We start from the raw sequence: 57,049 nt of genomic DNA, 5'->3' as shown, positions 1-57,049 counted from the left end.
GCGATGGTTGCCTCTACCATGCCGAAATTCGGACCGAAATGGCCGCCGTGACGGCTCAGCTTGGTCAGCAGTGCATCACGTATTTCGGACGCAAGCGCGGTCATCTGCTTAATGTTCAGCTTCTTCACGTCAGCGGGACCGTTGATGTTCTCGATATACATAGTTTTCCTCCTGAATATTTTTTCTAAACTCACTCTATCACTTGGAGTGTGCTCCAAGTCAAGCGGTTTTACGAAAAATTATGCAAAAATAAAAGCACCTGATACCAGGTGCCTTAATACTCAAATAGATGCGGAAAACGCTTCTCCATTCACCGTCCAGTGCGCTGTTCCGTCCTGCACATACAGCTCGGTGCCGCCGCGTTTGCAGCCGGCGTTCAGAAAAACAGCTGTGCCGTCCGGATTCAGGCGATAGAGATTGTAGCCGAAGTCCTCGGCAGCGCGGTAACGCACGGTGTGCCCGAACACAAAGCCGACCAACGTGCCGTCGTCCAGAGAAACATAGTTGGTAAAATCAAAGCCCGCATACGGCGTCGCGCCAAGCTCGGACTGCTTCATCAGACCGCGCTCGCGCTGATAGGCAGGGGACTCGAGATAAGCCATGCTGTTCGGATACAGCATCGCGTACGAGGGATATTTTTTGCCGGAGGGGACAGCACCTGCGCCGACCTCACCGACTTTTGTGCCGCAGTTCATGCAGAATTTTGCGCCGTCCGGCAGCTGCGTGCCGCAGTTCATGCAAAACATGGTAATCGCTCCTTTACATATACTTTAGTATATCGGGAGAGAGACCGTCTGTCAAATAGCCGTCACAGGAAAACCACGAAAAGGAAAAAGAAAAACCGTCTTTTCAAAAAAGACGGTTTTCGGTGGCAGCCGAAGAAGGATTCGAACCCTCACAAACAGAGTCAGAGTCTGTCGTGCTACCTTTACACAATTCGGCTATTTGTTAAGTTTTGCTGTCGCTTTTGATGACTCATCGCTGACGACTTGTTTAGTATATATCAGAATCCGGGATTCGTCAACCCTTTTTTCAAAAAAAATTAAAATTTTTTTCGGAAGGGGACAACCGCCGCTTTTACGGCGGCCGTCCCTCGCGTTCGAGAGCCTCCCGCAGCTTTTCGAGCGCACGCTTTTCAATGCGCGAAACATAGCTGCGCGAAATACTCAGCCGCGCGGCAATCTCACGCTGCGGCAGGGGAGATGCCAGACCGATGCCGTACCGCAGGCGGATGATCTCGCGTTCACGCGGAGAGAGACAGCCTGCCAGCGCGCGGTGCATGGCATGGTACCGGTCCTGCTCCTCAACGGCGGACAGACCGCTGTCCTCGCAGCAGATGATATCCTGCAGGGCAAGCGCATTGCCGTCGCCGTCCGACTCGAGCGTGTCCGAGAGCGAAAGCTCGCCCGCACTCTTGCGCTTCTGCCGGAAATACATCAGCAGCTCGTTCTGGATACATTTGGAGGCGTATGTCGCCAGGCGGATATTCTTATCCGCCTTAAAGGTGTTCACCGCTTTGATGAGCCCGATCGTGCCGATGGACAGCAGATCGTCCTGCTCCGTACTTACGGCGTAATACTTTTTCACAATATGTGCTACCAGTCTGAGATTGTGCTCGATCAGCTTTTCCCGTGCCTCGGCGTCCCCGTCCTGCTGCATGCGGCGCAGCAGAACCGCCTCCTCATCGGGCGTGAGCGGCTTGGGAAACGACCCGTCCGCGCCCTGTACACGCAGCACAAAGAAGAAAAATGCGCCGCCGAGCGCAAATAAAGCAGGGAAAAGCATGGTCAGCACCTCGTTTCGATAAGATACTGCTATTTTATGCTGCGAATAGCTTAGGTAGCACAAATAAAGAGGCAGTACCGCATAATACAGCAAGAGCGATTTACGAGCAAATTTTGCGTACTGATTAGGCGCGGTTTCACAGCAATACTTTGTGTACTGCAAGAAATTGCGGCAGCGCGGATGGAACTCGCGCAAGAAACCGAGGCCGATATCAGGATACAAAATTTCCGTAAAGCGCCGCAGCTGAATTATGTGGTATTGCCTCCAAAAAGGACTTGTAATTTGACAGAATATCCAGTATAATATAGTGAGTATTTACAGCAAATTGCATAGGGAGGTGTAACCATGGTTATGGCATTGGACAAAATGCCGGCTCTGTCGGATTATGGCGCGATCATCGCGCAGTTTTTGCCGTTTGTAGTTCTGATCGTCGTATTCTACTTTTTCCTGATCCGTCCGCAGCGCAAGCGCGACAAGCAGGAGCGCGATATGCGTAACTCCATCGAGATCGGTGATGAGATTTCCACCATCGGTGGTTTTATCGGCCGCGTAGTCAGCATCAAGGACGACGTTCTGGTCATCGAGTCTTCGAGCGACCGCACGAAGCTCAAGATTTACCGCTGGGCAATCCGCGGTAAGGAGGCTCCGGCGACCGAGACGGTCGAGGCGCCCAAGGAAGCAAAGAAGGACGCAAAGTAATAACCCCATTTCTTGCCGAATAGCATGACATATAAATAAAATTCGGCGGGAGGCTATGAAATGATGAGAAAAACCAATGAGGGTCAGTCACCGGTCGGTATCCTTTTGCCGTCGGTGCTTGCCGGATTGCTCGGTACTCTGCTGTTGATGCTGCTCGGTGCGGTGCTCGTTCACCGCGGCACATTGACAGAAGGGGCAATAGCGCCTTGTGCACTGGTGTTCCTTGCACTCGGCAGTGCGCTTGCCGCACTGGTCGCTGCAAAGCGCGCAGGCGAAAACCAGTTTTACTGGTCGCTCGGCGCAGGTTTTGCGGTTTTTCTGATCCTGCTGATCGTTGCGGTGCTGCCGCTCGGTCAATCCATTCATTTTGTACGCACGGTGATCAGCCTGCTCTGCTCGTTGATCGCCTCGGCACTGGGCGGTTACGCCGGTGCCAATATGCGGAAAAAGAAGCGTTACAGCCACATCAAAAAATAGGAGGGAAATCAAATGAAGCATATTTCTACCCTGACTTCTGCAACCCTGAAGCAGACTGCAGCACACGGCGGCTGCGGCGAGTGCCAGACTTCCTGCCAGTCCGCATGCAAGACCTCTTGCACCGTGGCAAACCAGAAGTGCGAGCACGCAAAGTAATCACGCTTAAAAGGAATATGCAAGGCGCGCCTGCGGGTGCGCCTTGTTCCTGTATATCGGAGGAAAATAAATGATTCATCGTTATCAGAAAAAAGGGCTGAATTTCGTGCTCGATGTCAACTCGGGCGCGGTACATCTGCTCGATGACATCAGCTATGCAGTGTCCGGACTGCTGGATGAAAACATGGGTGATACCTGTCCGCAGAGCATCGTTGACGCCCTGCCGGACTACACCGCGGACGAGATCCACGAGGCATATGACGAGCTGTACGAGCTGAAAAAGGCTGGTCAGCTGTTCGCGCAGGATGACTACATCGATGTAAGTCGCTACATTCCGGTGAATGCACCGGTCAAGGCTCTGTGCCTGCACGTAGCGCACGACTGCAACCTGCGCTGCAAGTACTGCTTCGCATCCACCGGCGACTTTGGTCAGGGCCGCAAGATCATGCCGCCTGAGATCGCCAAGAAGGCCATCGACTTTGTTATCGCGCGTTCCGGCGTGCGTCACAACATCGAGGTCGATTTCTTCGGCGGTGAGCCGCTCATGGCGTGGGATACCGTTACCCAGACGGTCGATTATGCCCGCAGCCTGGAGGAGAAGCATAACAAGAAGTTCCGCTTCACTATCACCACCAACGGCCTGCTGCTCGATGAGGACAAGCGCAAGTACATCAACGAGAACATGGACAACTGCGTGCTGTCGCTCGACGGCCGCCGTGAGGTCAACGACGAGTTCCGCAAGACGGTAGCCGGTACGGGCAGCTACGACACCATCGTGCCCAAGTTCAAGGCGCTGGTGGACGAGCGCGACCCGAACCTCGATTACTACGCGCGCGGCACGTTTACCTCGCACAACCTCGATTTTGCTGAGGATGTGCTGAGCATCGCGGATGCAGGCTTTGACCGCCTTTCCGTCGAGCCGGTAACGGCTGACCCGGGCTGCGGCTACGACTTGACCGAGGACGATCTGCCGAAGATTGAGGCCGAGTACGACCGTCTGACCGATATCATGCTCGAGCGTAAGAAGGAAGGCAAGCCGTTTACCTTCTTCCACTTCATGGTCGATCTGGATCAGGGTCCGTGCGTTGTTAAGCGTCTGCGCGGCTGCGGTGCGGGTTATGAGTATGTAGCCGTAACGCCGGACGGCGATATCTATCCCTGCCACCAGTTTGTCGGCAAGGATGAGTTCAAGCAGGGCAGTGTGCTCGACCAGTCCTTCAATATGGACATCGCGCAGAAGTTTGCCGGCATGAACATCTATTCTCGTCCGAAGTGCCAGAAGTGCTGGGCGAAGTTCTACTGCTCGGGCGGCTGCTCGGCAGCAAACTACAACATGAACCACGACATGAACGACTCCTACGACCTCGGCTGCGAGATGGAGCGTAAGCGTCTGGAATGTGCAATTTACCTAAAGGCAATGGATAAAATTTGTGCAAATCAGTCGAAGTGATGAATTGCAAAAAGAATATGTAAAATCCGTTGCGAAACGGGCTGTTTGTGCGTATAATTGCTCTTGTATTTGTACTGCCCTGTGAAGGAGATGATATTATGCCGCAGAATGTACTGGTTTCCGTGCTTGGTGAAGGTGAATATCTTCAGAAGCTGATCCGCGCCATCCTGGAGAAGGAGGTCATACCGCAGCGCAATCTGTTCCTGTCCGCGAAGAATGCGGCGGCCTGCAAGGCTGCAGAGGGCTACGACGAGGTTCGTATCTGCGAGGACGAACTTGCTGCCGTGATCAAGAGTGAGATCGTGCTGCTCACCGCTTCGAAGCGTGAAATGCCGACCGAGCTTGCCAAGATTTCCAGCAGTTCGCAAAAGCGCGTGGTAGTTTCCGTGTGCGACAGCGAAAAGGTGGATCTTGCGTACCTGGCTGACCGCATCGCCGCTGCAACCGAGTTGATCGCGGCCGTGCTGCACCGTGACGAGGAAGGCAAGCTGTATGCAACCTACGAGATCAACAAAAAGGCACGCCCGTTCCTGCGCCAGCCCTGCAAGGACATGGTGAACGCGATGTGCGAGATGATCAACGAGGAAGGCTAAGTCCGTCTGTTGTTCTAAAAAGATAAAACCGGGAATATGCTGTTCTATGACTTTTCCAAGGGGGAAGACGTATGAACAAACAGCATATTCTCGGTTTTTTTGACGATTTGGTGCGGACACCGGTGTTCCTGTTCCTGTGTGCGATGTTCCTGTGCGGTGCAGCGGCGGGCGGTCTGACCGGTCTGCGGGCCAGCGAAGGGGACGGCGCGGCAGTGCTTTCCGGTCTGCTGGCTGAATTGCCTGCGCATGTGGTGCAGAGCACGCTGTGCGCGCTTATCTGGGTGCTGCTGCCGCTCGTGTGCGCCTTTCTGCGCCCGAGAGAGCTGCTGCTGAGTGCGGTTGCCGCAGCACGCGGCTTCGTACTTGCCATGACCGTCGCGGTCAGCGTGGGAGAAGGAAACGCCCTCATCATCGGAGCAGCCGGCGTACCCGCCGTGCTGAGCGTCTCCGCGCTGCTTGCCGCATGCTCTATGGTCTGGCAGGGCGGTGAAGCCACCGGACGGTATTCGCTTCGAACGTGCAGGATGCCGTATTTCCTGTGTATTACGCTCGCCGTGCTGAGCGCCCTCCTGAGGGCCGCGATAGCGGCACTGTGCAATGTGTAAGTCTGTATAAAAATGCACAAATGCACAGTGAAATGATGCAGAATTGAAAATGGCCTATCCTTGCGCGAGTTTCGTTTGTGCTGCGTATGTGACGGTTGCATTTGTTCATTATCAATGGTGCCAATCCGATAGACGGCGGGGGGAGGGCGGGCAGCCCTCACCCCGCCGTTTTCCAAACCGATTCACGACCACGTCGATTTTCCTTTCTTCATTATTTAGCTCGAAAAATCCTATATCCATTGACGCAATCATTCGATTGCGCCTTTTTTGTTGCAAGCTCGACAATTTTATGCTAATATTTAGTTAGATTAACGAACTAACGGAGGGACAGCACGAACATGGAAGACGCAGAGCAGCTCAATTCCTTTCTGGTCGATGTGTTCGGCCGGATCAACAAAATCGAAGAACGCGCCATGGCGGGCGGACTGGGCAGCGCGGTGTCCATCACTGAAATCCATATCATCGAGAAGATCGGTGACAGGGAACCTGTGCGTATGAGCGAGGTTGCCAGGTCAATCGGCGTAACACTGGCCACGCTGACCGTTGCGTGCGACAAGCTGGTCTCCAAGGGACTGGTGCGCCGCGTGCGCAGCCAGGAGGACCGCCGCGTTGTCAATATCATGCTCACCGACAAGGGCAGAGCCGCCTACGAGTACCACAAGGACTTTCACGAGCGCATGATCGCGTCTTTGGTGGACACGCTCTCACCCGAGCAGACCGCGCTTCTGGCGCAGAGCTTGGAGAAACTGCAGGACTTCTTCCGCCACGAGGAAGCAGCTGTGGAGGGAGAAACCAATGGATAACCTGATATTCTGTCTGAATGCCACCGTGCCGATTTTTGCGATCATCGTGCTTGGCCGCTGGCTGCGCAGCAAAAACTTTTTCACCAAGCAGACGCTGACCGACATTGACCGTCTGTCGTTCAAGGTGCTGCTGCCGATCCTGCTGTTCCGCGATATCGCGCAGGGACGCATCACCGAGCAGTTCGACCCCGTGTTTTTCTTTTTCTGCGCGGGTGCGACGACGGTGTATTTTTTTGCCGTCTGGATCGGCGCGTCCCTCTTTCTCAAAGATAAGAGCATGGTTGGCGCGTTCACGCAGGGCGCTTTCCGCGGCTCGCAGGCGATTCTGGGCGTGGCCTTTGTGCAGAATCTATACGGCAATGCCGGTCTTGTGCCGCTGATGATCGTGGCAAGCGTGCCGCTGTACAACATCTTTTCGGTGCTGGTGCTGACTGTCACCGCGCCGGACGCACAGCAGGCGGACCACCGCGGTCTGGTCGGCAAAACGCTGCGCGGCATCATCACCAACCCGATCATACTGGGTATTTTCGCGGGTCTGCCGTTCTCGCTCCTAGCAATCGACTTTCCGCCGATGCTGGACAAGGGTCTGTCCATGCTGGGCAACTGTGCAACGCCGATGGCGCTGCTGAGCATCGGCGCGGGCTTTGAGGGCGCAAAGGCAATCAAAAAGCTGGGCCCGACTTGTGCAGCCGTGTTTATCAAGCTGGTGCTGCTGAGCGTTATCTTTCTGCCGATGGGCGTGGCGCTCGGCTTCCGCGAGCAGACACTGGTGGCTATCGTCATCCTGTGCGGTGCGCCGAGCACAGCGTCCGGTTATGTTATGGCGAAAAATATGGGCGGCGATCATGTGCTGTCATCGTCGATCATTGTGCTCAGCACGGCGTTGAGTGCGGTTACGCTGACATTGACGCTGTTCATTCTGCGTTCGATGGCGCTTATTTAACGTAAGTTTTTCGCCTTCGAGGCGAGGGGAACTGCGCTGACGCCGCGCAGGCGCACAAGAGGGATAGACACCTAAGGTTTCCACCCCTCTTGTGAATCTCCCCGTTTCCTCTTAGCACGGCGGCTATCAGAGAACTGAGACTATGGGGGAACGGCCGTACTGTTCATCTTCCGTAGGGGCGGCCAATGGCCGCCCATTTCTCAACCGCAGATGCTCAAGCTGTTTTCTGACTGCTACACAGATCGGCGGCTCTACGCTGGGTGCGGCATAACAGTGCCGCACGAATCGTTAGTCTGGAGATTGTAGACAGCACCTGCGAATATAGACACTTGGTAACATTTATCTTCGTAGGTGCCGTCTGTGATAACACGCTAACGAATTGCGCGACACGGGTATGTCGCGCCTGCTGGAAGTAGCCGGTCTGTGTAGCAGTAAGCTATCCGGGAACTGCGAATATTTTACGAAACAAACGCAAGAGTAACCCGACTGCCGTACCCCTATTTTCGCAGCGGTCGCCGGTCTCTGGTCTGCGCCAGACTATGACAGGAAACGGGTGATTCACAAGAGGGTAGAAACCTTGGTGTCTACCCTCTTGTGCGCCCGCGCGGCGTCAGCGCAGATTTCGTTCGCTTCGCAAGCGATAACTCATAAAATCAGCACAGATTTTGCAAAAGACGCAAAGAAAGGAGCCTCCGGCCATGCTGACTTACCACCTTAAACCGCACGATCAACAGCCGCTCTACGAGCAGCTCTACCACGCTGTCCGCGCGGACATCATGTCCGGCGCCTTGCCCGGCGGCACGCGCCTGCCGAGCAAACGCAAGCTGGCGGCTAATCTGCGCGTCAGCCAGATCACCGTGGAAACCGCTTACGGCCAGCTTGCCGCCGAAGGCTACATCGCCTCTGCGCCACGGCGCGGCTACTTTGTGCAGGAGCAGCTTGCTGTGCCGGTTTCCGAGCCACAGGAGCCATCTACACCGCCTTTGCCGCCGATTTCCATCTCTGAGGAGACCTATCCTTACGATTTTCGCACAGATTTTGTCGATAACGGCTGCTTTCCGTTCTCCACATGGGCGCGGCTGTCGCGCAGTGTGCTGAGCGAATACTCGAGTGCGCTGCTCCGTGCGACCGACCCATGCGGCGCGGCGGAACTTCGAGAGGAGATCGTGCGCTACCTGCACGACTTCCGCGGCATCAACGTCTCGCCGGACAACATCCTGATCGGTGCAGGATCGGAGTATCTGATGCACCTTGTCATTCAGCTGCTCGGCCGCGACCGCGTGTACGCGCTCGAGAACCCCGGCTACCGCAAGCTGTACCAGATTTTCGCAGTGAACGGTGTGACCGTGCGTCCGACACCGCTGGACAAGCACGGTCTGCGTGCTGACGCGCTGGCCGCGAGTGACGCATCGGTGGTATACCTTACGCCGTCGCACCATTTCCCACTGGGCACGGTTATGACGGCTGCCCGCCGACTGGAAATCCTCCGCTGGGCGTCGGAAGCGCCCGACCGCTACATCATCGAGGATGACTACGACAGCGAATTCCGCTATGCCTCACGCCCGATTCCGGCGTTGGGTGAGCTGGACAGGACCGGACGCGTTGTGTACGTCAACACCTTCGCGAAAAGCCTTGCCCCCGGACTGCGCATCGGCTATCTGGTGCTGCCGAATGCGTTGATGGCGCGCTATCGTGAACGGTTTTCGCGGTACTCATCTACCGTGCCGAGCTTTGACCAGTACACGCTGGCGGCCTTCATGCACACCGGCGGCTTCGAGCGGCACATCAGTCGCAGCCGCAAGGTCTATCAGGCACGCCGCGACGCGCTCATGGCCGCGCTTGACCGCGAGCTGGCCGATCTGCCGCATGAGGTCTCGCGCTCGGAAGCCGGTCTGCACCTGCTGCTGCACATGCGCAACGGCATGCTCGAGCACGAACTTATTGAGCGTGCAAAGGCGGTTGGTGTGCGTGTTTACCCGCTTTCGGCGTACTATACGCCGCCGGTCAAGCCACCGCGAGCAACGCTTGTGCTCGGCTATGCCGGCCTGACCGAACAGCAGATCGGCGAGGCGGCAAAGCTGCTCAAGCAAGCCTGGACAAAATAAATGCAACCCGAAGTGCGATAAATTTCTGCGAAGATTTGTAGCACTTCGGGTTTTTATTTCGTATTACCGGTGAAAGGAGGATGGAGCATGACTGCAAAAACACCCGAACAACTCGTCAGCGTCTACGGCGACATGGTATACCGATTGGCGTATGCGCAGACGCGCAGCCGTCACGACGCGGACGATATTTTTCAGGAGGTCTTTCTCCAGACCGTGCGTAAAAAGCCGGTTTTCGACAGCGAGGAGCACGAAAAGGCATGGCTGCTGCGGGTGACGCTCAACTGCCTGAAAAGCCACTGGCGCATGGCATGGCGGCGGCACGACACACCGCTCGATGACCGCATTCCGTTTCCCGAGCCGGAGGACAGCGCACTGGATGAAGCCCTGCGGCGGCTGACGCCTAAGTACCGCACGGCAGTGCATTTATTCTACTGCGAGGGCTACACCGCAGAGGAGATTGCGCGCATGAGCGGGGAAAAACCGTCCGCAATACGTACACGGCTGACACGCGCACGGACACAGCTGCGCGAATTGATGAAAGGAGAGTTGGACGATGGATTTTCACAAGCAGTACCGCGGCATGAATGAGAATATCACGCCGAGCGACGCACTGGTGCAGCAGACAATCGCCAAAATGGAGAGCGGCAGGCCGCACAGAGCGCGAAAACCGCTCAAGATCATCCTTGCGGTTGCGGCGGCACTGGCCTGCGTGAGCACCGCCGTAGCCGCCAATCAGGAGGCGGTTCTGCGGGTGCTGTACCAAATTGCGCCCGGCATGGCGGAGTACCTGCAGCCGGTCGGGCAGGTCTGCGAGGATCAGGGCGTCAAGCTGGAGGTCGTTTCGGCGGACGTGGAAGGCAGCACGGCAAAGGTGTATTTGTCGCTGACCGACACCACCGGCAGCGTGTTCGGCGATGCCGCGCCGGATATGTACGACAGCTGGCATTTGGATTATCCGCGCTTGGGCAGAACTGCACCGCTGTCCTGCGGCTGCTCGACGGTTGACTACGACCCAAGTACCCACACGGCAACGTATTTTCTTCAAATTGACGATTTGGGAGGAGATATTCCGGCAGGCGCGTTCGAGTTTTCGTTTAACAAGCTGCTGATTGGCAAAGTGGAACAGGAAGGCGTTCCGGTAACGGCGGATTTGTCCGCTGTGCCGCAGAATGCACCGACCGAGAACCACGATATCAACGGTCTGAGTGCGTCGGATATCTCGCTGTACGAAACCATGCACGACTATGATTTTCTTGTTCCGCAGGGCACGCTTTGGCAGAGCGAGGACGGCAATGTTACGCTCACTGCGGCAGCGTGGCACGATGATGCACTGCACCTGTCATACCGCACGGAAGGCAAGCTGTCGCGCGACAACCATGCAAATTTTGGGGTACTCCGCATGACGGACGGCACTGAGCTTTGGCGAGATTACGACGTTTCCTACATCGATTCTGACGCGGATGCAGAAGTCACCGAGTACGTTTTCCCGATGGCATACGAGGATGTTGCCGGCTGTACACTTACCGGTGATATCTACACCGCAAGCAACCTGATGGACGGCAGATGGGCGATTTCCTTTCGGCTGACGCAGTAACGCAAAATGAGGACATATCCGGTAGATATGTCCTCATTTTTTATCTGTTTTATCCTTTTTCTTCACCGAATGCGCGAACATAACGGATTGATCACCGAATTTCTGTCGCAGTGCGTCAACCGTCTGGTCGAGCTTATGCTGGCGGTCGCGCTTTTGGATATCCTCGGCGGCATCAAACAGCGAAAGCTGCTCGCACGACTGATTTTCCGGCAGCAGATTGGCTGCCGTGACCGACAGCAGGCGCACCGGCTTGTCCATCGGCCAGTGCCCGAGCAGCAGCTGCATGGACAGATCGATGAGCGTCCGCGTGGAGTTGGTCGGCCGCTCAAGCGTTACCTGCCGCGAGCGGTTGTGAAATTCCGGGTCGCGGATGCCGAGCTGCACGGTCTGGCACACCATGCCGCGCTTTCGCAAACGTCTGCCGACATTGTCGCACAGCGCCGTAATGCCCATGCGGCATTCGTCCGCGCCGAGCAGATTGTGCGCGAACGTCATGCTGTTGCCGACCGATTTGACCTCGCGTTCCGCGTAAAACGAGCGCACCGGCTCATCGTCCTCGCCTCTGGCATAACGCAGCAGAAGATCACCGTTTTTGCCCAGAATGCTGTGGATAAATGCCGGATCGCAGGCGGCAAGTTCGCCGATCGTGCGCACGCCCAGTCGATTCAGCCGGTCGCTGGCGCGTTTGCCGACATACAGGAGTGTGTTCGCGGGCAAGGCCCACACGCGCTGCTTGAAATTTTCGCGCGAAAAGACCGTCGTGCCGTCCGGCTTTTTGTAATCGCTGCCGAGCTTGGCGAACGCGCGGTTGAACGACACGCCGACCGAGATGGTCAGTCCGACCTCCTCGCGCATGCGGCGGCGCAGCTCGTCCGCGATATGCTCGCCGGAGCCGAACAGGTGCATCGAGCCGGTGACATCAAGGAAGGATTCGTCAATGCCGAACGGATCGACAAGATCGGTGTACTGCAGGTACAGCTCGTTGCATTTGCGCGAAAACTTCACATATTCGCTTCGATGCGGTGCTACCAACCGTAAATCCGGGCATTTCCGTTTCGCCTGCCAGATGGTCTCGGCAGTTTGTACGCCGAAGGCTTTGGCCTTCTCGTTCTTGGCGAGAATGATGCCGTGGCGGCTCTCCGGATCACCGCAGACGGCGGTTGGACCATCGGCGAGCGACGGGTCGAGCAGCGTTTCCACACTCGCGAAAAACGAGTTGCAGTCGCAGTGCAGAATGGTTCTGTCCATCGGTCATCATCTCCTTTCGAACGAATGTTTGCATTGTATAACTGCATTATATCCGAAAAAAATGTGCTTGACAAGTGGGAGAATGAGGTGCATACTGTATTTGCAAGCAAGGGTGCCGTGATGAGCGGCTGAGAGGGCGAGAGCCTAACCTTTTGAACCTGTTGGTTAGCACCATCGTAGGGAAGCTGTCGCATATACTTGAAATTTTAATGCTCCGGTTTTACCGAATGGTGAAACCGGAGCATTTTTTCTTGCAGAAAAGAGGATATTTGCATGAAAGTAAACGGTAACGAGCGCGCTGTTCCCGCAGAAGGAACCGTACTGGCGCTGCTGAAGGAGCTGGGTCACGACCCGCAGCGTGTGGCTGTCGAGAAGAACGGCACCATCATTCCGCGCGCGCAGTTCGCGGAAGAGAAGCTGACCGATGCAGACCATCTGGAAGTCGTATGCTTTGTGGGCGGCGGCTGATATTCTTCGATTGAAACTACAGTTTCAATCGAGAGGGGACATACCGCGTAAGACGCGGATATGTCCCAAAGAAATTTGCGCGCCGCAAGCGGTACACAAATTTCTTACTGGTATGAAAACCGAGATACATGCTCCCGGTTTTCATAGAAATTGCAATGCAATTTCTTTCCGATTAAATGCACGCTGCGCGTGATTACAGGAGAAAAATCATGATTTTAACCAAAGAACAACTGCATGACGCACTGGTGGAACGCCACGGCGCGGATATTCAGGCTAAGCTGGACAAGGCGTGTGTCGGCATTGCGGGTTTGGGCGGACTTGGCTCCAACCTTGCGATTTTTCTGGCGCGGCTGGGTGTCGGTCATCTCATCCTCGTGGATTTCGATGTGGTGGACATCACCAACCTCAACCGACAGCATTACACGATGAAAGACCTCGGTATTCCGAAAACGCTCGCACTTGTCGAGCAGCTTGAGGCCATCAATCCCTATCTCACCTACGAGACTTACACCGAGCGGGTCGTTCCGTCTAACGTGGAGCGGCTGTTCTCCGGCTGTGATGTGGTCGTAGAGGCGTTCGACAAGCCGGACCAGAAGGCCATGCTGCTCGAGAATCTGCTTACCAGACTGCCGGAAAAGCCGGTCGTGTCGGGCAGCGGCATGGCAGGCTACGGCTCAGCGAACCTGATCAAGACCGAAAAACGCTTCGGCCATGTGTACCTCTGCGGCGACGGTACAAGCGATGTAGCCGACGGTCTCGGTCTGATGGCGCCGCGCGTAGCGGTCTGCTCGGCACATGAAGGCACGATGGTGCTGCGCTTGCTCATTGGAGAGACAGAGCCGTAACGGCAAATAAAAAGGGCGAACCGACCGGTTCGCCCCTCGCACGGCTATGTAATTATCCCTTGGGCTGATCGGAACCGCAGTGTGCACACTTGACGGCCTTGATCGGAATTTCGCTGCAGCAGAACGGGCACGTTTTGGTGGTCGGCTCTGCGGGTGCTTCCGGCTTTTTGCCGAGCGCAGTCAGCTTATTGACCGCCTTGAGCAGACAGAACAGCACGAACGCCATGATCAAAAAGTTGATGATCGAGGTGATGAATGCACCGTAGCGCAGTTCCACACCGCCAATCTTGAGCACGAACGCGCTCAGGTCGGTGCTCCCGGCCGCACCGAGGATCGGGTTAATGAGGTTATCGGTCAGTGAAGTCACGATGCTGGTGAACGCACCGCCGATGATAACACCGATTGCCATGTCCATCACGTTGCCGCGCAGCGCGAAGGCTTTGAATTCTTCGATAAACTTTTTCACTTTTACGTTCCCCTTTCTTATTTATACTATCAGTTTATACGTTTCCCTTAAATGGGTCAAGAAAAAGGAGTTTTTCACATGAAAGATACGCTTGTAATCGGCGGACACGAGTTCCAGTCCCGCTTTATCCTTGGTTCCGGCAAGTATTCGCTCGACCTGATCAACGCTGCTGTGCAGAATGCAGGCGCACAGATCATCACGCTGGCACTGCGCCGAGCAAATGAGGGCGGCACGGCTAACATCCTCGACTATATTCCGGAAGGCGTAACGCTGCTGCCGAACACCTCGGGTGCCCGCAATGCCGACGAGGCAGTTCGCATTGCGCGTCTGTCGCGTGCGTGCGGCTGCGGCGATTTCGTCAAGATCGAAATCATGCGCGACAGCAAGTACCTGCTGCCGGACAATCAGGAGACCATCCGCGCGACCGAGATTCTCGCGAAAGAGGGCTTCGTCGTTATGCCGTATATGTACCCCGATCTGAACGTTGCGCGTGATCTGGTCAATGCCGGTGCGGCTTCCATCATGCCGCTGGCGGCTCCGATCGGTACGAACAAGGGCCTTGCTACCCGCGAGTTCATCAAGATTTTGATTGATGAAATTGATCTGCCGATCATCGTGGACGCAGGCATCGGCCGTCCGTCGCAGGCTTGCGAGGCGATGGAGATGGGCGCGGCAGCTATCATGGCCAACACCGCGATTGCCACCGCAGGCGATATTCCGGCGATGGCTGAGGCGTTCAAGCAGGCGATTGAGGCAGGCCGCACGGCATACCTTGCCGGTCTGGGCCGTGTTCGTGAGACGGCTTCGGCATCCTCTCCGCTGACCGGTTTCCTGCAGGATTAAAGTTCTCGATTGAAACCACGCTTTCAATCGAAAAAGGATATGCCGGGCAAAGCCCGGACATATCCGGCAAGAAAATTTGCGCGTCGTTACACGGCACACAAATTTTCTTCCTTGTATAAAAACGCAGGTACACGCCCCGCGTTTTTATGAAAATTGCGCTGCAATTTTCGATTAAATGCGCGCTTTGCGCGAAAACAGAAAGGTATTTGTCATGGAAAACGAAAAAACGGAGATCATCTCCGCAAAATATATCACTGAACAAACCAATCACATGGAGTACCAGCCGGGTATGGACAACATCGGCTCCGAGGTGCAGGACGAGGTCATTTCCCGCATGAACGCCTATGACGCGGATGCCTATACGGCGGCTGACGTGCTGCGTGCGCTCCGCAAGGATGTTCTCTCGCCGGAGGACTTCGCGGCGCTGCTGTCTCCCGCGGCGCTGCCGTTCCTTGAGCAGATGGCGCAGCGCGCACAGGCCGAAACGCGCAAGCATTTCGGCAACTCGGTGCAGATGTTCACGCCGCTGTATATCGCCAATTACTGCGAAAATTACTGCATTTACTGCGGTTTCAACTGTCATAACAAGATTCGCCGTGCCAAGCTGGACATGGACGAGATCGAGCAGGAACTGAAGGCCATCGCGGAGACCGGTCTGCAGGAAATCCTCATTCTGACCGGCGAGAGCCGTGCCATGTCGCCGGTATCCTACATCGGTGAAGCCGTTAAGCTGGCGCGCAAGTATTTCCGTGTCATCGGCATCGAGATTTATCCGCTCAACGTGGATGAGTACGCTTATCTGCACGAGTGTGGTGTGGACTACGTCACCGTATTTCAGGAGACCTATGACGACCAGAAGTACAAAACCCTGCACCTCGGCGGTCACAAGCGCATTTTCCCGTACCGCCTGAACGCGCAGGAGCGTGCACTGATGGGCGGCATGCGCGGTGTCGGCTTTGCGGCGCTGCTCGGTCTGTCCGACTTCCGCAAGGATGCGTTTGCGACCGGTCTGCACGCGTATCTGCTGCAGCGCAAGTATCCGCACGCAGAGATCGCGTTCTCGTGTCCGCGCCTGCGCCCGATTATCAATAACGATAAGATCAATCCGAAGGACGTGCACGAGCCGCAGCTGCTGCAGGTGGTCTGTGCATACCGCATCTTCATGCCGTTCGCGTCCATCACTATCTCGACCCGCGAGCGAGCGGGCTTCCGTGATAATATCATCGGCATCGCCGCCACCAAGATTTCCGCAGGTGTAGACGTCGGTATCGGCGGTCACTCCGGCGAGGATAAGGGCGATGAGCAGTTCGAGATTTCGGACGGCCGCTCGGTCAATGAGGTATATCAGGCGATCTGCGATCACGGTTTACAGCCGGTTATGGCAGATTACTTATACGTTTAATACATTTCTGCTGTATTTTGCCGAAGGCAAAACAAGCAGAACAGGCGCACCGCAGTGTGCCGCATAAAATTCCCTAAGAAAGTCAGAGCGTGTACCTGACTTTCTTACCACTGCCCGCGCCGCCGCGGCGCGGCCTCGTTTGCTGTGCAAACGAGAGGGGGATATCCGGACAAGTTTCCCTGGAAACTTGTTCGGTATCTAAGGGGGACAGCGTCCCTCTTAGAACAAGGTTTGTCTGCCGCCGAAGTGCGGCGGGGTCGTCAGGACAGAGCGCACCGCATGCCTCGGCGTCCCCTTTTCATACCGCACTCCGGAAGCAATATAAAAGGCAATCCCGCACAATTAAAGCTGCGGCGCTTTACGGAAATTTTGCGTCCTGATGTTGTTGTGATTTTTTGCAATACACTCGTATTGCTGCAAAACCACGCCTAATCAGTACGCAAAATTTACTCGTAAATCGCTCTTGCTTAATTATGCGGCATTGCCTAATTCAGAAGGAGTATCAGTAAGCCATGAGAAATTATGCAACGCAGATGGATGCCGCAAAGCGCGGTATCGTCACGCCGGAGATCGAAACGGTCGCCAAAAAGGAAAACCGTCCGGTCGAGTTCATCATGGAACGAGTCGCAAAGGGTACGATTGCGATTCCGGCGAACATCAATCACAAAAGCCTGTCCGCAGAGGCGGTCGGCGACGGCACCCGCGTAAAGATCAATGTCAATCTCGGCATTTCGGGTGACTGCAAGGACTACGAGATGGAGCTGCGCAAGGTGCGCATGGCCGTTGACATGGGCGCGGAGTCCATCATGGACCTGTCCAACTACGGCAAGACCAACACCTTCCGCAAGCAGCTGATCGACATGTCGCCGGCGATGATCGGCACCGTGCCGATGTACGACGCGATCGGGTATCTGGAAAAGGACCTGCTCGAGATCACCGCACAGGATTTCCTCAAGGTTGTTGAGGCGCACGCCAAGGAGGGTGTGGACTTCATGACCATTCATGCGGGTATCAATCGCCGTGCGGTCGAAGCCTTTATGCGTGAGGGCCGCAGGATGAACATCGTCTCCCGCGGCGGCTCGCTGCTGTTCGCGTGGATGAAGATGACCGGCAATGAGAATCCGTTCTTCGAGTATTACGACGAGGTGCTGGACATTCTCCGCCGCTACGACGTTACCATTTCGCTGGGTGACGCACTGCGTCCGGGCTGCATTGATGATGCGTCCGACGCGGGTCAGATCAGCGAGCTGATCGAGCTGGGCAACCTTGCACAGCGTGCGTGGGCGAAGGACGTGCAGGTTATGATCGAAGGTCCCGGCCATATGGCGATGAACGAGATTGCGGCCAATATGCAGATGGAAAAGCGCCTTTGCCATGGAGCGCCTTTCTATGTCCTCGGGCCGCTCGTCACTGATATTGCACCGGGTTACGACCATATTACCTCGGCCATCGGCGGCGCTATTGCCGCACAGGTGGGCGCGAACTTCCTGTGTTACGTTACACCGGCGGAGCACCTACGCCTGCCAGATGAAAATGACGTGCGCGAGGGCATCGTTGCCAGCAAGATCGCGGCCCATGCCGCCGATATCGCACTCGGTTTGCCCGGTGCGCGTGACCGCGATAACGCAATGGCGGACGCGCGTCATAAGCTGGACTGGCCCGCGCAGTTCGCGTTGGCACTCGACCCGGAAAAGGCGGAGCGGTTCTATAATCAGGTTCCGCCGACCGAGCGTCATACCTGCTCGATGTGCGGCAAAATGTGCGCCGTGCGCACCACAAATATGATCCTTGAGGGCAAAGAAGTCAAATTCTGCTCGGAAAAGGGCGCATGCTGATGCTTCGGAATAAAAAAGAGCGGTCGGGAGACCGCTCTTTTTTGAAGCTGTCGAAAAACGAACGTTTTCCGAGCCGCCTCTCGATAAAAACCACGCTTTCGATCGAAAACTGAAGAATAATCGCGCCTTGCAGGCAGGATTCCGTTTGCTTCGCAAGTGTTCGATCTCAATTTGGCAATCAAACAAACAAAACCGGCACATAAGGAGAGAAACCTCTGTATGTGCCGGTTTTCGCTTGCAGCTAAGAAAAATACTGGTGTCTCAGCTCCAGATTGTACGCAAGCAGCGTCCGCAGCCGCTTTTTGCCGCGGGAACAGTGCCGCGATACCGCCGATGGACTGATCCCAAGCCGTTCAGCGCACTGTTTGCAGGATAATCCCTCCACCTCGATCATCCACAGCACCTCGTACTGCCGCGGTGTCAGCTGCTCGCGCATGGCCCGGAAGAAGGCCGTGCGGAATGCCTGCCGGAAGCCGCGGTCGTCCTCCGCGAGCAGACCGAGATACTGCCGGTAGGCCAGCCGTGTCGCTGTGTGCTCAGACAGCGCGACAGTCCGCATGCGCGTCACCTTCTTCGCTGTGGTCGTGGTAGTGCTCCATCAGGAATACGGTCTGACGGCTCTCGTTGATCAGCGTCTGCAGGAATTTTGCGCGCTGTTTGAGCCGGTAGCGCACCTCCGGCTGACGCGTACGCTTCTGTGCCGCCTGAAGCTGCTTGATACGCAGCTCCAGCAGAGCGACATTTACACGGTATTCCTGCGCCATCTCACACAATTTCATGGCGGCCCCTCCTTACGATATACGAACAAATGTTCGATTCTTTATGTCCCTTATAATACAACATAAAGTATGAGTTGTCAATGAAAAACTATATTTTGTGTTATATTCCTAAAATTCGCATCATACATTGTGGTAGAGAGGGAAGGAGGAGATACCATGCACAGACTGCTGCTGACCGGTGTCGGGCTGGTGCTGGTGCTGTATTTGCTGCCGATATTTTACCCAGCGGAAACGGACAAGACAGAGCCGCAGACACCCTCAGAAAGCGTCACAGCGGCAGCGACAGGCGGTTCGGACATCACGGTTCTGGTGAACGGCAAGGCGCAGGAAATGCCGCTGGAGACCTATGTGGAAGGCGTGACGGCGGCAGAGATTGCGGACGATTTTCCGGTTGAAGCCATCCGCGCACAGGCGGTCGCAGCGCGGACATACGCGGTGTATAAGCAGTCGAGAGGACGGCCGGCAGAGCATCCGGATGCGGACGTCTGCGACGATTACAGCCATTGTGCGGCATACCAGCCGGACGCGGTCAAGACGTTCAGTGTCGGCTATTCGCGGATACGCAAGGCGGTCAAGGACACGGCAGGGCAGATCCTGACCTGCGACGGTGCACCGATTGCGGCTGTGTTCCACTGCGTCAGCGGTCCGAAGACCGAGTCTGCCGCCGATGTCTGGGGCGAGGATATTCCGTATCTGCAGAGCGTGGTCAGTCCGGGCGGCACGCAGTACGCCGGATACGAGAGCGCGGTGACACTAACGGCGGATGCGTTCCGCGAAAAGGTCGCGCAGACTCTGCCCAAAGCGGATGTGAGCGGCAAGCCCGACCGCTGGTTTGCGTCCTCGGTGCGCTCGGCGGCTGGCGGCGTGAAAACCGTGAAGCTCGGCGGCGTGACCGTCGAGGGAACCGCAGTGCGGGCGCTGTTTGGCCTGCAGTCCACGAATTTTACCATCACAACCACCGAGGACAGTATTACGTTTCACACCATCGGATACGGACACGGTGTTGGTCTGTCGCAGTACGGTGCGAAATATATGGCGGAGCAGGGATATGATTATACCGAGATACTTGCGCATTACTACCCGAATACAGAGTTGAGATTGGAGAGTGGAGAGTGAAGAGAATGGAAAATGGGAAGATTGCGAACTATGTTCGCATATAAAATGGAGCGCGCAGCGCGACAAAAAAGTCAGGACATGTACCTGACTTTTTAACAAACAGAGAAATCCCCCGAAAACCGGGAAGTTTTCGGGGGATTTCTCTGCAATAGCCCTTACAGGCTTGTCTGGCAAGGGTGTTTCTCGATAGAAAGGACGGTTACGTCCTTTCTATCGAAGGCGAAGCCTTAGAATGCGAAGTTGGTCTTAACTCTCCAGATATTCTGTGCATACTCAGCGATCGAGCGGTCCGCTGCGAAGCGGCCGGAGTTTGCAATGTTGATCAGCGCCATGCGGTTCCACTGATCCTGATCGCGGTAAACCTCGCTTACGCGCTCCTGAGCGGCTGCGTAGGATGCGAAGTCCTTCAGGCTCATATAGCGGTCAGCCGGACCGCCGTTGCCGCCGTGCAGCAGCAGGTTGGCAATATCGGTGTAGTCCACGCCGTCACCGAAGCCGTGGATCATCTGATCGAGCACGCGGCGGATCACCGGATCGTTCTGGTAGATGACCATCGGCTCATAGCTGCCGGAAGCGGCCAGTGCCTCAGCCTCGGGCGTCTCCATACCGAAGATGAAGATGTTCTCCTTGCCGACTGCCTCGCAGATCTCGACGTTTGCGCCGTCCATCGTGCCGATGGTCAGAGCACCGTTCATCATGAACTTCATGTTGCCGGTACCGGACGCTTCCTTGCCGGCGATGGAAATCTGCTCGGAAACCTCGGCAGCCGGCATGATGATCTCAGCCAGCGATACCTTGTAGTCCTCGAGGAATACGACCTTCAGCTTGTCGCGTACTGCCGGATCGTTGTCGATCATCTTGGAGATGGAGTTGATCAGCTGGATGGTCTTTTTCGCAACTGCGTAGCCCGGTGCGGCCTTGGAGCCGAAGATAAAGGTGCGCGGAACGAAATCCATATCCGGATTGTCCTTCAGCTTGTGGTACAGGCTGATAATGTGCAGAATGTTCAGCATCTGGCGCTTGTACTCGTGCAGACGCTTAACCTGTACGTCGAAGATGGAGTCCATGTTGACTTCGATGCCGTTGTGCTCCTTGATATAGTCCGCCAGACGCTGCTTGTTGTGGCGCTTGATCTCGCCCAGCTTGTTGAGCAGCTCCTTGTCGTCCGCATAGTTGTTCAGAACCTGCAGCTCGGACGGATGGGTGCGGTAGCCGGTGCCGATCTTGCTCTCAATCAGCTCAGCCAGCTCCGGGTTGGCCTCACACAGCCAGCGGCGGTGTGCAATGCCGTTGGTGACGTTGCAGAACTTGGAGGAGTAAATCTTGTAGAAATCGGTGAATACACGCTCCTTGAGGATCTCGGAGTGCAGCGCGGATACGCCGTTGATGGAGAACGAGCCTGCGATAGCCAGATGCGCCATGCGGACGGTATCGTCGGCAACGATAGCCAGCTTGGAGATCTTCTGGAAGTCGTTCGGGAAGTAGTTCCACAGCTCCTTGCAGAAGCGCTCGTTGATTTCGTAGATGATCTGCATAACACGCGGCATCAGCTCCTGAACGAGCGATACCGGCCAGCACTCGAGGGCCTCAGGCATAACGGTGTGGTTGGTGTAAGCAACAGACTGGCTGGTGATGTTCCAGGCCTGCTCCCAGCTCATGTCGTTTTCGTCCATCAGGATGCGCATCAGCTCCGGAATAACCAGGGTCGGATGGGTATCGTTGATATGCAGGACGTGCTTGTGCGCGAAGTTTTCGAGCGTGCCGTACTTGGCCTTGTGCTTTGCACAGATGTCCTGCAGGGTTGCGGAAACCAGGAAGTACTGCTGCTTGAGGCGCAGGGACTGACCCTCGCGGTGGTTATCCTCCGGATAGAGGACCATGGAGATAGTCTCCGCCAGTGCGTGCTTCTCCAGTGCCTTCAGATACTCACCGGAGGAGAACAGCTTCATGTCCAGTGCGATCGGGCTCTGTGCCTTCCACAGGCGCAGACGCGCGATGTTGTTGGTGCCGTAGCCGGAGATCGGCATATCATACGGAACTGCCAGAACCGGCGTGTAATCGTGGTAGTTGACGATCAGCTTGCCGTTATCATCGAAGTAGGTGTCAACCGTGCCGCCGATCTTGACCTCGCGGGTCTCATCCATTGCCGGAATCTGCCAAACCTCGCCGGTAGACAGCCAGGAATCCGGCAGCTCGACCTGCTGGCCTTCTACGATCTTCTGCTTGAAAATGCCGTGCTCGTAGCGGATGGAGTAGCCGGTGCCGCGTACGCCGTCGGTCGCCATGCCGTCCATGTAGCAGGCAGCCAGACGGCCAAGACCGCCGTTGCCCAGACCGGGATCAGCTTCCTCCTCGAAGATGTCCGCCATCTCGAAGCCCATGTCCTTCAGGGCTGCGGTCAGAGCGTCCAGCATACCGAGGTTGTAGGCGTTGTTGCGCAGGCTGCGGCCAACAAGAAATTCCATGCACAGGTAATGCACCTGACGCTCTCCGTCGCGCTCTACCTCATTCTGGGTCTCGATCATGTGCTCGGTCAGTGCATCGCGCACTACGAGGGCACAAGCCTCGTATACCTGATCCTTGGTAGCGTCCTCTACCTCGCAGGCAAAATGTCGCTGCAGTTTACCTGCAATGGCTTCTTTCAAAGCGGTCTTTGTGTACTGGGTCTTTGGCATGGTCTTTCTTATCTCCTCACATAATTTTGGTAGGCAGTCCCACGCGGTTGCATCGGCGGTGCTTGTCGGAAATTTTGTGCCCTGATTTCGTTGCGGCTTTTTGCAATACACAAAGTATTGCTGCAAACCCGCGCCTCGTCAGGACGCAAAATTTGCTCGACAATCCCTCGCCGCTGAACCGCGCGGGACTGCCTTGGAGGTACTGCTGAGCGATGCGGCTGCCGCATTACTCGTCAGCACCTCTAAGGGTGCCGTAGATTTCAATGGGATGAAAATTACGGAATCACCGGTTACCGTCACCGTATTCCCTCAAATCGGGTGACGGGTCGGGCTGACAGGTCGGTTACTGACCCATCGCGGTCTTGTAAACCTCGATATATTTATCGGCAGAGCTGCCCCAGCTGAAGTCGCTCTGCATACCCTGCATAATCAGCTTGCTCCACGCAGGCTTGTTAAAGCGGAATACGCCGCAGGCCTCGCGGATAACGTGCAGCATGTCGTGCGCGTTGTAGCTTGCAAAGGTGAAGCCGTTGCCCGTGCCGGCATAATCGACAAAGGCGTGAACGGTGTCCTTGAGGCCGCCGGTCTCGCGGACGATCGGAATAGTGCCGTAGCGCAGTGCGATCATCTGTGCCAGGCCGCACGGCTCGAACTTGGACGGCATCAGGAACATATCGGCGCCTGCGTAAATGCGGTTTGCCAGATCGCCGGAGAACATGATGGACGCGGAAACCTTATCCGGCCAGCGGCGCTTGGCCTCGATGAACATCTGCTCATAGCGGTAGTCGCCGGTGCCGAGCACGATCAGACGAATATCATCCGCCAGAATATCCGGCAGGACTGCTTCCACAAGGTCGAGGCCCTTCTGGTCAACAAAGCGGGTAACGATGCCGATGACAGGCGTGTTTGCATCGCCCTCAAGGCCGCAGAGCTTCAAAAGCTCGGTCTTGTTGACCAGCTTATCCTGCGGGTTGTTCGGGCCGTAGTTCTTGAAGATCTTGCTGTCGGTTTCCGGATTGAAGGCATCCATGTTGATGCCGTTCAGGATGCCGTGCAGCTTGTAGCTGTTCATGCGCAGCACGGAATCCAGACGGTAGCCGTAGTATTCGGTCTGAATTTCGTTGGCATAGGTCGGCGAAACCGTGGTGACAGCCGTGGAAGCCACGATAGCAGCCTTCATCAGGTTGACGTCGCCGTCCATCGCCATAAAGCCGGAGCGGAAGTGTGCGTCGTCAATACCGAGCACATACTCCAGGATCTCACGGCCATAGCGGCCCTGATACTGGATGTTGTGGATGGTGAACACGGTCTTGATATTCTCGTAGAACGGACGGGAAGCGAACATCAGGTTGTAATAAACCGGAACGAGGGCAGTCTGCCAGTCGTTGCAGTTGATCACATCCGGCTTCCAGTCCAGATCGGGCAGTACCTCGAGTACCGCCTTGGAGTAGTACGCGAAGCGCTCTGCGTCGTCGTACTCGCCGTAGATCTGGCCGCGTGCGAAGTAATACTCGTTGTCGATGAAATAATAGGTAACGCCGTCCGCCTCATAGCGGAAGATACCGCAGTACTGGTTGCGCCAGCCCAGACGGACGTAAGCGTTTTTGATGTAATAGAACTTTTCGCGCATACTCTGGTCGATCGCAGAATACAGCGGGCAGAATACACGCACGTCGTGTCCCTTGGCAGCGAGTGCCTGCGGGAGCGAACCTGCTACATCGCCCAATCCGCCGGTTTTGATGAACGGAGCGCATTCGCTGGTAACATACATGATTTTCATAAAGCCGAGCCTCCCCAACAGAGAGTGCGGAAACAGCGCTGACCGTTTCCGCACCCGTTGTAATTTTATTATACTCGTTTCTGTCTGAATGTAATATAGCAATATTTCACGAACATTTGCGCTGCGGAAAATGCGTTTTTGCTGTGATAGCAACTTCTAAACAGAAGTTTATGCGGATTTAACAGAAAAGGATCAAACGGTTGCGTTTTTTGCGATGGTGATCGGATAATTTTCGTGTCCCATCATGGTGCGGCCATTACGGATAATAACATTGCGGTCAGTGATGACATGACGGAGCGAAGCCTCGGTCAGAATGCGTCCGCTTTCCATGATGATGCAGTTATTGACCTCGGCGCCCTTTTCAATCACAACGTCGCGGAACAGGACGGAGTTCTTTACCTTGCCCTCGATGCGGCAGCCGTCGGCGATGAGGCAGTCCTCTACGTCGGCTTCATCGCCGTAGTAGGTCGGAGCCTCGTCCTTGATGCGGGTCAGGATCGGACGGGTGCGCTTGAATACCTCGTTGCGGACATCCTTGTCGAGCATGTCCATGTTGGAGCGGTAGTAGTCGAAGGTGTCCTCGACCTTGACGGCGTACTCGTTGAACAGGTAGCCGGCTACCGTGCCGTCCATCAATGCACGGGTGAGGAACTCGCGCTCGAAGTGGATGCAGTTATGGGTTACGCAGTCGGACAGCATGTGGATAAGGTACTGGCGGCTCATGACGTAAATGCCGAGTGCCGCATGCTTGCACTTGCCCTCGTTGCAGTCTCCAACGCGGATGTCAACGGCTTCCTTCTTGCGGTTCAGCTCCACATAGGTGGTAAATGGGGAATCCTTCTGCTTCTTGGTGCATACCATGGTCAGGTCTGCGCCGGACTTGATGTGGCGGTCGATAACGTCGTCGAGCGGTACATTGGCAACAATGTCGCCGTCCGCTACGACTACATAGTCTGCACGGTTCTTCTGCAGGAAGTCAACCGCACCGGCCAGTGCGTCGATCTTGCCGCGGTACTCGCCGGTTACCAGCGGAGACGCCTTCTTGGAGTAGGAATACGGCGGCAGCATGGTTACGCCGCCGTTCTTACGGGAAAGATCCCAGTCCTTGGCGTTGCCGATGTGGTCGATAAGGGACTGGTACTTGTCCTTCATCAGTACGCCCACGCGGTAAATGCCGCTGTTTACCATATTGGAAAGCATAAAGTCGATAATGCGATACCGACCGCCCCACTGTACCGCACCGACGGTGCGGTGCTCGGTGATCTCACGGAGATCGCTGTCGGTATCAAATGCAATGATCATGCCTAAAACGCTGTTCATGTTTGTGCCGCCCCCTTACTTTACGTCCGGCAGATCCTTGTCTGCCATTTCCTTAGCGGCCAGCTTTGCGCCGCTGCCGATGCGAACGCCTTCGGCTACTACCGCAACGCCCCAGTTGTCTGTGTTGCCGTCGGACGGACTGCCGCCGACTTCCGCGCCCTTGGCGATAACGGCCTTTTCGGCTACGATGGAGTAGCGCACGGTCGCGCCTTCCTCAACCACGGCACCCGGCATCAGGATGGAATATTCCACCTTGGCACCCTTGCCGATCTTAACATCCGAGAACAGGACGGACTCGGAAACGTCGCCGTAGATCTCACAGCCCTCGGAAAGCAGGGTATGGGTAACCTTAGCCTGCTTGGAGGTGAAATGCGGAGGCGAACCGGTGGTGCGGCCGTAGATCTTCCAACTGTCATCGGAAAGCTGCAGGCCGGAGTTCGGAGAGAGCAGATCCATGTTTGCTTCCCACAGGCTCTCGATGGTGCCTACGTCCTTCCAGTAGCCCTTGAAGCGGTAGGAAACCAGCTTTTCGCCGTTATTCAGCATCGCCGGAATAATGTCCTTGCCGAAGTCGTTGGAGGACTGCTCGTTGGCCTCGTCATTGATGAGGTATTCCTTCAGCTTCTTCCAGGTGAAGATGTAGATGCCCATGGAAGCCAGCGTGGACTTCGGCTCCTTCGGCTTCTCCTCGAATTCGTAAATGGTGCCGTCCGGCTTGCAGTTCATGATACCGAAACGGGAAGCCTCGGAAAGCGGAACGTCCAGCACCGCGATGGTCGCGTCAGCGCCGGTCTCCTTGTGCTGCTGGAGCATCTTGTTGTAGTCCATCTTGTAGATGTGGTCGCCCGAGAGAATGAGGACGTACTCGGGATCGTAATCCTCCAGGAACTGAATGTTCTGGTAGATGGCGTTTGCGGTGCCCTTGTACCACTCGGTCTTTTTGCTCTCGTACGGCGGCAGAACATAGACGCCGCCGCGCAGGCGGTCGAGGTCCCACGTCTGGCCGGAACCGATGTAAGCGTTGAGTACATGCGGCTCGTACTGGGTCAGCACGCCAACAGTATCAATGCCGGAGTTGACGCAGTTGGAAAGCGGGAAGTCGATAATACGGTACTTACCGCCGAACGGTACGGCAGGCTTAGCGACCTTTTTGGTCAGCACATACAAACGGCTGCCGCGGCCGCCTGCGAGCAGCATGGCTACGCATTCTTTTTTCCGATACATGTAAATTCTCCTTTTTCACAGTTTGCATCGCTGCGATCTATACGCCGTCTGGCGTATCCCCTCTGTGTATCTCTTTTGCAGCAAACTTGCGCTTGCTTATTTAGAACCGCCGGTTGCGGTTACTGCCTTGTCTGTCGGTACGGAAACCGCCTTTTCGGTGGTTTTCGCAACTGCCTTGGTGCCGGTGCGTGCCACCGCCTTTTCAGTGGTCTTTGCAACGGATTTGGAGCCGGTCTTGGCAACGGCCTTCTCGGTTGTGCGGGCTACGGCCTTGGTGCCGGATTTCGCAACTGCCTTAGTCGAGCGGGTGCGCTTTACCGGTTTCTTGGCAGCCGCGGCTTTTGCGGCCTCGATCTCTGCCTTGGTGCGGCGCTTGGCTCTTGCCTTGCCCTTGAAGAACAGTACGCCGAAGCGCGGAATCTTCAGAACAATGGACTGTTCCTGACCGTGCATGGGCTTGTTTTCGGTCTTGAGCTTGCCGTTTGCCATGCCGCTGCCGCCGAACTCGGTCTTGTCCGAGGTGAATATCTCTTCATAAGTGCCGGTGATCGGAACGCCGATGCGGTATTCCTGCTGCTCCTCCGGAGAGAAGTTGACAACGACCACGATATCCGAGCCGTCCTTCGCCACACGGCGGAAGGCGATGATGTTGTTGCGATTGTCCTCATGGCTGATCCACTCAAAGCCGCGCCAGTCGGTATCCTGCTCCCACAGCTGCGGAGTAGCAAGGTAGAAGTGATTGAGCGCCTTGACGTACGCCTGCATCTGGCGGTGCGCCGGATAATCCAGCAGCATCCAGTCCAGTCCGCGCTGGTACGCCCATTCGGAGAATTGTGCAAACTCGCCGCCCATGAACAGCATCTTCTTGCCCGGGTGTGCGGCCATGTAGCCGTACAGCGCACGCAGACCGCCGAACTGATTCTCGTACGGAGGCGGCATCTTGCTGATGAGCGAGCACTTGCCGTGCACGACCTCATCGTGCGAGAGCGGCAGGATGTAGTTTTCGGAAAAGGCGTACATGAACGAGAAGGTGATCTTGTCGTGCATGTCCTTGCGGAAGAACGGGTCCGCCGAGCAGTAGCACAGCATGTCGTTCATCCAGCCCATGTTCCACTTGAAGTTGAAGCCCAGACCGCCGTCGTAACCCGGCTTGGTCACCATAGGCCATGCGGTGGACTCCTCGGCGATCATCATAACGTCCGGATGGTCGGTCAAAATGTACTCGTTGAGCAGCCGCAGGAAGTCAACGGCCTCCAGATTTTCGCGTCCGCCGTGAACGTTCGGCCGCCATTCGCCCTGACGGTTGTAATCCAGATACAGCATGGAAGCGACCGCGTCCACGCGCAGGCCGTCCATGTGGAATTTCTCGATCCAGAACATCGCGGAGGAGAACAGCAGGTTTCTCGTGGAGACCTTGCCGTAGTCGAATACGCGCGTGCCCCATTCCTTGTGCTCCATCTTGAGCGGATCGGCGTATTCGTACAGGTGCGAGCCGTCAAACTCGACCAGTCCGCAGCCGTCCTTCGGGAAGTGCGCCGGAACCCAGTCCATGATAACGCCCAGACCGGCCTGATGAGCTTTGTCGATCAGGTACATCAGATCCTTCGGCGTGCCATAGCGGCTTGTGGCGGCAAAGTAGCCGATTACCTGATAGCCCCACGAGCCGTCGAACGGATACTCGGTCAGCGGCATAAACTCGATGTGGGTGTAGCCCATTTCCTTGACATACGGCACAAGCTCGTCCGCCAGCTGGCGGTAGGAGTAGAAGTTGCCGTCCTCGTGCATCTTCCACGAGCCGAGGTGGCATTCGTAGATGTTGACCGGATTGGAATACGGCAGGTGCTTTTTACGCCAGTCCAGCCACGAGGCGTCGCCCCATTCGTAGCCGTCGAGGTCATACGCCTTGGTGGCGTTGCCCGGACGGGTCTCAAAATGGAAGCCGTACGGGTCGGACTTGTCAAACACATCGCCGGACTTAGCCCATACACTATACTTGTACGCGGCATATTCCGGAATATTCGGAATAAATTTCTCCCAGATACCCTGTTCATCACGCGTCATATAATCGGCGTTGCGGTTCCAGTCGTTGAACTCACCCATGACAGAAACCTTTTCGGCCTCCGGTGCATAAACGCGGAACAGATAACCCTGTTCACCATCCTGCACGAAAGGGTGGGCTCCCATGTAATCGAATGCGCGACAATCCCGGCCGGAATAGAAAAGCTCGCTTCGCTTTTCAGCGGCGGGTGCTGCGGATTTTTTCTTCATACAGCATCTCTCCCTTTACAGCCGCCAAATGGAGGAAAATAAGAATATTTTCCAACAGTTTGTGTACTTCGACAGAATTTTGGCGGAATACCCTCACTTTAGTTAGATATAGTATACATCACATAAATAGAAAAGTCCAGCAATTTAGCACAATTACTGGACTTTCTTTACAGAAATTTTGTTTGCTTTCCACATCATTTGAGCGGAAATGACAAAATAACGTACAATTCGATATAAATTTGTTCAGAAAATATGGCGGCGGATGAGATCAAGCGCGGTAGAAGCAGCCTGCATGCGCACGCGGTCGCGGCCGAGCGAGGACTGCATTTTGCGGGTAAAGAACTTGCCGTCGTACCAAACGCTGATATAGACCAGACCGGTCGGCTTGTCCTCGGTGCCGCCGCCCGGGCCGGCAATGCCGGTGATGCCTACGCCGATGTCCGAGCCGAGCGCATTTGCAACGCCGACAGCCATCTGCTCTGCGGTTTCGGGAGATACCGCGCCGACCGTGTCGAGGGTCTCCTTCTTCACGCCGAGCACTTTCATCTTGACACTGTTGCTGTACGAGCACACACCACCGAGGTAGTAATCGGACGCGCCCGGGATGTCGGTCAGACGCTTGGACAGCAGACCGCCGGTGCAGCTTTCGGCTACCGCAAGGGTCAGCTTGCGCTCGCGCAGGCCGTCGCCGACTACCTGCTCGAGAGAGTCAACATCTACGCCGTAAACATCGTCGCCGAGCAGCTTCAGGATTTCGTCAACGACCGGATCGAGCATCTTCTCGCATTCTGCTGGGGTGTCCGCCTTAGCGGTAACGCGCGCGAAGCACTCCGAGGTGCGGGCATACGGCGCGATGGTCGGGTTTGCGCTTTTTTCCATCATGTCATGCAGGATATTCTCCATGTTGCTCTCACCGAGACCAAATACGCGGATGTTGCGGGATACGATGCAGCCGCCTGCCAGCTTGTACAGATATGGCATTGCACATTCCTTCCACATCGGGTTGCATTCGCGCGGAGGACCGGGCAGCATGAGAACGTGCTTGCCGTCGGCTTCAAATGCACAGCCGGGCGCCGTGCCCCACAGATTGGTGAATACGGTGCAGCCCTCGGGCAGCCATGCCTGCTTTTCGTTGTTCTTGGTCATTTCGCGGCCAATGGTCTTGAAAAAGTCGGTCAGACGGTCCATGGACGGCTGATGCAGTACCATCTTTTTGCCGAAAACGGTTGCCAGCGTCTCCTTGGTCAGATCGTCAAGGGTTGGGCCAAGGCCGCCGGTGGTGATGATGATGTCAGCACGGTCCTTTGCCTCACGGACTACGCGCTCGAGACGCGCCGGATTGTCACCGACAACGGTCTGGTAGAATACATTGATGCCCAGCTCGGACAGACCCTGCGAGATGAGCTGTGCATCGGTGTTTACGATGTCGCCCAGCAGGATCTCTGTGCCGACTGCGATAAGTTCTGCGTTCAATGGATTTTCCTCCTTTGGAAAAACGTGATAGAGGTTATATTGCAGGGCGGGGTGTCCCCGCCCTGCGGCATAGCGAATACCTGTGTTTACGGCAGATGAATAATCTCCACACCCTTAACCGCCTCGTCCACGAGTGCTTCAACGTCGAGGTGGCTCTCCGCCTCGAGGATTTTCGGCATCTTCGGCTTGGTATTCGGGTGCTTCGGGGTGAATACGGTGCAGCAGTCCTCGTAGGGCAGGATAGAGGTCTCAAAGGTGTCGATCTTACGGGCAATCGTCACAATTTCCTCCTTATCCATGCCGATGCAGGGACGGAACACCGGCAGGTCGCACACCGCGCCGGTAACGGCCATGGCGGGCATGGTCTGGCTGGCAACCTGACCGAGCGACTCACCGGTGATGAGTGCGCCGCAGCCGTACTCAACAGCTACGCGCTCGGCAATGCGCATCATAAAGCGGCGCATGATGAGCGTGAACAGCTCCTCGTGGCACTTGTCGCGGATCTCCTCCTGAATGTGGGTGAACGGCACGACCATAACGCTCATGCGGCCGCACCATGCGGTCAGCTTGCGACCCAGCTCAAGCACCTTCTCCTTAGCGCGCTCGGACGTATACGGATAGCTGAAAAAGTGGATGCCACACAGTTCCAGACCGCGCTTGGCCATCATCCAGCCGGCAACAGGGGAGTCGATGCCGCCGGAGAGCAGCAGCGCTGCACGGCCGTTCGAGCCGATCGGCATGCCGCCTGCACCCGGAACCGGACCGGCGTGAACGAAGGCGTATTTTTCGCGCATTTCAACGTGCACGGTCAGGTCGGGATGGTGCATGTCCGGACGAACATCCGGGAACAGATCAGCAAGCTCGCCGCCGACGTGCTGGCTGATTTCGGTGGAGGTCATCGGGAATTTCTTGTCACCGCGCTTGGACTCGACCTTAAAGGTCTTAGCCGCCGCAAAATTGGGCGCCAGGTAGTCCTTTGCGGTCGCAATGACGCTTTCGAGCGTCTTTTCCGGGCAGACCGCTGCACGGGAGATGGTGGCAAAGCCGAATACGCGGCTTGCGCACTCCATAACCGCATCTGCGTCCGCATCGTCCGGAATCTCCACATAAACGACCGACTGGCGCATGGTGATCTCGCAGTCTGCAACGTGCGCCATGCGGCGCTTGAGGTTTTTCAGCAGACGATCCTCAAAGGTTTTGCGGTTGAGTCCCTTGAGGACGATCTCACCGCACTTGAGCAGTAATACTTCTTTCATTTATTGTCTCCTTGATGGTAAATTTATTTGTTTGCGCTGATGATGTCCTTCTCCTCAGCGGTCATCAGGCTGTCGCGGTCGGCGCTGTCCGAGCCGAACTCCAGCTTGGTTTTTACATAGTCATCATCCGGCAGGTTGAACACCTGTGCCAGATAGTTTAAGTAAACGTCCGCCATGATTTCCAGCTTGCCGTAATCGGTTTCCCACGGTACGAGCGACTGCGTGCCGACGCTGACCGTGCCGTCCTCCCGGCGGTCAATCTTGACCGGCAGACTGCATTCCTCCGCACGCTTTTCGGCAGTGTCCGGCAGGCTGTCGTAAAGGCCCTCCATCCAGAAGCGGCATTTGCCGTCATATACGGCGAGCTGCTGCTCCGAGCCGTCCGGTTTGGTGATGGTTTTGTATTCCATGTTATTCTCCTTGTTTTTCCTGTACTTCAATCTGTCCGCGTGCCGCCGAAACGACCACGCAGTATTTTTCGCTGTCCTTGTATGCACGGAAGCCGTAATACCCGAGCGGGTCTTTCTCCTCGGGCATGGTGCAGCCGATGCCGGTGTCATCCGGAAGGGTAGTCCAAAATGTGCCGCTAAACTCTATTTTGAAGCGGTATAGATCGGTGTAGCCTGCTTGTTTGACCAGCTTTTCCGCATTGGATGCGCTGATTGGACGAACAGCCAGCAGAAAGACCCCCATCGTAACCAGCATGGTCACCATAACCGTAACAGGTACGGCAGGAACGGTTTTCAGATGCAGCTTAGAGATGAGAGCAATAACCACAATACAGGTCAGTGCAAACCAGTATTCAAAGTGGTACGGTTCGGTGATGAGAATAACCGGTATGCTGACTGCAATCGTACACCATAAGAGCTGATACAGCCGTATCCGCAGAAAGGCTGTCGGGTAGTTCCACTGTGTTGTATAGGTCTGGTCGTCAATGTTGGAACGAAGAGCAAATACGATACATACCGCACATATGGAACCGGTAAAGAACGGCTCCTGCAGCAGCATTCCATCATATACGGCAAAGTGCAGATAGAAGATTATCGCTGTACATACCAGACAAATCAACGTGTTTATAACCACTTTTCTCATAACCCTACCTCCTCGCAATAATTCCTAATTACGAATTAGCTTATCTGCGGAACATTTTCGCGCCCTTTTTGACCGCAGCAACAAACGCATTCACATCTTCCTTTGTGTTGAACGGTGCAAACGACACGCGCAGCGCGCTGTCCGTGCGCGCCTTCGGCAGACCGAGTGCCTTGAGCACACCGCTCTGCTTGCCCTTGGAGCAGGCTGAGCCGCTGGAAATGTAAACCTCGTCCCCCTCGAGTACATGCAGCATGACCTCGCTCTTGCAGCCGGGCATGGAAAGATTGACAACGTGCGGAATATCGCCTTCGCCGTTAATTACAGCATCCGGCAGCTCGGCGGCCACCTGCTGCTTGAGGTAGTCGGCCAGCGCCTGCACATGGGCGTAATCCTCGTCGAAATGCGCCATGCGAATCTCGCACGCCTTGGCAAATGCGGCAATATTCGGCACGGCCTCGGTACCCGGGCGCATGCCGCGCTCCTGACCGCCGCCGAACGTCAGCGGAGGCAGGCGCAGGCCCTTTTTCACATACAGCGCACCGATGCCCTTGGGTGCGCCGATCTTGTGGCCGGAAACGCTCATCAGGTCGCAGTTCCATTTTTTCGGCGTCAGGCGTACACGGCAAAGACCCTGTACTGCATCAATATGGAACAGCGCCTTGGGTGCCTTGGCCTTGAGCAGCTTTCCGAGCTGTTCGACCGGCTGTACCGTGCCGATCTCGTTGTTGACCAGCTGGCAGGAGAGAAGAATGGTGTCCTCGGTCAGTGCTTCGCTCAGCACCTCGGGCGTGATGTGACCGGTTGCGTCCGGTGCAAGGAAAACTACGTCGAAGCCGTCCGTAGCAAGCTGCTTTGCGGTGTTGACGGTTGCCGCGTGCTCGATCTCGGTCGTGATGATACGGCCCTTTTTATGTCGGTTGAGGTGAGCGGTACCGCGCAGGCTGATGTTGGTGCTCTCCGTGCCGCAGGCGGTGAAATATACTTCCTCGGGCAGACAGCCGAGCGCAGACGCGACCGTCCTGCGGCTGTCCTCAAGCAGATGCGAGGCCTCCAGACCCATGCGGTGCAGGCTGGACGGATTGCCGAACTCCTCGCACATCGCGTGAACGGCCGCTTCGGCTGCTTCGGGCAGCACGCGGGTCGTCGCCGCGTTATCAAGATAATGCATAGAAAAACGAACTCCTTCATCGGGACAGACCGCCGTGCGGCCATACTTCCCGCTATTATAAAATATTTTACAACGGCGGGCCGTCTTTTACAAGACAAAAACGTGCAAAACGGCATTGAAAAGTAGAAAAGGGTATGCTATAATTTTAAGGGTATGGCTGTTACCTATTATAAGTATACTGCGTGACAAGAGCACGTTGCAGATAGAAAGGGAGGAAATCCTATGCCAGGTAAGGTAATTCTCGGCGCCCAGTGGGGCGACGAAGGCAAGGGTAAGTTTATTGATATTTTCGCAGGCAAGGCGGATCTGGTTGTCCGCAGCCAGGGCGGCAACAATGCCGGTCACACCGTTGTAGCCGGCGGTGAGAAGTACAAGCTGCAGCTGATTCCGTCCGGCATCCTGTATCCGGAGTGCGTCAACGTCATCGGCCCGGGTGTTGTTGTCAATCCGAAGGCTGTCCTCGGCGAGATCGACGGCCTGCACGAGAAGGGCGTTTCCACCGACAAGCTGTTCATCGACGCACGCTGCCACTGCATCATGCCGTGGCATCTTGAGCTGGATGCGCTCAGCGAGGCGGAGAAGGCCAAGGAAGGTACCGCAATCGGCACCACCAAGAAGGGCATCGGCCCGACCTATATGGACAAGTCCGAGCGCAGCGGCATCCGCATGCACGATTTTGTAGACGCAGAGCGTTTCGAGGAGGTTATCCGCGAGACCTGTGCCCGCAAGAACCGCGTGATCACCGGCGTTTACGGCGGCGAGCCGATCGACGCGGACGCTGTTATCGCAGAGTACAAGGTTTACGCAGACCGTCTGCGTCCGATGGTGCGCGACACCACCGTTATGACCTATGATGCTATCAAGTCCGGCAAGGAAGTGCTGTTCGAGGGTGCACAGGGCACGCTGCTCGACCTCGACATGGGCACCTATCCGTATGTTACCTCGTCTCATCCGGTAGCAGGCGGCTGCTGCATCGGTTCCGGTGTAGGCCCGACTGCCATCAACGAGATTATGGGTATCTTCAAGTCCTACACCACCCGTGTGGGCGAGGGTCCGTTCCCGACCGAGCTGTTCGATGAAACCGGTGACTATATCCGCAATGCAGGCGGCGAGTTCGGTACCGTTACCGGCCGTCCGCGCCGTACCGGCTGGTTCGACGCAGTCGTTGCACGCTATGCGGTTCGTGTAAACGGTCTGACCGACGTTGTCATCAACAAGATCGACCCGCTGCGCGGCCTGCCGAAGCTCAAGGTTTGTGTTGCATACAAGCTGAAGAACGGCGAGACCGTTACCGAGTTCCCGGCAAACTTCATGGATTTGGTAGACTGTGAGCCGGTTTACGAGGAGTTCGACGGCTTTACCGAGGATATCACCAACTGCCGTTCCTTCGAGGAACTGCCGGCAACCGTGCAGTCCTACATTAAGGAGCTGGAGCGCATCATCGAGTGCCCGATTACCATGCTTGGCGTAGGTCCTGCTCGTGATCAGGTTATGACGATCAAAAAGTAAGCGCAAACGATAAAAAACAGGCTTCCGAATGGGTGTCTCATTAAGGGATTTTATTCCTTGGAAAAATATCGGCATAGTCGATTTGTTCGGCTATGCCGTATTTTTATGCCATCGGAAGTTCGCATTCTCCGATGTAGTTGAACACAATGCAGATTCTTCTTGTTTTTACGCCGTTGATCTTTTCGGTTTGATGGACATAGACCTTTTCGACAAAGGCTCTGATAATTTCTGGGGTAAGTTCCCGGATATCCGTATACCTTCTGACCAGCTTGAGGAAACTATCTGCATTGGCGGTACTTTCCTTTGCTGTGCTGATAATCTGATTCAGTTCGGCCACCCTGGCGGTCAACTGTTTCTGTTCAGCCTCATAGGTTTCGGACATTTTCATAAAACGCTCATCAGAAATCTTACCTTCCACATTGTCCTCATAAATCCGTTGAATCAGTATATCCAGTTTTGAAATACGTGCCGATGCCTGTTCGTATTCTTTTTGGCTGTCCCGGATTTCCTTCTCGACAGCCTTGGTCTTGGCTTTTGTGACCATAGCCAGAAATTCATCTTCGTGTTCCGCAGCGAACTTCATCATACCCCGAATGTGCAGGAGAATCAGCTTCTCAAGGTCTTCATTCTGAATCAGATGGGAGGTACACACATTTTTGCCTTTCTTTCGGTATGTAGCACACACCATGTATTCCTTCTGTGGAAGATTATGCCCACGGACCTGGTAAAGCTTCGCTCCGCAGTCTGCACAGAACACCATGCCGGATAGAACGGGCATCTCTCCCATAGGGGTGATACGACGTTTGCCGTCTCGGATTCGCTGCACCGTGTCGAAAGTTTCTTGGTCAATGATTGCCTCATGGGTGTTCTCAAAGACCGCCCATTCCGAAGGATCATTCTTAACCTTTTTCTTGCTCTTGTAGGATTTCTTCTGTGTTTTGAAGTTGACAGTGTGTCCAAGATAGGCAGGCTGCTCCAAAATATCAGAAATTGTTCTTGTTTGCCAGAAACACTCTTCCTCCGGCATCTTGGCGGATGTCGGAAGACCGTTTTTGTGGCAATATGCCGCAGGATTCAAAATTCCCTCAGAAGTCAACTTTTTCGCAATCTGTGTAGGACCGTAGCCCGCAACACACAGGTGAAATATCTTCTTTACTACTTCCGCAGCCTCGGCATCAACCACCCAGTGATATTTATCATCCGGGTCTTTTTTGTATCCGAAGGGCGGTATTGTGGCGAGTGGCTTACCCGACATTCCCTTTGCTTTGAACACAGCCCGAATCTTTTTTGAAGTATCCTTGGCATAGAATTCGTTAAAGAGATTAATGAAGGGTGTGAAATCACTGCCTTGCTGATTGGCGCTGTCCACGCCGTTGTTGATTGCAATAAAGCGAACATCCGCATCTGGGAAGGTGACTTCTGTGTAGAAACCTACTTTGAGGTAGTCTCTGCCCAATCGGCTCATATCTTTCACAATGATAGTGCCGACCCGTCCGGCATCCACTTCTGCCATCAGCCGTTGGAAGTCCAGGCGGTCGAAGGTCGTACCGCTGTACCCGTCATCTACGAAAAAGGATGTGTTCTTGAAACCGTTATCATCAGCATATTTCTGTAATATTAACTTTTGGTTTTTGATACTGTTGCTGTCACCCTGGAGTTCATCATCACGGCTCAATCTGCAATAAAGGGCGGTGATTTTTTCAGGGGCTGCATCATAAGGCTGTCTATTCATTTTTTGTTTTCTCCTTTCCGACAGCCTTCGTACGGAAAGTGCCCATTTGGGGCAATTACATATTCCCGTACTATTCGGCAAAAGTCGAGTCATTTTATGCTGATATTTGTGTCTTTTCTGATAACTTTTCGCGGTCATTCATGTGCGCCATAATGAGTCGTTTCACCTTGGAATAGGCGTCTTCCTTTGCCTTTTCGCCGGCTATGGCTTCTGCGATGTACAGAGTGCCTCCAAGCATCAGTTCGGACACACAAGGGGTTTCTTTATTGATAATCATGTGTCCACATCCTTTCATGGGTGCCCATGAGGCGGAGAAAGTCCACCCCACAGGCTGATAGAGCAAGATTTTAGATAAGTTTGTTTATGCCGTTACTTTCATGACCTTAATGGCTTCCGGGCGGATGAGTTTGCCGTCCAGATACTCAACGGCCAGATAGCCGATCTGGTCATATACAGTGAATACCTCTGTGATGGCTCTTGCGGACAGAGGCTTGCGACTGATGACATGGTAGTAGCTGAAATCACCGAAGGCTACTGCCTTGGCACCTTTGCCAATGGAAGGCATATCGTTGCAGATGTGGACAGGCTTGCCGAGGAGAGAATCGGCATCTCCACGCCACAGATAATTGCCATGCTCATCTTTGAGGGAACGAAGGTACAGAGCCGTATCATCATTCATAAGCCAGCAACCGTTCTTGCGATACTCGGACTTAACGGAGAAGTACAGACTGTGGATATCATCGAATGTCACATTCGCAGTGCTTACACCGGTTTCACCACCACCTTTGTCCGCCAGAATACCTGTGGGCATTTGGACACCTGTGCCGTTGACGAATGCCCAATCTTCAATCCTACCGAGATTCTTGGCAAAACGCTTCACCAAGTAGTTCTCCATATCAAAGGCAGCGTCATCGATAAAATCCTCATCCAGTTTTACGAATGCGACAGCCTTGTAGAAGCCCACATTATACTTGGTGAAATCTTCCATGCTATCATACATGGGGATTTCACCGCCTTCAGGCACCCATGTAGCCACATCCTTGGTATCCGTCCCCATCAGCTTATAGTCCGTGCCATAAGCGTGGATGGTGGTGGCAATCTGTCTGAAGATGCTTTCCTTTTCCAGTTCTGCCATACATTTCTTGGATGTAGCGGTAGGGAGCAGATAAGTTCCGATATTTGCCATACGTCCCATATCCAATTTGTCATATGCGGCGTTATCACCACGCATGGCATTCCAAAAGTGCTTTTCGTATTCCAGCTGCCCGGTCATAATCATGCTTTCTCTGAAATTACTCATAACATGAATCCTCCTTAGTTTTTCTTGCAGTGTCTGCATTCGTACAGAATCAGAATATTGGAATTGATAGGTCCATCAATGGGAGTGAGGTTTCCGTTGCACTTAGGGCATTTGATGCTCAGAGGCAGACAGTCTGACAGACGCTTCGGCTTGCCGGAATGCAGACGGTAGCTATTGTTTCTCTCATCGATAAGATAAAAATCACAGATGCTGTTTGCGTACTCCTCGGTATAAGTGGTATTAACGGGAATCATGTAGTCACTGCCTTTCTTGGAAGGTGTGAGTTTGTAAAGATATACCATAGTTTTTTCCTCCTTATGGTCTTGAAATTGTGCTTAAAAATGGTTAGGGGGTTATACCCCATTTGAAAAGGTGTTTTTGTGCGTGTGACCCTCGCGCCGTTCCCCAGGGAACAAGGTCCCGGAGATTTTTACCGCCCCTCCTTCAGAAGATGAAGGGTTTGCTGATATTGGTCGCAGACAGGCGGATACCCGACTTGCGTTCATGCTCCTGCGACCATGCGGTGAGTCCGTTATCTATGATGTACCGTTCCATGTCTGCATAAGACAGAAAGTGTACCGAGTATGCATTCCCGGTAATGAGCTGCCAGCGTGGAGGGTCTGCCTCTTCGCTGCACATGACCATCACGGGCATCCCTCGGCTGTTACCGAGGCCATCGAACGGACGGTACTTGCCGCCACTGTAGTCAGTCTCTTCTACAAAACCAAGGTCGATATTGTGCTTGCTCATGGTTTTCTCTTTTCTCCGTGGATGTCCACGGTTCTCAATCTTCGCATCAGTTACCACAGCCCATAGGCATCACCCCCTTCACAGGGGGCATATGTGGCAGTATTATTAGGGTATTTCTATATTTTTTCTCTATATGAGAAATAACCCTATATACTTGCCACAATGCCCCGTTATAAGAATTCCGAAATCAAACGGTAACCTGTGATGACTGTGGTCTTTTCGCCGTCCCCTTTGGGACGTTTGCGAACCGCTGTGGCTATGGGTGCGATGCTCTGCTTGAAGTTTTTCATGTTTTCTGCGTAGTGACCGTTTTCCTCGCACCAACGCTTATAGCGGTAGTAGACCTCGGAGGTACGCACCTCATAAGCATCCCCGGATTCCATGCAGTCCTCAAAGAACAGAGCAATCTTGTCACTGTCATGTCGGTACTGTGCCGTTGCTACTCTTACGGATGGTGGCGGTGTCAAACCTTCCTTCTGCAGGAGGTCATAGCCTTCCAATAACCAGTTGAAGATAGCGCTCTGCACCTCCGGCTTGGAAAAGTACTGCTTCAATCCTTTATCCTGTTCGCCTTCATCGAAGTGTCGGTCAAACGGAATGATGTACAAGCGTCCGCTGGCGAATACGGTCATATCCGTGATGGTCGGCAGATAGTTCGTGTTCACATAGAACTTATGGGTGCTGCGGAAGTCAAAGCTGTTTTCGTGGAGATATCTGGCATTGATTAGGTCGTTGCCTGTCAAAGTTTTCAACTGTGCTGCGTTCAGCACCAGCCCCTTTCCCGGTTCGGATACTGTTACGAAACGCACTCCGGCAAGCCTTGCGATATCCTCCGATGGCTGTGAGGAATCAACGGTCGGTTTCATGGCAAGCGTCTCCGGGCGTGTAGTACATCCGTATCCGCCGAGGACTTTCAACACCGCCTCGCACAGAGTGCTTTTCCCATTACGGGTACTGGCACCATAGAGGATGGTAAGGCACTCATAGTGGGTATCCCCGGTAAGACCATAACCGAACAGCTTCTGCATGAATTTTGCTTTCTCCTTATCACCGCTCATAATCTCATCGATGAATTTCTCCCAACGCTCACAGTAGACATCCGGGTCATAGACCACAGGCGAGATTTTCGTCAGCTTGTCTTCACTGCGATGTTCCGTATAGGAGCGTGTGTCCAAGTGCAAGGTGCAGTTGCTGCAGTTGAACACATGGATATCGGAATCGAATTCCATTGGGTCAATAGGATGGTATACCTGGGCATCTTTGAGAATATTCACCCGGTTCGGATGCCTTTGCCAGCGTTTGGCATACTCCATATAGCCTTTGCGGGTATGTTCATCAGTAATCTTTAAAGCGTACATATGGAGGAGATTTGCCAGTTCCATACAGTATTTCATGGCTTTCAGTCCGCCTACATCCTGCTGCCAAATGCCTTCCTCGTAGTAAAACCAAGACTTGCGTTTCGGCACATAGCGGATAACAGATTCGTAGAAATCTGCAAGCAGCTTTCCGGTACCGATGTCCGACCAAGGATATGCGCCCGTGTCCATAGGGTTCAGTTCCTCCAGACGGTGCATGGCATCATCAAAGTTCTCCGCAGCATCCGTCTTGATAATGGGAGCATAGAACTCCTTCATACCGCTGACCGCTCTGCGGATGGTCATCATGCCATAGGTTTCGGCGCCGTGGCACTCGTCCCATTTTTTTCTGGCGAGTACCCATGTGCGGTAGATGCGGTCTATCTGCTGGGCATTGCCGTTGCAATAGAATGCCAGAATAGATACCAGCGCAATGTCAGCTTCGCTCTGACTCGGATAGCCGGAAATATCTCCGTTCCACAAGGTGCGTAACTTCTGCCCGTTTTTGGCATTCATGGCTTTTTCCAGAACACTGGCATCGGAGAGGTAACTGTCTCTGGTGAGGATGGCATCCATATCAGAATCCGTTACAGACTGTTCTCTCCTCATGTGTGTTTCCATCAACCAGCGGATACCTTCGTCCTGCACAGAGGCGTTTCCGTTTTGGATGCAATCCCCGGTAACCATGAGGAAACGGTTGGTGTATCCTGCAATGTATAGTTCGTAGTTGCCTTTCTTTATATAGAAGGCTTTCTTATCGAACACAAAATCATCTGATATCTTGCAGATGATATGGATACCAGTCCTGCTCGGGCTGATTTCCACATAGGCATCCGGGAAGTGGTCGATGACCGTCTGCGCCCAGGGAACAACGCTGCTGTTCTCCACACAGTGGTCAAGGTCGATAAGGGCAAGATTCCTTGATGCCCGTGTACCAATGCCATCGAACTTCACCACAGCCTTGATAGCGGTATCGAAATCCGAGAAGGTGTTCGGAATGTTCACACTGGCATTACCGCCTGTGCAAGGGTTCTTGGGAATCTTGTCCGGCTTTGCCTTTCCGGGCTTCTGCTCATACTGCCAACAGCACCATTCAGCTGTGTCTTTCAGGTGCTGTGGTATTTTTTCATGGTTCATATCTAACCTCCTTGTCTCGGTGATAGAGGCTTTCCCTCTGTCCATATGCGAAAACAAGAAGTAAATCGAACCCCCTAAATGCAAAAAAATAAGAGCAGTCTTGCGACTACTCTGCTTTGCATTTCTAACTATTTTGTTGACTTTCTATCTTGTATGAGTTAAAATATGTAAGTAAACTTACATATTTATTTTTGGAGTGAAGAACATGAATGACCATTCTTTTGGTGCATATTTACGGTCATTGAGAAAAAATCAAACTCCGCCCATGACTCAAGAGCAATTAGCCAACGCCATTAATCGGAGCAAGATGACTGTCAGCCAATTTGAAAAAGGGAAAAACGCTCCTCCGCAAGGAGAACTGTTAGAAAAAATCATTTCTGCATTATCCCTGACTCCTGAACAGGAAAACAAGCTACGATTCCTGTCATCAGAAACACGCAAAACAATACCTGGTGATATTGAATCTTATTTTTTTGAAAACCCTTCTATTTGTAAAGCTATAAGAGCTGCACAGGCATCTTCGGCTGATGATTCATTCTGGAATGACCTGTCAGAACGGATTGGTAAGCCCGATGAGTAAAAAGACTAAAGAACAGATCAGTTTCAATATGCGACGTGTCAAAAACAAAGATTCTGAAATTGAATTACTTCTTCGCAGAGAACTCTGGTCTCGCAATTTGCACTACAGAAAAAATGTGAGGTCCATTTTCGGAAAGCCTGACATTGCATTTATAGGAAAGAAAATCGCAGTGTTTGTTGATAGCGAATTTTGGCACGGCTACAACTGGACCGAAAAAAAGAAAGAAATCAAGAGCAATCAAGAATTTTGGATTGCTAAAATCGAAAGAAATATGCAGCGCGATGTGGAAGTCAACGAACACCTGCAATCGGAAGGATGGATTGTCCTAAGATTTTGGGGTAATGATATTAAGAAAAACTTGACTGCTTGTGCCGATATCGTTGAATCTGCATTTAGGGAGAGATGACTTATGCCTTTTACAACAATTGATTTGTGCGCCGGAATAGGCGGTATACGAAAAGGCTTTGAACTAACAGGGTATTTTACAAATTTGATGGCTGCCGAAATCGATCGGTATGCTTGCATGACATATCAACATTTATATGGCGAAGACGCTAACAATGACTTGACGAGCGAAGAGTTCAAAGCCGCATTAGACGAACTACATTATGATGTTCTGCTTGCCGGATTCCCTTGCCAGACATTCAGTCGTGCAGGATTGGAAGAAGGTTTTGATAATGAAGAAAAAGGAGTTATTTTTAACCATATTGCGGAAATCATCCAACGGACACGCCCAAGGGCCGTGTTCCTTGAAAATGTAGACAATCTTGTCCGGCATGATAAAGGAAACACTTTTCGTATCATAATACATACTTTGGAAGAAGTCCTAAACTACAAGGTTATTGGAGTTAATTATAATATCCTCGGTGAACTCAGTTATAACGGCAAAGATTTTATTAGAAACTCTCGTAACTTCGGCATTCCTCAAAATCGTCCACGCACTTATCTTATGGCATTTGACCGTCAACGTTATGGCACAGATGCACTCCTTGGAATTGAAAATCTTCTTCCTATAGAAAATGACTGGTATTTGTATGAAGATTTGAATGAACTCCTTGAATTCCATGCCGAACCCAAATACTATATGGCTTCCGGTTATCTTGATACGCTCATTCGCCACAGGGAACGAGAGCATAAGAAAGGAAACGGATTTGGCTACCGCGTTGTCAATGAGCCTGGTATTGAACACCCTGTAGCAAACACAATAATGGCCACCGGGGGGTCTGGAAAGGAACGCAATCTTGTTTATGATCCCCAGGAGGGCATTGCCGGAATGACTGTACCTACAAAGAAAACTGTATTAAATGATAGAGGTATTCGTGTGATGACACCTCGAGAATGGGGCAAGTTACAGGGATTTATCAACTATGCATTCCTTGATGAAGATGGTGTCGATCATTTTTCTTTCCCGCCTGAAGTTTCACCTGTTCAGCAATACAAACAATTCGGAAACTCAGTTACTATTCCGGTCATAGAAACAATGGCGGAATTTATGGTCAATTGCTTTAGAGTTCTTGGAGATATTCCAAACGAATAACAAAATGCAGAGGATAATAGTCCTCTGCATTTTTCATATTAAGCACTGCCTGAACAATATATTATTCGTTACATTTTAAAATTATACTATATATTTTAAAAATATATTGACAAATATATTTTTGTTTGATATTATAAATACAAGAAGTGGCACGCTTCTATATTTCTCGTTATTATTCGAAAATGTAATCCGTATTTTTAAAATGGAGGTCATACTATGGCAGCGAAAGAAACCAAGCGTGAGCGTTTTGTAAGACTTGCTGAAGCTCGTACAAACAAAATCATTGATATGATGAAACTTCTTGGAAATTGCTCCAGCACCGCTAACTATGAATATACCGAAGCTGATGTTAAAAAGATTTTCGGTGCTATCGAACATGAACTGAAAAACACAAAGGCTAAATTCAATGGCAGCGATTCTGTTAAGGAAGAGAGATTTACATTAGATTAAACAAAGAGGTGACTGCGAATGACACAAATTGGTTGGCGTTTTCCTCCCTTATCAGGCGGAACCCGGCAAGGATATACTAATAACGATATTGAAGTTTTCAAGGGGCAGGAACTTATTGATAACCTTGCAAGAGAAATTTGCCAGAATTCCCTTGATGCCCATCTTGAAAATACTGACGCTCCCGTGAATGTTGTATTCGAACTCAGACAAGTGAATACGGTTCAATATGATGTTTTTTCTCAATACGGAGAATGTCTTAAGGGCTGTCGCAACTATTGGGGTGATGAAATGGATGCCAAGCTGTTTCGTTTTGTCACCGGAGCCGAAACGACTCTACAGCAGGAAACCATTCCCGTATTGATTGCAAGTGACTACCATACCAAAGGATTGAGCGGAAGCCATAGCGGAAAGCTGTCATCTTCGTGGGAAGCCTTGACCGGATCAGATGGTGTTTCCGTTAAAAGTGACGAAAACAGTGCGGGTTCATACGGAATCGGAAAAAATGCACCTTTTGCCTGCTCTTCGCTTAGTATGGTTTTCTATAACACACTTGCCGAAGACAATGAAAGTGCTTTTATCGGTGTTGCTCGTCTTGCCACTCTTCTGAACTCTGACGGAAAACCCACACAGCGTGTCGGAAAATATCAGAATAACGATGAGGAAAACGAAACATGGAAACCCATCTTTGATACCGACACTAATGCATTCCGTGACTGCTTTATCCGTACCGAAAGAGGAACGGATGTAATAATTGTCGGTTTCACACAGTCTGTCAACTGGGTTAAAAATGTAACAAAAGCTATTCTCAAGAATTTTTTCGTTGCTATCAGTGAAGGTAGACTCATTGTGGAATTAAAAGATTCTACCGAACACCGTGTGATTGATGCAGACTCTCTGTCACAGATTTTCTCTGATTTATCAGATGACCAGGAGATGGTTGCCACAGCGCAACTATATAAGGCATTTACCTCACCCGATTGCAAAAAATCTCTTGAGGTGTTAGAGCCAGATGATGTAGAGGTCTATATTAAGTCTGATAGCAGTTATAAACGTACTATTGCCAATTTCAGAGCAACAGGAATGCTTGTCGGTACATACTTCAAGAGGATTTTCCAGCATTATGCGGCGGTTGTAATCGTTCGTGGTCAGAAACTCGGAGAACTATTAAAGGATACCGAACCACCAAGGCATAACAGATGGGATTACAAACAAATTGAATCCTCTGACAAAGAAAAACGTAAACTTGCAAGACAATCTATCCAGCAAATTGATGATTTTGTACTGGCACTTTTGAAGGCTCAATTCGAAATTGTCACCGAGGATACTGTCGATGCTGCCGGAGTCGGTGAATATATTCCTGATGATATTGATGGTCTTGGCGGACAATCGGAAGGTGACGATATCCTGAAAGTCAAAATAAAAATCGGCAAAATCAAAACAAATCGCACCCAGCAGGGTACTACCACACAGGTTGCGGTACAAGAAGAAGGGACAGAAGAAGAAGGAGATGTACACAACCATACTCGTAATCCCAATCCGATGCCTCCGAAGCCTCGTCCTCCGAAGCCTGTTACTCCTGACCCGGATGATCCGAATCCACAGCCTGGTGCTACTCCCGGAAATGGTATGAAGACTGTGAATACTCCTAATCTTACGGCGCAGAGAGCATTTCCTATCAGTTCTTCCCAGGGACTTTACAAGATTGTAATCAAACCTACCGAAACTTATGAAAATCTGTATGTAGAGTGCTTTGCGGTCGGTGAGGACGGTCGTTCTGACGCTCTTGAAATGGAATCTTTCACTTATAACGGAAAGAGCATAAAAATTGTCGGAGGAAAGGCTGGGCCTATGAAGGTTGATGCCGATACCGCCGCAATGTTCTTTGTGAAATTTGTAAAGAAGGAAAAAATGAAGCTCAGCCTGCATTTAACGGAGGTGGTTAAGAAATGAAAGCAATCAAAGACGAGTTTCCGAATCCTGTGTTAGCTGCGGGACGTGATGATTATATTGACAGTTGTAGTTTTCGTACCGTCTTCGATGAAAATGAAATTATTGTAGACGCTGAAAACATAGTTATCCCCACGAAGTATTCGCTTGTTTGCAACGGATTACAGACTTTAATTGATTCTGGGGACGCTGTGGTAGTAATCAGCGTCAAAAGTAGTGCGGCATCATATAGCAAGCTTTTCAAATTTCCGGTAGGGTCTACAGAAATGCCGATATCTGTGCCGAAATTCTCCGTAGTTACTAAAATGGATATTGTCGGCTCTGTTATTGCTGCTCATAATATCGATAATTTCCGCTGTGATGGTGAATTTAATGACCTATACTTCGGTACCGCTACCTTTGAGATTCGCAAAGGAGATATTTTGGCAACAGAAGATAGTCGCTCGGTTTATGTAGATGATACGGAACTTGAAAAGCCTATTTCTTCTATCTTCGATATCAGCAGACACGATGACCAAGAATCAGATGTTGTTCCCAATTTTGAGGATGAGAAGATTCAGATTTTCCTCAAAAATGAATTATATGATTTGTATTACAAATTCAAAGATTTTAATAATGGTGTTTTGAGAAGATATGCAGCAGGAGTAATTGTTTACCCGGTTTTAGTTGAAGCTGTCGGATATGTAATTAGTCACTACCAGAACGGTGGCGAGTCAGATGACGGAACCGGATACAGTGGTAAGCGCTGGTTTAGAGCAATAGATCATAAAGCAGATGCAAAAGGAATCGACCTGCGCAGTTACGAAGGTTATCCAACTACACTTGCAAACGATATGCTCGGAGATATTGCTCTCGATGCTCTTAAGAGTTTTAAGGATACTTTAGACAGTGAAATGAATAGCGGTGAAACACAAATGATAGGAGGTGTTGATTAATGCTTTTAGGATATTTTACAGAAGAAGCCTATGAAAAACTCCTCCACGAGATCCCGCAAAATGCTGACAATTACTCTTCCAACGAAGACTGGCTGCCTACTTATTTCGGTAGTTCCGATGGATATTTCAAAACATCATCTGTAGATGTCAGTATGTTTGTGCCTTCGTATACTCCCGGGAAAAAAGATGATGCTCAAAAATCTCAGGAAGATTTGGTTAACACAAGGCTCATATATGAAGCCTTTCGTAACCTTACACCCTTGCAAGCATCAAATAAGTATATGTGGACATATCTTTGCCATGCTGTTCCTGAATACAAATCTTATATTCAGGATCGTTGGATGCAGGAAGAACGTTCAAACACCATTAAAAATAGGTTTTTCGTCACAACACCCGGTAGCCTTTTAAATGACAATGCGTTGTCCCGCCTTTGGTGGTATGGCTATCTTACCTATGATCGCCACAGCAGTAACCACTATGCCTTAACTGAAATTCTTTTTACAAATCAGACAATCTGTACCGATGTTATGGACACATTCAATCGTATGAATTATGACCGTATGCGTGGTGTGTTGATGGCAATTAAAGATTTTAAAGAAGAAATTTCAGACAACGAGGGAATTACCGACTATTTCCGTGAATGCAAAAAGTATTTGAATCATTACGCAGCAGTTACAACTTTGGAATTTCTTGATAGTGATGAAATCCGCGATCTTGCATTCAACTGTATGATGAAGCTGCGTGAGGAAAAACTCAACGGAACATCTACTAATGTAAAGAACAAGAGAAAGAAAAAGAAATGACACATTATTTAGACCGCATATGGCTTTATTCTGAATTCTATGGTGAACACCTCCGAATTTCGGTACAATTACATGAGGACGGTAACAGCTATGCTGCGTTCTTACTTTTGTTTAATATTCTTGAACTTCTCTGCAAGTCATTAAAGGAATCTGATGACGGAAATGTAGTATCAGATATCAAATGGATGCTTGATAATGCCCTAATAACTCCGGAAGAAGAGGCATTTCTAAACGGTCAAGATGGTATCCGAAAAATCCGTAATATTATGACACACAGAAATCTGTATGAATACTGTTTTGAGGATGACGGAATTGTCTATTCATTTGCAAATTCCGAGACTTGGGATATAGCATACGCAAACTATGCTCCTCACATAATTGAGATAATGTACAATGCAATCGTAAATAAAGGCTGAACAGCTAATAGTGCCTACCCTCAAAATATGGGGATGGGCACTACTTACATATATTTAGCAATTCCGTCTGTCCACTCGTTCAGTGAGAGTATCCGTCAAGTTCTTTCTCTTAGTATTCTTGATAACAACCACAAATATGGAACAAATACCATACGGTAAAAAATAAATATCCATGATGTACTTTTGCTCAAAAAAGAGCGAAAGAATGTGCAACCCGGCAAAACGAAAACGACCATACAGGAGTATTTCTACTCTTGTATGGTCGTATATTTTAGGCTTTCCGTTTGAAGGCGTCACTCAAAATCTGTTTTTCTACAAATCCCTGTGTGAACGCTCCTAAAGGAAGCCTGTTTTTGTTTGTGTAAATGGGGAATGGTTTGTAAATTCATTTGCAGGTGTGCTCCCCTACGATGAAGTTGGTACAGATGGTCCGGAAAATATGACCGTTACGTTCATTCTCCATTTTCCATTCTCAATTCGGCAATCAGTCGCCCATCGACAGTCCGAGCGCTCTTGCCTGCTTCACCAGTTCGCCATCGGGCGGAACGGTTTTCAGCTTGCCTGCGACCTCGGTCAGCGGAACCGGCACGATATGGTTATCCTGCAGCGCGACCATATAGCCGAATTTTTTCTGCGTGATAAGCTGCGCTGCCGCTACGCCGAACCGGCTGGTCAGCACGCGGTCGGCCGGGCAGGGAGCGCCGCCGCGCTGATAATGGCCCGGAATGGTAACGCGAATCTCCTGCCCGGTCAGCTCCTTGAGTTCGTCCGCAATGCGGTAGGAGATGGACGGATAGGTCATCGCCTCGCGCGCCGCCTTGAATTCCTTTTTGCTCAGCTTCGCCTCGTCTTGACTTATCGCGCCCTCAGCCACTGCAATGATGGAGAATCGTTTGCCCGCCTTGGCACGTTTTTCGATCGCTGCGGCAATCTTCTTTGCGGAGTAGGGAATCTCCGGAATGACGATGACATCCGCGCCGGAGGCAATGCCTGCGTACAGCGTCAGCCAGCCGGCTTTATGTCCCATAACCTCCACGATGAACACACGCGAGTGCGAAAATGCGGTGGAATGGATGGAATCAATAACCGTGGACGCAATATCAATCGCGGACTGAAAACCGAACGTCAGCTCGGTGCCCCACAGATCGTTGTCGATCGTCTTGGGCAGCGTTACTACGTTGACACCCTTCATGCTCAGCAGGTTTGCGGTCTTGTGCGTGCCGTTGCCTCCAAGAATGACCAGACAGTCAAAGCCTGCCTTTTTCACCGTGTGCAGCATTTTATCCAGCTTGGTCTCCTCGCTGTCCTCGATGGTCTTGCGCATTTCCTTGAACGGCTGGCGCGATGTACCGAGAATGGTGCCGCCGACGGTCAGAATATCCGAAAAATCCTCGGGCAGCATTTCGTGGTAATCGCCCTCGATCAAACCGCGGTAGCCGTCCCGAATACCATAGATGGTTACTTTATCTCCCAGTTCGTTATACAGTGTTTTCGCTACACCGCGCAGTGCCGCGTTCAGACCCTGACAGTCGCCGCCGCTGGTCAGCATACCAATCTTCAACATACTCGTCTGCCTCCTGACTCTGTTTTCCGCATTCTATATATGTATAATGCGCAGTATCATTTTTTTACTATACCCTATTTTGTGTAAATTGAAAAGATACTTTACACAGATTCCACGGTTTTTTCACATGGATTTTTTGTGACTTTCGGCAGTTGCATATTGAGCGGCAGATGTGTTATGCTAATGCCAGACAGATTCCCTGCAACTGACGGACACAGGTGGAGCGCAAACCACCGGGGAGCAGGGAGTTCCGTAATCAGATGCACCGTGAAGTGCATCTCAATGCCGACCGTCTGGGCAGTGTCGCAAGCAATACGCGATGCTGTCCTTTTTTGTTGCCATAAAAAGGACAGCAGACAGCACAAACAGGAGGAAAAGAACATGAACGCATGGAACAACTTTAATGGCGGCAACTGGGAAAACGAGATCAACGTCCGCGATTTTATCCAGAAGAATTACACCCCGTATGATGGTGACGGCGCTTTTCTGGCTCCGGCTACCGCACGCACGACTGCGCTGCGTGAGAAGTTCGACGCACTGCTCGCGGAGGAGCGCGAAAAGGGCGGTGTCCGCAATATCGACACCGAGACCGTTATCACCATCACGGCGTTCGGCCCGGGCTATCTCGACAAGGACAACGAGGTAATTGTCGGCCTGCAGACCGATGAGCCGCTCAAGCGTGCATGCAATCCGTTCGGCGGCATGCGTATGGTCCGTGATGCGTGCAAGCAGTACGGCTATGAGGTTTCTCCCAAGATTGAGGAGGAGTTCAAGTACCACAAGACCCACAACGACGGCGTATTCTCCGCATATACCAAGGATGTCCGTGAAGCGCGTCACGTTGGTCTGCTGACCGGCCTGCCGGATGCTTACGGCCGCGGCCGCATCATCGGTGACTATCGCCGCGTGGCACTGTACGGCGTGAACCGTCTGATCGCGGAAAAGCAGAAGGACAAGGATGCGCTCGGCAGCGTGCCGACCACCGAGAAGGAAATCCGCTGCGCGGAGGAGCTCTCCGACCAGATCAAGGCACTCAAGGACATGATCGCAATGGCGGCTTCCTACGGCTTTGACATCACCCGTCCGGCGGAGAACGCAAAGGAGGCCGTTCAGTGGCTGTACTTTGGCTATCTTGCCGGCATCAAGGAGCAGAACGGCGCCGCAATGAGCCTTGGCCGCACCTCCACCTTCCTCGATATCTACTTTGAGCGCGATATTGCGGCAGGTCTCATGACCGAGTCCGAGGCGCAGGAGATCATGGACGACTTCGTTCTGCACCTGCGTATGGCGCGCCACCTGCGCACGCCGGAGTACAACGAGCTGTTCGGCGGCGACCCGATGTGGATCACCGAGGCGGTCGGCGGCATCGGTGAGGACGGCCGTCACATGGTTACGAAGAACAGCTACCGCATGCTCAACACCCTGTACAACCTGAACGCTGCCGCAGAGCCGAATCTGACCGTTCTGTGGAGCGAAAACCTGCCGGAGAACTGGAAGAAGTTCATCGCAAAGGTATCCATCGACACGGATGCTCTGCAGTACGAGAATGACGACGTTATGCGTCCGTACTATGGCGATGATTACGCCATCGCGTGCTGCGTATCCGCGATGCGCGTCGGCAAGGACATGCAGTTCTTCGGTGCGCGTGCCAACATCGCCAAGCTGATGATGATGGCGATCAACGGCGGCCGTGACGAGAACAAGTTCGAGCAGGTCGGCCCGGAGATGCCGGTCATGGACGGCGATGTGCTGGATTACGAGGAGGTTCTCCGCCGCATGGACTTCTACCGTCCGTGGCTGGCTAAGACCTACGTTTCCGCGATGAACACCATCCATTACATGCACGACAAGTACGCCTACGAGAAGAGCCAGATGGCGCTGCATGACACTGAGGTGCGCCGCCTGATGGCGTTCGGCATTGCGGGCATGAGCTGCATGGCGGATTCGCTCTCCGCAATCAAGTATGCCAAGGTAAAGCCCATCCGTAATCCGGAGAACGGCATTATCGTGGATTTTGAGATCGAGGGCGATTTCCCGAAGTTCGGCAACGACGACGACCGCGTAGATCAGATCGCGTGTGAGCAGGTCGAGAAGTTCTATCAGGCACTGACGCAGTTCCCGCTGTACCGCGGCGCAATTCATACGCTGTCCATCCTGACCATCACCTCCAACGTAATGTACGGCAAAAAGACCGGCAACACGCCGGACGGCCGCCGTCACGGCGAACCGCTGGCACCGGGCGCAAACCCGATGAGCGGCCGTGATGTTTCCGGCGCACTGGCATCGCTCAACTCGGTTGCAAAGCTGAGCTACACCTACTGCCGCGATGGCATCTCCAACACGTTCTCCATCACGCCGGGTGCACTCGGCAAGACCGATGAGGAGCAGGTGAACAACCTTGTTGCCATCATGGGCGGCTACTTCGCGCAGAACGCGCACCATCTGAACGTAAACGTGCTCAACCGCGAAACCCTCATGGCGGCTTACGAGCATCCGGAGCAGTACCCGAACCTGACCATTCGTGTTTCCGGCTACGCGGTCAACTTCTACAAGCTGAGCCGCGAGCAGCAGCGTGAGGTTATTTCGCGTACCTTCCACGAGGCGATTTAACCTCTAAGGGGGACGCTGTCCCCCTTAGATACCCAACCGGTTCCTTGCGAAACCGTTTGTGATAACCCCCTCTCGCCCGCACAGCGGACGAGGACGCGCCGCCGCGGCGCGGGCAGAGGTATGGTTCCGCGGCAAAGCCACGGAGCCATTTATTTTTCCCGAATAGAAAGGAAAGTGGCAATATGACCGGAAACATTCATTCCATTCAGTCCCTCGGCGCGGTGGACGGCCCCGGCGTGCGATACGTTGTATTTATGCAGGGCTGCCCGCTGCGGTGCGTCTATTGCCACAATCCCGATACATGGCTGACCGAAGGCGGCGCACCGACCGACGTGGACGAGCTGGTCCGCAAGGCTCTCCGGTTTCGTCCGTACTGGAAGAATGGCGGTGGCGTAACCGTCACCGGCGGCGAACCGCTCCTGCAGTCCGAATTTGTTGAGGAGTTTTTCGCCAAGCTGCATGAGCACGGCGTACACACCGCGCTCGATACCTCCGGCGTGGGCAATCTCTCCAAAGCGGAAAAGGTGCTCGCGCACACGGATTTAGTCCTGTGCGACCTGAAATTTCTCACCAAAGCGGATTATCTCAAGAACTGCCGCGCGGATTTCGACCAGATTGAGCGTTTCCTGCAGCTGACCGCGATGAAAAACGTGCCGCTGTGGATTCGGCATGTGGTCGTGCCCGGTCTGACCGATGGGATGGACCATTTGCGCCGCGTCAAAGCCAAGGCGGAAAGCTATCCCAACTTTGAAAAGCTGGAGTTTTTGCCGTTCCACAAGCTGTGCATGGAAAAATATGAACGGCTCGGTCTGGAATTTCCGCTGAAGGATACGCCTGCCATGAACCCGGATGCCCTGAAAACCATGGTCGCACAGCTGTAACACGGTAAAACGGGAATCAAGCGGCAAATTATGAACTTTAGGCAACACCGCGTCTTGTCAGTACGCAAAAATTACGCGCAAATCACTCTTGTTCAATTATGCGGTGTTGCCTTAGAAACAAACCTTTCAAATTCTGTTCAAAATTCGTTCACACATTTTGCGGCAAAGTGCGGTATACTAACATTGTCGATGAGGGAAGCCGCAATCCCGAACGACACAGCCTACTGATTTTTTTTATTTCTCTTTTACCCCCTTTATTTTGTGAAATGACCGAAAACACCCTGTTTCCGTTCCCCCTCGGAGGCAGGGTGTTTTCCTGTCCGAAACCGGGTTTTCGGCAGTACACAAACCTTTCAAATTCTGTTCAAAATTCGTTCACACATTTTGAAGCAAAGTGCGGTATACTAACATTGTCGATAAGGGAAGCCGCAATCCCGAATCGATAGTCATCTACAATCTTTTATTTCTCTTTTACCCCCTTTATTTTGTGAAATGATCGAAAATGCCTCGGTTCCGTTTCCCCCACGGAGCCGGGGTGTTTTCCTGTCTCGGAGTATCTTTGAAATGGTTAAGCAGGGTACTTGTTTACATTGTTAAAAATATTTCAAGGTCTGTTCACGATTTGTTCACAATTAAAGGGTGTTTGCGCGATATACTATAGGTGTCAGTAAGAGTTCCCCCTTTTCTCAAGCTGACAACCTCTTTTCTTTGATTTTATCACCTTTTCTTAAACTCTTTTCATTTGCATCAATGAGAACGCCCTGTTTCCTTCCCCCGGGAAACAGGGCGTTTCTCTTTTGGTGCCAAACTGCGGTTTGGACGATATGCTGTTTTCTTTTCATATCCTTCACAGCATATTCAAATTTCGTTCACACATTCGGTATAAAAAGACGGTATACTGTACTTGTCAGTGAGGGAGAGCCGCAAATCCCGCATTGACGTCATCCGATTTTTTTCATTTCTCTTTTTTCCCTTTTTTCAATTTGTGTTATTAACCGAAAGCACCGTTGTTTCGTTCCCCCGCGAAACAGCGGTGCTTTCCCGTTTTTGGCATTTGTCAATAAATAAGCCGGTGCGATGCTTGCGGAAAACGTTTTTTTAGGGTATACTGTTTTTTAGGCAAGATATATAGGTAAGGAGTTGTTTTTTATGGGTTGCTCGCATAATTGCGATAGCTGCTCGTCTAACTGCGGCGGCGAAAAGAGCCTCAAGGTTGCAGCCAATCCGGCGGCCTCTGTTAAAAAAGTCATTGGCGTTGTTTCCGGCAAGGGCGGCGTAGGCAAGAGCCTGCTCACCTCGATGATGGCGGTCGGCATGACGCGCAAGGGTTATTCCTGCGGTGTGCTGGATGCCGACATTACCGGCCCGTCTATCCCCAAGACCTTCGGCGTACACGGTCAGCTCGAGGGCTGCGAGGAGGGCATTCTTCCGGCACGCAGCGAAGGCGGCGTACAGATGATCTCGATCAATCTGGTGCTGCCGCATGAGGACGATCCGGTTATTTACCGCGGTCCGATCATCGCGGAGACCGTCAAGCAGTTCTGGTCGGACGTTGTATGGGACGACGTAGACTTCCTGTTTGTCGATATGCCTCCCGGAACGGGCGATGTACCGCTGACCGTGTTCCAGTCCCTGCCGGTGGACGGTATCATCGTTGTCACCTCGCCACAGGATCTGGTCTCCATGATCGTCGGCAAGGCGGTTAAGATGGCGAAGATGATGAACATTCCGGTGCTCGGCATCGTGGAGAACTACAGCTATCTGGCGTGCCCGGACTGCGGCAAGCATATTTCGGTGTTCGGTGAGAGCCATATCGACGAGGTAGCCGCGCACTACGAGCTGCCGGTTCTGGCAAAACTGCCGATCGACCCGAAGCTGGCTGCGGCGGTTGACGCAGGCAAGATCGAGGATGCAAAGCTGCCGGACGAGCTTTCCGGTGCGCTTAAGACCGTGGAGGGTCTGTTATGAACATTGGCGTAGCATATGAAAACGGCCGAATCGCCAAGAATCTGGGAGACTGCCGTGAGGTGCTCATTATCACCACCGAGGGCCGGGAACCGGTCGGCAAGCGCATTGCCGGGATTGCCGGCACATCCGCGACCGACCTGATCAAGTTCGCCGGTCTGGAGCAGATCGACGTGCTCATCTGCGGTTCACTCGGTCTGGCAACGCGCAACGCACTCGAGATGCTCGGCGTGCTGCTCGTGCCCGGCTGCGAAGGCTCGGCGGAGGAATCCGTAGCGAAATTCCTCGTCGGTGAAAAGCAGGGTGACCCGACCATCCTCGAGATCGGCCGTGAGGAAGATCCAGATGATCCGATGGCATGCATGCACGACTGTGCAAAGTGCTCCGGCTGCGGCCCGAGCGAGCTGCTCAAGCAGATTCCGGTCGAGGAGATCAAGTAAAACTATAAAAACCACCGAATTTCGGTGGTTTTTATGGTTTTAATGGAGAATTGAGGATGGAGAATGGAAAATGATTGTTAAGATGAAGCGAGTGCCGCTCCTTTTGCAGAAAGGTAATTCTCCATTTTTCATTCTCCATTCTCAATTTGATGAAACTGTGTTATAATCAAATGTATCATTATAATATAAGGAAAGAAGCTATTATGGATACCGAAAATCCGAAAACGGCAATCGAATACATACACTCTCTCGGCAGATTTTCCGGCAAGCCGGGTCTGCACCGCATCAAGGCGCTGTGCGAGGCGCTGGGCAACCCGCAGGACAGGCTGAAGTTTGTTCATCTTGCGGGCACGAACGGCAAGGGCTCGACCGCGTGCATGATCGCCTCGACACTGCAGGCGGCCGGACTGCGCACCGGACTGTATACCTCGCCGTATCTGGTGCAGTTTTACGAGCGCATCCGCGTGGACGGTGTGATGATCTCGGACGACGATCTGACGCGCCTGTGCGAACGAGTAACGGTGGCGTGTGAATCGCTCACACTGCCCGAGGGTGAGACCATCGGCGAGTTTGAGTTCACGACCGCACTGGCATTCCTCTGTTTTGTTGAGCAGGAATGCGATATTGTGGTTCTCGAAACCGGTCTGGGCGGCCGCTGTGATGCGACAAA

At 52.9% G+C, this 57,049-nt stretch carries 55 protein-coding genes, 1 tRNA gene and 2 riboswitches (2 of these 58 running past the window's edge); of the genes, 31 read left to right on the top strand and 25 right to left on the bottom strand.

Annotation, left to right across the window (positions count from 1 at the left end):
• From DW088_RS05060 to sigK, 4 genes are all read right to left on the bottom strand, one after another.
• Positions 1–161, bottom strand: the 5' end (the start) of a protein-coding gene (locus DW088_RS05060; RefSeq protein WP_118359982.1) for a 1-deoxy-D-xylulose-5-phosphate synthase. It extends 1,594 nt beyond the left edge of the window; only the first 161 of its 1,755 coding nucleotides appear in the window; its start codon is at positions 159–161; the stop codon falls past the left edge of the window.
• Positions 162–281: 120 nt separating this feature from the next.
• On the bottom strand, positions 282–746 hold the full coding sequence (locus DW088_RS16035; RefSeq protein ID WP_199720412.1) for a zinc ribbon domain-containing protein: 465 nt from the start codon (positions 744–746) through the stop codon (positions 282–284).
• Between the two features lie 123 nt (positions 747–869).
• Positions 870–943, bottom strand: a tRNA-Gln gene (locus DW088_RS05050).
• Between the two features lie 134 nt (positions 944–1,077).
• Positions 1,078–1,785: an RNA polymerase sporulation sigma factor SigK gene (gene sigK / locus DW088_RS05045; protein WP_118359980.1), complete on the bottom strand. Its 708-nt coding sequence runs from the start codon at positions 1,783–1,785 to the stop codon at positions 1,078–1,080.
• Positions 1,786–2,130: 345 nt separating this feature from the next.
• Between sigK and yajC the strand changes: the two genes are divergently transcribed.
• The 11 genes from yajC to DW088_RS04990 all read left to right on the top strand — a co-directional run bounded on the left by yajC (position 2,131) and on the right by DW088_RS04990 (position 11,210).
• A complete protein-coding gene (yajC, locus tag DW088_RS05040; RefSeq protein ID WP_242988051.1) occupies positions 2,131–2,484 on the top strand; it encodes a preprotein translocase subunit YajC in 354 nt (117 codons plus the stop codon).
• Between the two features lie 60 nt (positions 2,485–2,544).
• Entirely contained in the window at positions 2,545–2,961 is a 417-nt protein-coding gene (locus DW088_RS05035; protein WP_118359978.1) for a TIGR04086 family membrane protein, read from the top strand.
• 12 nt (positions 2,962–2,973) lie between these two features.
• Positions 2,974–3,117 carry a six-cysteine ranthipeptide SCIFF gene (gene scfA, locus DW088_RS05030; protein WP_110435348.1) on the top strand — a complete coding sequence of 48 codons (144 nt, stop codon included), beginning with the start codon at positions 2,974–2,976 and terminating at the stop codon, positions 3,115–3,117.
• A 70-nt stretch (positions 3,118–3,187) separates the two neighbouring features.
• Positions 3,188–4,567: a thioether cross-link-forming SCIFF peptide maturase gene (scfB, locus tag DW088_RS05025; RefSeq protein ID WP_118359976.1), complete on the top strand. Its 1,380-nt coding sequence runs from the start codon at positions 3,188–3,190 to the stop codon at positions 4,565–4,567.
• Positions 4,568–4,665: 98 nt separating this feature from the next.
• Positions 4,666–5,160: an NAD(P)-binding domain-containing protein gene (locus tag DW088_RS05020; RefSeq protein WP_118359974.1), complete on the top strand. Its 495-nt coding sequence runs from the start codon at positions 4,666–4,668 to the stop codon at positions 5,158–5,160.
• 71 nt (positions 5,161–5,231) lie between these two features.
• On the top strand, positions 5,232–5,765 hold the full coding sequence (locus DW088_RS05015) for a hypothetical protein (protein ID WP_118359972.1): 534 nt from the start codon (positions 5,232–5,234) through the stop codon (positions 5,763–5,765).
• A gap of 338 nt (positions 5,766–6,103) precedes the next feature.
• The gene (locus DW088_RS05010) at positions 6,104–6,568 is read left to right on the top strand and encodes a MarR family winged helix-turn-helix transcriptional regulator (RefSeq protein WP_118359970.1); all 465 of its coding nucleotides are present in this window, start codon (positions 6,104–6,106) and stop codon (positions 6,566–6,568) included.
• The gene (locus DW088_RS05005) at positions 6,561–7,511 is read left to right on the top strand and encodes an AEC family transporter (RefSeq protein WP_118284652.1); all 951 of its coding nucleotides are present in this window, start codon (positions 6,561–6,563) and stop codon (positions 7,509–7,511) included. The genes DW088_RS05010 and DW088_RS05005 overlap by 8 nt, the downstream gene beginning before the upstream one ends.
• A gap of 698 nt (positions 7,512–8,209) precedes the next feature.
• The gene (pdxR, locus tag DW088_RS05000; RefSeq protein WP_118359968.1) at positions 8,210–9,616 is read left to right on the top strand and encodes a MocR-like pyridoxine biosynthesis transcription factor PdxR; all 1,407 of its coding nucleotides are present in this window, start codon (positions 8,210–8,212) and stop codon (positions 9,614–9,616) included.
• An 87-nt stretch (positions 9,617–9,703) separates the two neighbouring features.
• Positions 9,704–10,204, top strand: a complete 501-nt coding sequence (locus DW088_RS04995) for an RNA polymerase sigma factor (protein WP_118359966.1) — start codon at positions 9,704–9,706, stop codon at positions 10,202–10,204.
• Entirely contained in the window at positions 10,170–11,210 is a 1,041-nt protein-coding gene (locus DW088_RS04990; protein WP_118359964.1) for a hypothetical protein, read from the top strand. Before DW088_RS04995 ends, DW088_RS04990 begins: the two co-directional genes overlap by 35 nt.
• Before the next feature lie 33 nt (positions 11,211–11,243).
• On the opposite strand, the gene dinB is transcribed toward DW088_RS04990, so the two are convergent.
• A complete protein-coding gene (gene dinB / locus DW088_RS04985) occupies positions 11,244–12,458 on the bottom strand; it encodes a DNA polymerase IV (RefSeq protein ID WP_118359962.1) in 1,215 nt (404 codons plus the stop codon).
• 98 nt (positions 12,459–12,556) lie between these two features.
• Positions 12,557–12,659, top strand: a riboswitch (TPP riboswitch).
• Positions 12,660–12,731: 72 nt separating this feature from the next.
• Here dinB and thiS point away from each other — a divergent pair.
• Both thiS and thiF read left to right on the top strand, forming a co-directional pair.
• The gene (gene thiS / locus DW088_RS04980) at positions 12,732–12,926 is read left to right on the top strand and encodes a sulfur carrier protein ThiS (protein WP_199720411.1); all 195 of its coding nucleotides are present in this window, start codon (positions 12,732–12,734) and stop codon (positions 12,924–12,926) included.
• A 209-nt stretch (positions 12,927–13,135) separates the two neighbouring features.
• Positions 13,136–13,771 carry a sulfur carrier protein ThiS adenylyltransferase ThiF gene (gene thiF / locus DW088_RS04975; RefSeq protein ID WP_117751049.1) on the top strand — a complete coding sequence of 212 codons (636 nt, stop codon included), beginning with the start codon at positions 13,136–13,138 and terminating at the stop codon, positions 13,769–13,771.
• Positions 13,772–13,823: 52 nt separating this feature from the next.
• On the opposite strand, the gene mscL is transcribed toward thiF, so the two are convergent.
• Positions 13,824–14,237, bottom strand: a complete 414-nt coding sequence (gene mscL / locus DW088_RS04970) for a large conductance mechanosensitive channel protein MscL (protein ID WP_118359960.1) — start codon at positions 14,235–14,237, stop codon at positions 13,824–13,826.
• Between the two features lie 78 nt (positions 14,238–14,315).
• On the opposite strand from mscL, the gene DW088_RS04965 reads away from it, so the two are divergent.
• The 3 genes from DW088_RS04965 (at position 14,316) to thiC (ending at position 18,317) form a co-directional block, all read left to right on the top strand.
• Positions 14,316–15,080: a thiazole synthase gene (locus DW088_RS04965; protein ID WP_110435335.1), complete on the top strand. Its 765-nt coding sequence runs from the start codon at positions 14,316–14,318 to the stop codon at positions 15,078–15,080.
• Positions 15,081–15,291: 211 nt separating this feature from the next.
• Positions 15,292–16,482 carry a 2-iminoacetate synthase ThiH gene (thiH, locus tag DW088_RS04960; protein WP_442861172.1) on the top strand — a complete coding sequence of 397 codons (1,191 nt, stop codon included), beginning with the start codon at positions 15,292–15,294 and terminating at the stop codon, positions 16,480–16,482.
• A gap of 512 nt (positions 16,483–16,994) precedes the next feature.
• The gene (thiC, locus tag DW088_RS04955; RefSeq protein ID WP_118359958.1) at positions 16,995–18,317 is read left to right on the top strand and encodes a phosphomethylpyrimidine synthase ThiC; all 1,323 of its coding nucleotides are present in this window, start codon (positions 16,995–16,997) and stop codon (positions 18,315–18,317) included.
• A 241-nt stretch (positions 18,318–18,558) separates the two neighbouring features.
• Here thiC and DW088_RS04950 read toward each other — a convergent pair whose 3' ends face one another.
• Together DW088_RS04950 and DW088_RS04945 are read right to left on the bottom strand one after the other, a co-directional pair.
• Positions 18,559–18,876, bottom strand: coding sequence for an RNA polymerase sigma factor (locus DW088_RS04950; protein WP_110435333.1), 318 nt, complete (start codon positions 18,874–18,876; stop codon positions 18,559–18,561).
• Positions 18,854–19,096 (bottom strand): hypothetical protein, encoded by a 243-nt coding sequence (locus tag DW088_RS04945; RefSeq protein ID WP_118359956.1) that lies wholly within the window; start codon positions 19,094–19,096, stop codon positions 18,854–18,856. Before DW088_RS04945 ends, DW088_RS04950 begins: the two co-directional genes overlap by 23 nt.
• A 156-nt stretch (positions 19,097–19,252) precedes the next feature.
• Here DW088_RS04945 and spoIID point away from each other — a divergent pair, with 156 nt between their 5' ends.
• Positions 19,253–20,212, top strand: coding sequence for a stage II sporulation protein D (spoIID, locus tag DW088_RS04940; protein ID WP_118359954.1), 960 nt, complete (start codon positions 19,253–19,255; stop codon positions 20,210–20,212).
• A 227-nt stretch (positions 20,213–20,439) separates the two neighbouring features.
• Here spoIID and DW088_RS04935 read toward each other — a convergent pair whose 3' ends face one another.
• The 10 genes from DW088_RS04935 to DW088_RS04890 all read right to left on the bottom strand — a co-directional run bounded on the left by DW088_RS04935 (position 20,440) and on the right by DW088_RS04890 (position 34,468).
• Entirely contained in the window at positions 20,440–22,887 is a 2,448-nt protein-coding gene (locus DW088_RS04935; RefSeq protein ID WP_118359952.1) for a glycogen/starch/alpha-glucan phosphorylase, read from the bottom strand.
• A 343-nt stretch (positions 22,888–23,230) separates the two neighbouring features.
• The gene (gene glgA / locus DW088_RS04930; RefSeq protein WP_118359950.1) at positions 23,231–24,667 is read right to left on the bottom strand and encodes a glycogen synthase GlgA; all 1,437 of its coding nucleotides are present in this window, start codon (positions 24,665–24,667) and stop codon (positions 23,231–23,233) included.
• Positions 24,668–24,859: 192 nt separating this feature from the next.
• A complete protein-coding gene (gene glgD, locus DW088_RS04925) occupies positions 24,860–25,987 on the bottom strand; it encodes a glucose-1-phosphate adenylyltransferase subunit GlgD (RefSeq protein ID WP_118359948.1) in 1,128 nt (375 codons plus the stop codon).
• Positions 25,988–26,002: 15 nt separating this feature from the next.
• Entirely contained in the window at positions 26,003–27,211 is a 1,209-nt protein-coding gene (locus tag DW088_RS04920) for a glucose-1-phosphate adenylyltransferase (protein WP_118359946.1), read from the bottom strand.
• 96 nt (positions 27,212–27,307) lie between these two features.
• Positions 27,308–29,479, bottom strand: a complete 2,172-nt coding sequence (gene glgB, locus DW088_RS04915; RefSeq protein ID WP_118359944.1) for a 1,4-alpha-glucan branching protein GlgB — start codon at positions 29,477–29,479, stop codon at positions 27,308–27,310.
• A 243-nt stretch (positions 29,480–29,722) separates the two neighbouring features.
• The gene (locus DW088_RS04910; RefSeq protein WP_117489678.1) at positions 29,723–30,952 is read right to left on the bottom strand and encodes a competence/damage-inducible protein A; all 1,230 of its coding nucleotides are present in this window, start codon (positions 30,950–30,952) and stop codon (positions 29,723–29,725) included.
• A gap of 86 nt (positions 30,953–31,038) precedes the next feature.
• Positions 31,039–32,208 (bottom strand): tRNA uracil 4-sulfurtransferase ThiI, encoded by a 1,170-nt coding sequence (gene thiI / locus DW088_RS04905; RefSeq protein WP_110435324.1) that lies wholly within the window; start codon positions 32,206–32,208, stop codon positions 31,039–31,041.
• A 23-nt stretch (positions 32,209–32,231) separates the two neighbouring features.
• Positions 32,232–32,618: a hypothetical protein gene (locus DW088_RS04900; protein WP_118359942.1), complete on the bottom strand. Its 387-nt coding sequence runs from the start codon at positions 32,616–32,618 to the stop codon at positions 32,232–32,234.
• A gap of 1 nt (position 32,619) precedes the next feature.
• Entirely contained in the window at positions 32,620–33,300 is a 681-nt protein-coding gene (locus tag DW088_RS04895; RefSeq protein WP_118359940.1) for a hypothetical protein, read from the bottom strand.
• A gap of 40 nt (positions 33,301–33,340) precedes the next feature.
• On the bottom strand, positions 33,341–34,468 hold the full coding sequence (locus tag DW088_RS04890) for a cysteine desulfurase family protein (protein WP_118359938.1): 1,128 nt from the start codon (positions 34,466–34,468) through the stop codon (positions 33,341–33,343).
• Positions 34,469–34,690: 222 nt separating this feature from the next.
• Between DW088_RS04890 and DW088_RS04885 the strand changes: the two genes are divergently transcribed.
• Positions 34,691–35,977, top strand: a complete 1,287-nt coding sequence (locus DW088_RS04885; protein WP_118359936.1) for an adenylosuccinate synthase — start codon at positions 34,691–34,693, stop codon at positions 35,975–35,977.
• A gap of 103 nt (positions 35,978–36,080) precedes the next feature.
• Here the strand turns inward: DW088_RS04885 and DW088_RS04880 are convergent, their stop codons facing one another.
• The 6 genes from DW088_RS04880 to DW088_RS04855 form a co-directional block, all read right to left on the bottom strand.
• Positions 36,081–37,709, bottom strand: coding sequence for a recombinase family protein (locus DW088_RS04880; RefSeq protein WP_118359934.1), 1,629 nt, complete (start codon positions 37,707–37,709; stop codon positions 36,081–36,083).
• Positions 37,710–37,803: 94 nt separating this feature from the next.
• The gene (locus tag DW088_RS04875; protein ID WP_118359932.1) at positions 37,804–37,986 is read right to left on the bottom strand and encodes a hypothetical protein; all 183 of its coding nucleotides are present in this window, start codon (positions 37,984–37,986) and stop codon (positions 37,804–37,806) included.
• Between the two features lie 84 nt (positions 37,987–38,070).
• Positions 38,071–39,009, bottom strand: a complete 939-nt coding sequence (locus tag DW088_RS04870) for a phage major capsid protein (RefSeq protein ID WP_158574613.1) — start codon at positions 39,007–39,009, stop codon at positions 38,071–38,073.
• 14 nt (positions 39,010–39,023) lie between these two features.
• The gene (locus DW088_RS04865; protein WP_118359928.1) at positions 39,024–39,311 is read right to left on the bottom strand and encodes a hypothetical protein; all 288 of its coding nucleotides are present in this window, start codon (positions 39,309–39,311) and stop codon (positions 39,024–39,026) included.
• A gap of 142 nt (positions 39,312–39,453) precedes the next feature.
• Positions 39,454–39,759, bottom strand: coding sequence for a hypothetical protein (locus tag DW088_RS04860; RefSeq protein ID WP_118359926.1), 306 nt, complete (start codon positions 39,757–39,759; stop codon positions 39,454–39,456).
• Positions 39,760–39,929: 170 nt separating this feature from the next.
• On the bottom strand, positions 39,930–42,251 hold the full coding sequence (locus tag DW088_RS04855) for a phage/plasmid primase, P4 family (protein ID WP_118359924.1): 2,322 nt from the start codon (positions 42,249–42,251) through the stop codon (positions 39,930–39,932).
• Between the two features lie 205 nt (positions 42,252–42,456).
• Between DW088_RS04855 and DW088_RS04850 the strand changes: the two genes are divergently transcribed.
• The 8 genes from DW088_RS04850 to DW088_RS04820 all read left to right on the top strand — a co-directional run bounded on the left by DW088_RS04850 (position 42,457) and on the right by DW088_RS04820 (position 48,919).
• Positions 42,457–42,831, top strand: a complete 375-nt coding sequence (locus DW088_RS04850) for a helix-turn-helix domain-containing protein (protein WP_118359922.1) — start codon at positions 42,457–42,459, stop codon at positions 42,829–42,831.
• The gene (locus DW088_RS16030; RefSeq protein ID WP_199720410.1) at positions 42,824–43,237 is read left to right on the top strand and encodes a very short patch repair endonuclease; all 414 of its coding nucleotides are present in this window, start codon (positions 42,824–42,826) and stop codon (positions 43,235–43,237) included. The genes DW088_RS04850 and DW088_RS16030 overlap by 8 nt, the downstream gene beginning before the upstream one ends.
• Positions 43,238–43,240: 3 nt before the next feature.
• Complete coding sequence (gene dcm, locus DW088_RS04845) at positions 43,241–44,368, top strand: DNA (cytosine-5-)-methyltransferase (protein WP_199720409.1); 1,128 nt, start codon at positions 43,241–43,243, stop codon at positions 44,366–44,368.
• Between the two features lie 216 nt (positions 44,369–44,584).
• Positions 44,585–44,818, top strand: a complete 234-nt coding sequence (locus tag DW088_RS04840) for a hypothetical protein (RefSeq protein WP_118359920.1) — start codon at positions 44,585–44,587, stop codon at positions 44,816–44,818.
• 18 nt (positions 44,819–44,836) lie between these two features.
• Entirely contained in the window at positions 44,837–46,768 is a 1,932-nt protein-coding gene (locus tag DW088_RS04835) for a hypothetical protein (protein ID WP_118359919.1), read from the top strand.
• The gene (locus tag DW088_RS04830) at positions 46,765–47,700 is read left to right on the top strand and encodes a hypothetical protein (RefSeq protein ID WP_118359917.1); all 936 of its coding nucleotides are present in this window, start codon (positions 46,765–46,767) and stop codon (positions 47,698–47,700) included. Before DW088_RS04835 ends, DW088_RS04830 begins: the two co-directional genes overlap by 4 nt.
• The gene (locus DW088_RS04825; RefSeq protein ID WP_118359915.1) at positions 47,700–48,503 is read left to right on the top strand and encodes a DUF6339 family protein; all 804 of its coding nucleotides are present in this window, start codon (positions 47,700–47,702) and stop codon (positions 48,501–48,503) included. Before DW088_RS04830 ends, DW088_RS04825 begins: the two co-directional genes overlap by 1 nt.
• Positions 48,500–48,919, top strand: a complete 420-nt coding sequence (locus DW088_RS04820) for a hypothetical protein (protein WP_118359913.1) — start codon at positions 48,500–48,502, stop codon at positions 48,917–48,919. Before DW088_RS04825 ends, DW088_RS04820 begins: the two co-directional genes overlap by 4 nt.
• 484 nt (positions 48,920–49,403) lie before the next feature.
• On the opposite strand, the gene DW088_RS04815 is transcribed toward DW088_RS04820, so the two are convergent.
• A complete protein-coding gene (locus tag DW088_RS04815) occupies positions 49,404–50,483 on the bottom strand; it encodes a 6-phosphofructokinase (RefSeq protein ID WP_117751038.1) in 1,080 nt (359 codons plus the stop codon).
• A 191-nt stretch (positions 50,484–50,674) separates the two neighbouring features.
• Positions 50,675–50,789: riboswitch (ZMP/ZTP riboswitch) on the top strand.
• Positions 50,790–50,864: 75 nt separating this feature from the next.
• Here DW088_RS04815 and pflB point away from each other — a divergent pair.
• From pflB to DW088_RS04790, 5 genes are all read left to right on the top strand, one after another.
• Complete coding sequence (gene pflB / locus DW088_RS04810) at positions 50,865–53,093, top strand: formate C-acetyltransferase (RefSeq protein ID WP_118359911.1); 2,229 nt, start codon at positions 50,865–50,867, stop codon at positions 53,091–53,093.
• A 182-nt stretch (positions 53,094–53,275) separates the two neighbouring features.
• Entirely contained in the window at positions 53,276–53,974 is a 699-nt protein-coding gene (gene pflA / locus DW088_RS04805; protein WP_118359909.1) for a pyruvate formate-lyase-activating protein, read from the top strand.
• Positions 53,975–55,123: 1,149 nt separating this feature from the next.
• Positions 55,124–55,942, top strand: coding sequence for a P-loop NTPase (locus tag DW088_RS04800; protein ID WP_117751035.1), 819 nt, complete (start codon positions 55,124–55,126; stop codon positions 55,940–55,942).
• Positions 55,939–56,379: a NifB/NifX family molybdenum-iron cluster-binding protein gene (locus tag DW088_RS04795; RefSeq protein ID WP_110435316.1), complete on the top strand. Its 441-nt coding sequence runs from the start codon at positions 55,939–55,941 to the stop codon at positions 56,377–56,379. Before DW088_RS04800 ends, DW088_RS04795 begins: the two co-directional genes overlap by 4 nt.
• Positions 56,380–56,582: 203 nt before the next feature.
• Positions 56,583–57,049: the beginning of a bifunctional folylpolyglutamate synthase/dihydrofolate synthase gene (locus DW088_RS04790; RefSeq protein WP_158574612.1), read on the top strand. It continues 838 nt past the right edge of the window; 467 of the gene's 1,305 nt are visible here — the first part of the coding sequence; its start codon is at positions 56,583–56,585; its stop codon lies off the right edge, out of view.

It is taken from the genome of Butyricicoccus sp. AM05-1 (genome assembly GCF_003474415.1).
GTDB classification, from domain to species: Bacteria; Bacillota; Clostridia; order Oscillospirales; family Butyricicoccaceae; genus Agathobaculum; species Agathobaculum butyriciproducens.
This window is presented reverse-complemented; position numbering and strand designations above follow the sequence as displayed.

Excerpts from the sequence above, each read along its gene's own strand:
- DW088_RS04885 (WP_118359936.1), top strand. The coding sequence starts at position 34,691 with ATGCCAGGTAAGGTAATTCTCGGCGCCCAGTGGGGCGACGAAGGCAAG.
- DW088_RS05015 (WP_118359972.1), top strand. The coding sequence starts at position 5,232 with ATGAACAAACAGCATATTCTCGGTTTTTTTGACGATTTGGTGCGGACA.
- sigK (WP_118359980.1), bottom strand. The coding sequence starts at position 1,785 with ATGCTTTTCCCTGCTTTATTTGCGCTCGGCGGCGCATTTTTCTTCTTT.
- glgD (WP_118359948.1), bottom strand. The coding sequence starts at position 25,987 with ATGAACAGCGTTTTAGGCATGATCATTGCATTTGATACCGACAGCGAT.
- scfA (WP_110435348.1), top strand. The coding sequence starts at position 2,974 with ATGAAGCATATTTCTACCCTGACTTCTGCAACCCTGAAGCAGACTGCA.
- DW088_RS04900 (WP_118359942.1), bottom strand. The coding sequence starts at position 32,618 with ATGGAATACAAAACCATCACCAAACCGGACGGCTCGGAGCAGCAGCTC.
- thiF (WP_117751049.1), top strand. The coding sequence starts at position 13,136 with ATGATTTTAACCAAAGAACAACTGCATGACGCACTGGTGGAACGCCAC.
- DW088_RS04875 (WP_118359932.1), bottom strand. The coding sequence starts at position 37,986 with ATGATTATCAATAAAGAAACCCCTTGTGTGTCCGAACTGATGCTTGGA.
- yajC (WP_242988051.1), top strand. The coding sequence starts at position 2,131 with ATGGTTATGGCATTGGACAAAATGCCGGCTCTGTCGGATTATGGCGCG.
- DW088_RS05035 (WP_118359978.1), top strand. The coding sequence starts at position 2,545 with ATGATGAGAAAAACCAATGAGGGTCAGTCACCGGTCGGTATCCTTTTG.
- DW088_RS05010 (WP_118359970.1), top strand. The coding sequence starts at position 6,104 with ATGGAAGACGCAGAGCAGCTCAATTCCTTTCTGGTCGATGTGTTCGGC.
- pdxR (WP_118359968.1), top strand. The coding sequence starts at position 8,210 with ATGCTGACTTACCACCTTAAACCGCACGATCAACAGCCGCTCTACGAG.
- DW088_RS05020 (WP_118359974.1), top strand. The coding sequence starts at position 4,666 with ATGCCGCAGAATGTACTGGTTTCCGTGCTTGGTGAAGGTGAATATCTT.
- DW088_RS04860 (WP_118359926.1), bottom strand. The coding sequence starts at position 39,759 with ATGAGCAAGCACAATATCGACCTTGGTTTTGTAGAAGAGACTGACTAC.
- dcm (WP_199720409.1), top strand. The coding sequence starts at position 43,241 with ATGCCTTTTACAACAATTGATTTGTGCGCCGGAATAGGCGGTATACGA.
- DW088_RS04895 (WP_118359940.1), bottom strand. The coding sequence starts at position 33,300 with ATGAGAAAAGTGGTTATAAACACGTTGATTTGTCTGGTATGTACAGCG.
- DW088_RS04865 (WP_118359928.1), bottom strand. The coding sequence starts at position 39,311 with ATGGTATATCTTTACAAACTCACACCTTCCAAGAAAGGCAGTGACTAC.
- pflA (WP_118359909.1), top strand. The coding sequence starts at position 53,276 with ATGACCGGAAACATTCATTCCATTCAGTCCCTCGGCGCGGTGGACGGC.
- DW088_RS04890 (WP_118359938.1), bottom strand. The coding sequence starts at position 34,468 with ATGCATTATCTTGATAACGCGGCGACGACCCGCGTGCTGCCCGAAGCA.
- spoIID (WP_118359954.1), top strand. The coding sequence starts at position 19,253 with ATGCACAGACTGCTGCTGACCGGTGTCGGGCTGGTGCTGGTGCTGTAT.
- DW088_RS04945 (WP_118359956.1), bottom strand. The coding sequence starts at position 19,096 with ATGAAATTGTGTGAGATGGCGCAGGAATACCGTGTAAATGTCGCTCTG.
- DW088_RS04990 (WP_118359964.1), top strand. The coding sequence starts at position 10,170 with ATGGATTTTCACAAGCAGTACCGCGGCATGAATGAGAATATCACGCCG.
- scfB (WP_118359976.1), top strand. The coding sequence starts at position 3,188 with ATGATTCATCGTTATCAGAAAAAAGGGCTGAATTTCGTGCTCGATGTC.
- glgB (WP_118359944.1), bottom strand. The coding sequence starts at position 29,479 with ATGAAGAAAAAATCCGCAGCACCCGCCGCTGAAAAGCGAAGCGAGCTT.
- DW088_RS04950 (WP_110435333.1), bottom strand. The coding sequence starts at position 18,876 with ATGCGGACTGTCGCGCTGTCTGAGCACACAGCGACACGGCTGGCCTAC.
- DW088_RS04850 (WP_118359922.1), top strand. The coding sequence starts at position 42,457 with ATGAATGACCATTCTTTTGGTGCATATTTACGGTCATTGAGAAAAAAT.
- DW088_RS04965 (WP_110435335.1), top strand. The coding sequence starts at position 14,316 with ATGAAAGATACGCTTGTAATCGGCGGACACGAGTTCCAGTCCCGCTTT.
- DW088_RS04920 (WP_118359946.1), bottom strand. The coding sequence starts at position 27,211 with ATGTATCGGAAAAAAGAATGCGTAGCCATGCTGCTCGCAGGCGGCCGC.
- thiS (WP_199720411.1), top strand. The coding sequence starts at position 12,732 with ATGAAAGTAAACGGTAACGAGCGCGCTGTTCCCGCAGAAGGAACCGTA.
- DW088_RS04880 (WP_118359934.1), bottom strand. The coding sequence starts at position 37,709 with ATGAATAGACAGCCTTATGATGCAGCCCCTGAAAAAATCACCGCCCTT.
- DW088_RS04825 (WP_118359915.1), top strand. The coding sequence starts at position 47,700 with ATGCTTTTAGGATATTTTACAGAAGAAGCCTATGAAAAACTCCTCCAC.
- DW088_RS04840 (WP_118359920.1), top strand. The coding sequence starts at position 44,585 with ATGGCAGCGAAAGAAACCAAGCGTGAGCGTTTTGTAAGACTTGCTGAA.
- thiH (WP_442861172.1), top strand. The coding sequence starts at position 15,292 with ATGGAAAACGAAAAAACGGAGATCATCTCCGCAAAATATATCACTGAA.
- DW088_RS04795 (WP_110435316.1), top strand. The coding sequence starts at position 55,939 with ATGAACATTGGCGTAGCATATGAAAACGGCCGAATCGCCAAGAATCTG.
- thiI (WP_110435324.1), bottom strand. The coding sequence starts at position 32,208 with ATGAAAGAAGTATTACTGCTCAAGTGCGGTGAGATCGTCCTCAAGGGA.
- thiC (WP_118359958.1), top strand. The coding sequence starts at position 16,995 with ATGAGAAATTATGCAACGCAGATGGATGCCGCAAAGCGCGGTATCGTC.
- DW088_RS04800 (WP_117751035.1), top strand. The coding sequence starts at position 55,124 with ATGGGTTGCTCGCATAATTGCGATAGCTGCTCGTCTAACTGCGGCGGC.
- DW088_RS04820 (WP_118359913.1), top strand. The coding sequence starts at position 48,500 with ATGACACATTATTTAGACCGCATATGGCTTTATTCTGAATTCTATGGT.
- DW088_RS04830 (WP_118359917.1), top strand. The coding sequence starts at position 46,765 with ATGAAAGCAATCAAAGACGAGTTTCCGAATCCTGTGTTAGCTGCGGGA.
- pflB (WP_118359911.1), top strand. The coding sequence starts at position 50,865 with ATGAACGCATGGAACAACTTTAATGGCGGCAACTGGGAAAACGAGATC.
- DW088_RS04870 (WP_158574613.1), bottom strand. The coding sequence starts at position 39,009 with ATGAGTAATTTCAGAGAAAGCATGATTATGACCGGGCAGCTGGAATAC.
- DW088_RS04855 (WP_118359924.1), bottom strand. The coding sequence starts at position 42,251 with ATGAACCATGAAAAAATACCACAGCACCTGAAAGACACAGCTGAATGG.
- DW088_RS16030 (WP_199720410.1), top strand. The coding sequence starts at position 42,824 with ATGAGTAAAAAGACTAAAGAACAGATCAGTTTCAATATGCGACGTGTC.
- DW088_RS16035 (WP_199720412.1), bottom strand. The coding sequence starts at position 746 with ATGTTTTGCATGAACTGCGGCACGCAGCTGCCGGACGGCGCAAAATTC.
- DW088_RS05005 (WP_118284652.1), top strand. The coding sequence starts at position 6,561 with ATGGATAACCTGATATTCTGTCTGAATGCCACCGTGCCGATTTTTGCG.
- glgA (WP_118359950.1), bottom strand. The coding sequence starts at position 24,667 with ATGAAAATCATGTATGTTACCAGCGAATGCGCTCCGTTCATCAAAACC.
- DW088_RS04995 (WP_118359966.1), top strand. The coding sequence starts at position 9,704 with ATGACTGCAAAAACACCCGAACAACTCGTCAGCGTCTACGGCGACATG.
- DW088_RS04815 (WP_117751038.1), bottom strand. The coding sequence starts at position 50,483 with ATGTTGAAGATTGGTATGCTGACCAGCGGCGGCGACTGTCAGGGTCTG.
- dinB (WP_118359962.1), bottom strand. The coding sequence starts at position 12,458 with ATGGACAGAACCATTCTGCACTGCGACTGCAACTCGTTTTTCGCGAGT.
- DW088_RS04835 (WP_118359919.1), top strand. The coding sequence starts at position 44,837 with ATGACACAAATTGGTTGGCGTTTTCCTCCCTTATCAGGCGGAACCCGG.
- DW088_RS04935 (WP_118359952.1), bottom strand. The coding sequence starts at position 22,887 with ATGCCAAAGACCCAGTACACAAAGACCGCTTTGAAAGAAGCCATTGCA.